Origin of the sequence: Methylocystis sp. (assembly GCF_051062815.1) — a bacterium.
In the GTDB taxonomy this organism is placed as follows: Bacteria; Pseudomonadota; Alphaproteobacteria; order Rhizobiales; family Beijerinckiaceae; genus Methylocystis.
The window spans coordinates 392155-448850 of the sequence record NZ_JBPFDU010000078.1 but is presented as its reverse complement, the minus strand read 5'-3'; the positions used below and the strand labels follow the sequence as shown (position 1 = coordinate 448850).

Annotated in this window: 52 protein-coding genes (2 of these 52 only partly in view); 19 read left to right on the top strand and 33 right to left on the bottom strand. The window is 64.4% G+C overall.

Annotated elements, in window-relative coordinates; all coding sequences use genetic code 11:
• Positions 1–259 carry the 3' portion of a hypothetical protein gene (locus ACR65W_RS16710; protein ID WP_434500262.1) on the top strand. The gene continues 1217 nt to the left of window position 1, outside the view, so only the last 259 of its 1476 coding nucleotides appear in the window; its start codon lies off the left edge, out of view; it ends in the stop codon at positions 257–259.
• A 175-nt stretch (positions 260–434) separates the two neighbouring features.
• A complete protein-coding gene (typA, locus tag ACR65W_RS16705; RefSeq protein WP_434500263.1) occupies positions 435–2255 on the top strand; it encodes a translational GTPase TypA in 1821 nt (606 codons plus the stop codon).
• A gap of 100 nt (positions 2256–2355) precedes the next feature.
• Here typA and ACR65W_RS16700 read toward each other — a convergent pair whose 3' ends face one another.
• The gene (locus ACR65W_RS16700; protein ID WP_434500264.1) at positions 2356–3345 is read right to left on the bottom strand and encodes a ribonuclease T2 family protein; all 990 of its coding nucleotides are present in this window, start codon (positions 3343–3345) and stop codon (positions 2356–2358) included.
• Between the two features lie 565 nt (positions 3346–3910).
• Between ACR65W_RS16700 and ACR65W_RS16695 the strand changes: the two genes are divergently transcribed.
• Complete coding sequence (locus tag ACR65W_RS16695) at positions 3911–4846, top strand: IS110 family transposase (RefSeq protein ID WP_434500322.1); 936 nt, start codon at positions 3911–3913, stop codon at positions 4844–4846.
• 304 nt (positions 4847–5150) lie between these two features.
• On the opposite strand, the gene ACR65W_RS16690 is transcribed toward ACR65W_RS16695, so the two are convergent.
• Positions 5151–6362 carry a bifunctional 2-C-methyl-D-erythritol 4-phosphate cytidylyltransferase/2-C-methyl-D-erythritol 2,4-cyclodiphosphate synthase gene (locus ACR65W_RS16690; protein WP_434500265.1) on the bottom strand — a complete coding sequence of 404 codons (1212 nt, stop codon included), beginning with the start codon at positions 6360–6362 and terminating at the stop codon, positions 5151–5153.
• Positions 6363–6462: 100 nt separating this feature from the next.
• On the opposite strand from ACR65W_RS16690, the gene dusB reads away from it, so the two are divergent.
• The 9 genes from dusB to hflX all read left to right on the top strand — a co-directional run bounded on the left by dusB (position 6463) and on the right by hflX (position 18056).
• Positions 6463–7512, top strand: coding sequence for a tRNA dihydrouridine synthase DusB (gene dusB / locus ACR65W_RS16685; protein ID WP_434500266.1), 1050 nt, complete (start codon positions 6463–6465; stop codon positions 7510–7512).
• Positions 7509–8681 carry a two-component system sensor histidine kinase NtrB gene (locus tag ACR65W_RS16680; protein WP_434500267.1) on the top strand — a complete coding sequence of 391 codons (1173 nt, stop codon included), beginning with the start codon at positions 7509–7511 and terminating at the stop codon, positions 8679–8681. Before dusB ends, ACR65W_RS16680 begins: the two co-directional genes overlap by 4 nt.
• A 28-nt stretch (positions 8682–8709) precedes the next feature.
• Positions 8710–10185, top strand: coding sequence for a nitrogen regulation protein NR(I) (gene ntrC / locus ACR65W_RS16675; protein ID WP_434495115.1), 1476 nt, complete (start codon positions 8710–8712; stop codon positions 10183–10185).
• Positions 10186–10349: 164 nt separating this feature from the next.
• Complete coding sequence (locus ACR65W_RS16670) at positions 10350–10682, top strand: hypothetical protein (protein ID WP_434500268.1); 333 nt, start codon at positions 10350–10352, stop codon at positions 10680–10682.
• Positions 10683–10779: 97 nt separating this feature from the next.
• Positions 10780–12462 carry a B12-binding domain-containing radical SAM protein gene (locus ACR65W_RS16665; protein ID WP_434500269.1) on the top strand — a complete coding sequence of 561 codons (1683 nt, stop codon included), beginning with the start codon at positions 10780–10782 and terminating at the stop codon, positions 12460–12462.
• Positions 12463–12538: 76 nt separating this feature from the next.
• Positions 12539–14827, top strand: a complete 2289-nt coding sequence (locus tag ACR65W_RS16660; protein ID WP_434500270.1) for an ATP-binding protein — start codon at positions 12539–12541, stop codon at positions 14825–14827.
• A complete protein-coding gene (locus ACR65W_RS16655; RefSeq protein WP_434495177.1) occupies positions 14827–16194 on the top strand; it encodes a sigma-54-dependent transcriptional regulator in 1368 nt (455 codons plus the stop codon). Before ACR65W_RS16660 ends, ACR65W_RS16655 begins: the two co-directional genes overlap by 1 nt.
• A 229-nt stretch (positions 16195–16423) precedes the next feature.
• On the top strand, positions 16424–16687 hold the full coding sequence (hfq, locus tag ACR65W_RS16650; RefSeq protein WP_026222957.1) for an RNA chaperone Hfq: 264 nt from the start codon (positions 16424–16426) through the stop codon (positions 16685–16687).
• Between the two features lie 4 nt (positions 16688–16691).
• Positions 16692–18056 carry a GTPase HflX gene (gene hflX, locus ACR65W_RS16645; RefSeq protein ID WP_434500271.1) on the top strand — a complete coding sequence of 455 codons (1365 nt, stop codon included), beginning with the start codon at positions 16692–16694 and terminating at the stop codon, positions 18054–18056.
• 39 nt (positions 18057–18095) lie between these two features.
• Here the strand turns inward: hflX and mazG are convergent, their stop codons facing one another.
• The 4 genes from mazG to ACR65W_RS16625 form a co-directional block, all read right to left on the bottom strand.
• Positions 18096–18917, bottom strand: coding sequence for a nucleoside triphosphate pyrophosphohydrolase (gene mazG / locus ACR65W_RS16640; RefSeq protein ID WP_434500272.1), 822 nt, complete (start codon positions 18915–18917; stop codon positions 18096–18098).
• A gap of 71 nt (positions 18918–18988) precedes the next feature.
• Positions 18989–19654, bottom strand: a complete 666-nt coding sequence (locus ACR65W_RS16635) for a cold-shock protein (protein WP_123176078.1) — start codon at positions 19652–19654, stop codon at positions 18989–18991.
• Positions 19655–20168: 514 nt separating this feature from the next.
• Positions 20169–20963, bottom strand: a complete 795-nt coding sequence (locus tag ACR65W_RS16630) for an MBL fold metallo-hydrolase (RefSeq protein ID WP_434500273.1) — start codon at positions 20961–20963, stop codon at positions 20169–20171.
• Positions 20960–21751, bottom strand: coding sequence for a TatD family hydrolase (locus tag ACR65W_RS16625; RefSeq protein WP_434500275.1), 792 nt, complete (start codon positions 21749–21751; stop codon positions 20960–20962). Before ACR65W_RS16625 ends, ACR65W_RS16630 begins: the two co-directional genes overlap by 4 nt.
• Positions 21752–22022: 271 nt before the next feature.
• Between ACR65W_RS16625 and ACR65W_RS16620 the strand changes: the two genes are divergently transcribed.
• The 3 genes from ACR65W_RS16620 (at position 22023) to ACR65W_RS16610 (ending at position 23886) form a co-directional block, all read left to right on the top strand.
• Positions 22023–22289 carry a hypothetical protein gene (locus ACR65W_RS16620; protein WP_175094585.1) on the top strand — a complete coding sequence of 89 codons (267 nt, stop codon included), beginning with the start codon at positions 22023–22025 and terminating at the stop codon, positions 22287–22289.
• Positions 22286–23431, top strand: coding sequence for a CapA family protein (locus ACR65W_RS16615; RefSeq protein WP_434500276.1), 1146 nt, complete (start codon positions 22286–22288; stop codon positions 23429–23431). Before ACR65W_RS16620 ends, ACR65W_RS16615 begins: the two co-directional genes overlap by 4 nt.
• 86 nt (positions 23432–23517) lie before the next feature.
• On the top strand, positions 23518–23886 hold the full coding sequence (locus tag ACR65W_RS16610) for a VOC family protein (protein ID WP_434500277.1): 369 nt from the start codon (positions 23518–23520) through the stop codon (positions 23884–23886).
• A 9-nt stretch (positions 23887–23895) separates the two neighbouring features.
• Here ACR65W_RS16610 and ACR65W_RS16605 read toward each other — a convergent pair whose 3' ends face one another.
• The 4 genes from ACR65W_RS16605 to ACR65W_RS16590 form a co-directional block, all read right to left on the bottom strand.
• Entirely contained in the window at positions 23896–24702 is an 807-nt protein-coding gene (locus ACR65W_RS16605) for a class I SAM-dependent methyltransferase (RefSeq protein WP_434500278.1), read from the bottom strand.
• Positions 24703–24802: 100 nt separating this feature from the next.
• On the bottom strand, positions 24803–25300 hold the full coding sequence (locus tag ACR65W_RS16600) for a hypothetical protein (RefSeq protein ID WP_434500279.1): 498 nt from the start codon (positions 25298–25300) through the stop codon (positions 24803–24805).
• A gap of 301 nt (positions 25301–25601) precedes the next feature.
• Positions 25602–27164 (bottom strand): methionine--tRNA ligase, encoded by a 1563-nt coding sequence (metG, locus tag ACR65W_RS16595; RefSeq protein WP_434500280.1) that lies wholly within the window; start codon positions 27162–27164, stop codon positions 25602–25604.
• Between the two features lie 46 nt (positions 27165–27210).
• Positions 27211–27699, bottom strand: coding sequence for a DNA-deoxyinosine glycosylase (locus ACR65W_RS16590; protein ID WP_434500281.1), 489 nt, complete (start codon positions 27697–27699; stop codon positions 27211–27213).
• A gap of 88 nt (positions 27700–27787) precedes the next feature.
• Here ACR65W_RS16590 and ACR65W_RS16585 point away from each other — a divergent pair, with 88 nt between their 5' ends.
• Positions 27788–28030: a hypothetical protein gene (locus ACR65W_RS16585; RefSeq protein ID WP_196399889.1), complete on the top strand. Its 243-nt coding sequence runs from the start codon at positions 27788–27790 to the stop codon at positions 28028–28030.
• Positions 28031–28044: 14 nt separating this feature from the next.
• Here the strand turns inward: ACR65W_RS16585 and ACR65W_RS16580 are convergent, their stop codons facing one another.
• From ACR65W_RS16580 to ACR65W_RS16515, 14 genes are all read right to left on the bottom strand, one after another.
• A complete protein-coding gene (locus ACR65W_RS16580; RefSeq protein ID WP_434500282.1) occupies positions 28045–28818 on the bottom strand; it encodes an SDR family oxidoreductase in 774 nt (257 codons plus the stop codon).
• 28 nt (positions 28819–28846) lie between these two features.
• The gene (gene gyrA / locus ACR65W_RS16575; protein WP_434500283.1) at positions 28847–31576 is read right to left on the bottom strand and encodes a DNA gyrase subunit A; all 2730 of its coding nucleotides are present in this window, start codon (positions 31574–31576) and stop codon (positions 28847–28849) included.
• Between the two features lie 114 nt (positions 31577–31690).
• The gene (locus ACR65W_RS16570) at positions 31691–32068 is read right to left on the bottom strand and encodes a TfoX/Sxy family protein (RefSeq protein ID WP_434500284.1); all 378 of its coding nucleotides are present in this window, start codon (positions 32066–32068) and stop codon (positions 31691–31693) included.
• Between the two features lie 16 nt (positions 32069–32084).
• On the bottom strand, positions 32085–32468 hold the full coding sequence (locus tag ACR65W_RS16565) for a HesB/IscA family protein (RefSeq protein WP_434500323.1): 384 nt from the start codon (positions 32466–32468) through the stop codon (positions 32085–32087).
• A gap of 37 nt (positions 32469–32505) precedes the next feature.
• Entirely contained in the window at positions 32506–32883 is a 378-nt protein-coding gene (locus tag ACR65W_RS16560; RefSeq protein WP_434500285.1) for an SUF system Fe-S cluster assembly protein, read from the bottom strand.
• Between the two features lie 16 nt (positions 32884–32899).
• The gene (locus ACR65W_RS16555; protein WP_434500286.1) at positions 32900–34144 is read right to left on the bottom strand and encodes a cysteine desulfurase; all 1245 of its coding nucleotides are present in this window, start codon (positions 34142–34144) and stop codon (positions 32900–32902) included.
• On the bottom strand, positions 34141–35433 hold the full coding sequence (sufD, locus tag ACR65W_RS16550; RefSeq protein WP_434500287.1) for a Fe-S cluster assembly protein SufD: 1293 nt from the start codon (positions 35431–35433) through the stop codon (positions 34141–34143). The genes ACR65W_RS16555 and sufD overlap by 4 nt, the downstream gene beginning before the upstream one ends.
• 3 nt (positions 35434–35436) lie before the next feature.
• Entirely contained in the window at positions 35437–36189 is a 753-nt protein-coding gene (sufC, locus tag ACR65W_RS16545) for a Fe-S cluster assembly ATPase SufC (RefSeq protein ID WP_434500288.1), read from the bottom strand.
• On the bottom strand, positions 36189–36473 hold the full coding sequence (locus ACR65W_RS16540; protein ID WP_424373712.1) for a type II toxin-antitoxin system RelE/ParE family toxin: 285 nt from the start codon (positions 36471–36473) through the stop codon (positions 36189–36191). The genes sufC and ACR65W_RS16540 overlap by 1 nt, the downstream gene beginning before the upstream one ends.
• Positions 36474–36479: 6 nt before the next feature.
• The gene (locus ACR65W_RS16535) at positions 36480–36737 is read right to left on the bottom strand and encodes a ribbon-helix-helix domain-containing protein (protein WP_196399899.1); all 258 of its coding nucleotides are present in this window, start codon (positions 36735–36737) and stop codon (positions 36480–36482) included.
• Entirely contained in the window at positions 36737–38206 is a 1470-nt protein-coding gene (sufB, locus tag ACR65W_RS16530) for a Fe-S cluster assembly protein SufB (RefSeq protein ID WP_434500289.1), read from the bottom strand. The genes ACR65W_RS16535 and sufB overlap by 1 nt, the downstream gene beginning before the upstream one ends.
• Positions 38207–38285: 79 nt before the next feature.
• Complete coding sequence (locus ACR65W_RS16525; protein WP_434500290.1) at positions 38286–39455, bottom strand: cysteine desulfurase family protein; 1170 nt, start codon at positions 39453–39455, stop codon at positions 38286–38288.
• 98 nt (positions 39456–39553) lie between these two features.
• The gene (locus ACR65W_RS16520) at positions 39554–41590 is read right to left on the bottom strand and encodes a vWA domain-containing protein (protein ID WP_434500291.1); all 2037 of its coding nucleotides are present in this window, start codon (positions 41588–41590) and stop codon (positions 39554–39556) included.
• A complete protein-coding gene (locus ACR65W_RS16515) occupies positions 41587–42129 on the bottom strand; it encodes an RNA polymerase sigma factor (protein ID WP_434500292.1) in 543 nt (180 codons plus the stop codon). The genes ACR65W_RS16520 and ACR65W_RS16515 overlap by 4 nt, the downstream gene beginning before the upstream one ends.
• A 169-nt stretch (positions 42130–42298) precedes the next feature.
• Here ACR65W_RS16515 and ACR65W_RS16510 point away from each other — a divergent pair, with 169 nt between their 5' ends.
• Positions 42299–42973, top strand: a complete 675-nt coding sequence (locus tag ACR65W_RS16510) for an alpha/beta hydrolase (protein WP_434500293.1) — start codon at positions 42299–42301, stop codon at positions 42971–42973.
• A 114-nt stretch (positions 42974–43087) separates the two neighbouring features.
• Here the strand turns inward: ACR65W_RS16510 and ACR65W_RS16505 are convergent, their stop codons facing one another.
• The 5 genes from ACR65W_RS16505 to ACR65W_RS16485 form a co-directional block, all read right to left on the bottom strand.
• Complete coding sequence (locus tag ACR65W_RS16505; protein ID WP_434500324.1) at positions 43088–44170, bottom strand: anhydro-N-acetylmuramic acid kinase; 1083 nt, start codon at positions 44168–44170, stop codon at positions 43088–43090.
• A 294-nt stretch (positions 44171–44464) separates the two neighbouring features.
• On the bottom strand, positions 44465–46543 hold the full coding sequence (locus tag ACR65W_RS16500; RefSeq protein ID WP_434500294.1) for a hypothetical protein: 2079 nt from the start codon (positions 46541–46543) through the stop codon (positions 44465–44467).
• Entirely contained in the window at positions 46540–49308 is a 2769-nt protein-coding gene (locus tag ACR65W_RS16495) for a DUF4159 domain-containing protein (protein ID WP_434500295.1), read from the bottom strand. The genes ACR65W_RS16500 and ACR65W_RS16495 overlap by 4 nt, the downstream gene beginning before the upstream one ends.
• Entirely contained in the window at positions 49308–50243 is a 936-nt protein-coding gene (locus ACR65W_RS16490) for a DUF58 domain-containing protein (RefSeq protein ID WP_434500325.1), read from the bottom strand. The genes ACR65W_RS16495 and ACR65W_RS16490 overlap by 1 nt, the downstream gene beginning before the upstream one ends.
• A gap of 43 nt (positions 50244–50286) precedes the next feature.
• The gene (locus ACR65W_RS16485; RefSeq protein WP_124738253.1) at positions 50287–51291 is read right to left on the bottom strand and encodes an AAA family ATPase; all 1005 of its coding nucleotides are present in this window, start codon (positions 51289–51291) and stop codon (positions 50287–50289) included.
• A gap of 319 nt (positions 51292–51610) precedes the next feature.
• Between ACR65W_RS16485 and ACR65W_RS16480 the strand changes: the two genes are divergently transcribed.
• Both ACR65W_RS16480 and ACR65W_RS16475 read left to right on the top strand, forming a co-directional pair.
• Positions 51611–51868, top strand: a complete 258-nt coding sequence (locus tag ACR65W_RS16480) for a DUF6111 family protein (protein WP_434500296.1) — start codon at positions 51611–51613, stop codon at positions 51866–51868.
• A complete protein-coding gene (locus ACR65W_RS16475; RefSeq protein WP_434500297.1) occupies positions 51865–53112 on the top strand; it encodes a CCA tRNA nucleotidyltransferase in 1248 nt (415 codons plus the stop codon). Before ACR65W_RS16480 ends, ACR65W_RS16475 begins: the two co-directional genes overlap by 4 nt.
• A gap of 117 nt (positions 53113–53229) precedes the next feature.
• On the opposite strand, the gene ACR65W_RS16470 is transcribed toward ACR65W_RS16475, so the two are convergent.
• The 4 genes from ACR65W_RS16470 to ACR65W_RS16455 form a co-directional block, all read right to left on the bottom strand.
• Positions 53230–54300 carry a DNA polymerase III subunit delta' gene (locus ACR65W_RS16470; RefSeq protein WP_434500298.1) on the bottom strand — a complete coding sequence of 357 codons (1071 nt, stop codon included), beginning with the start codon at positions 54298–54300 and terminating at the stop codon, positions 53230–53232.
• Positions 54297–54971 carry a dTMP kinase gene (tmk, locus tag ACR65W_RS16465; protein WP_434500299.1) on the bottom strand — a complete coding sequence of 225 codons (675 nt, stop codon included), beginning with the start codon at positions 54969–54971 and terminating at the stop codon, positions 54297–54299. Before tmk ends, ACR65W_RS16470 begins: the two co-directional genes overlap by 4 nt.
• On the bottom strand, positions 54968–56155 hold the full coding sequence (locus tag ACR65W_RS16460; protein WP_434500300.1) for a D-alanyl-D-alanine carboxypeptidase family protein: 1188 nt from the start codon (positions 56153–56155) through the stop codon (positions 54968–54970). Before ACR65W_RS16460 ends, tmk begins: the two co-directional genes overlap by 4 nt.
• An 89-nt stretch (positions 56156–56244) precedes the next feature.
• On the bottom strand, positions 56245–56696 hold the end of the coding sequence (locus tag ACR65W_RS16455; RefSeq protein WP_434500301.1) for a septal ring lytic transglycosylase RlpA family protein. It continues 553 nt past the right edge of the window; 452 of the gene's 1005 nt are visible here — the last part of the coding sequence; its start codon lies off the right edge, out of view — the gene reads right to left on this strand; it ends in the stop codon at positions 56245–56247.

Genomic DNA, 56696 nt, shown 5'->3' with positions numbered 1-56696 from the left:
CGGCATTCTGTGGGGCGGACCCGACGATGGCAGCTCCTTCGTTTTCAGCCCGATGAGCATGATCGAGCAGGAGCTCGGGCCGCTCACCACCTTCACGGCGCAGCAGCCTCCGCAGCCCCAACCGCCTCCGCCGACGCCGCGCGAGCAGTGCTTGCGGGACTGTAACGCCGAGCGGGACGCCTGTCTGGCCGACGGCGGCCTGGGGTCGCAATGCATTCCCGCCTGGCGCCGCTGCCGGGAGCAGTGCCCGGCGCGGTAGCCCGCGGTTCGGGCAGGCGTCTGGCCTGGGAGGGACCGCCCAGGCCGGCTCCGCTTCCAAATTCCCCCGCCTTGAGGTATGAGACGCTGCATCGCAACAACAGCCAGCGTCTCCAGTTCCCGGCCGCTCTCGGGCGGCCGCAGAGGCGGCTGTTTTACCTGGCCGGCCTTTGAACATGCAGCTGCGCAATATCGCCATCATCGCACACGTCGACCATGGCAAGACCACGCTCGTCGACCGCCTGCTCCAGCAGTCGGGCGCCTTCCGCGAGAACCAGCGCGTCGCCGAGCGCGTGATGGATTCGAACGATCTCGAAAAAGAGCGCGGCATCACCATCATGGCGAAGGCCACGTCCATCACCTGGAAGGATGTGCGCATCAACATCGTCGACACGCCCGGCCACGCCGATTTCGGCGGCGAGGTGGAGCGCATCCTGTCGATGGTCGACGGCGCCATCGTGCTCGTCGACGCCGCCGAAGGCCCGATGCCGCAGACGAAATTCGTTGTCGGCAAGGCGCTCAAGATCGGCCTGAAGCCGATCGTCTGCGTCAATAAGGTCGACAAGCCTGACGCCCGCGTCTCGGAAGTCGTCAACGAGGTCTTCGACCTCTTCGCCGCGCTCGACGCCACCGACGAGCAGCTCGACTTCCCGATCATCTACGGCTCCGCCAAGCAGGGCTGGATGGCCGAGGAGCCGACCGGCCCGCAGGACGGCATGGCGCCGCTCTTCGATCTCGTCGTCAAGCATGTGCCGGCGCCCACCGTCGAGGACGGCGGCTTCCGCATGCTCGGCACGCTGCTGGAGGCCAATCCCTATCTTGGCCGCATCATCACCGGCCGCGTCTTCGCCGGCAGCGTGAAGCCCAATCAGGCGGTGAAGGTGCTCGACCGCACCGGCAAGATCGTCGAGCAGGGGCGCGTGTCGAAAATCCTCGCCTTCCGCGGCATCGAGCGCCAGCCGATCGAAGAGGCGGAAGCCGGCGACATCGTCGCCATCGCCGGCCTCGAAAAATTCAACGTCGCCGACACGCTCTGCGCGCTCGACGTCAACGAGCCGCTGCAGGCGCAGCCGATCGATCCGCCGACGCTCTCCATGACCTTCCTCGTCAATGACAGCCCGCTCGCCGGCACGGAAGGCGATAAGGTTACGAGCCGCATGATCCGCGCGCGCCTCTTCAAGGAGGCCGAAGGCAATGTGGCGCTGCGCGTCGAGGATGCGCCGATGGGCGACGCCTATATCGTCTCGGGTCGTGGCGAGTTGCAGCTCGGCATTCTGATCGAGACCATGCGCCGCGAGGGCTTCGAACTCGGCGTCTCGCGCCCCAAGGTCGTCTTCAAGAAGGATGAGAACGGCGATATTCTGGAGCCGATCGAGGAAGTCGTCATCGACGTCGACGAGGAGCATAGCGGCGTCGTCGTGCAGAAGATGAACGAGCGCAAGGCCGAGATGATCGAGATGCGCCCCTCGGGCGGCAATCGTCTGCGGCTCGTCTTCCATGCGCCGACGCGCGGCCTGATCGGCTATCAGGGCGAACTTCTCACCGACACGCGCGGCACGGCGATCATGAACCGCCTGTTCCATGAATATGCGCCCTACAAGGGCGAGATTCAGGGCCGCCGCAACGGCGTGCTGATCAGCAATGATTCCGGCGAGGCCGTCGCCTACGCCATGTGGAAACTGGAGGATCGCGGCCCGATGATGATCGAGCCCGGCTGGAAGGTCTACAAGGGCATGATCGTCGGCGAACATACGCGCGACAATGATCTCGAGATCAATGTGCTCAAGGGCAAGCAGCTCACCAACATCCGCACCCAGTCGAAGGACGAGGCGGTGCGCCTGACGCCGCCGATCCAGATGACGCTGGAGAAGGCGCTGGCCTATATCGAGGACGACGAGCGCGTGGAAGTGACGCCGAAGTCGATCCGCCTGCGCAAAGTGTTCCTCGACCCCAACGACCGCAAGAAGGCGAAGGGCAAGGCCGCGCTGGTGGAGTGAGGGGCCTTCAGAGCGCGTCATGCCCGCGCTCGTCGCGGGCATCCACGAAGCGCCGCTGCGCTCGAGGCGGACGCTAGCGGCAAGATTATCCCACGTCGCCTTACTGCAGGCCCACCGGATCGACGACGCCGCTTGGGCAGCCGGGGTCCGTCGCCGGCGCGGCGGCGATGAGGTCGGCGAGCTTGCTGTCGGATTTGACGTCGCCGACCAGTCCGATGGTCATCTCGACAATGAGATTGCGGCCGCCGTCTCTCTTGCAGGCGACGCGCACCCGATCGGCGGCGCCGTCGCCGAAGGTTTCATTGAACGCCGCCTTGAGCTGATCGCGCGTGATTTCCTGGCCGATATGCGTCGAGAAAAGCTCCCGGACCTTGGAGCCGTTCAGCTGCGATGTCAGCGCGAGCGAACGCGAGAAATAGGCGTCCGCGGCGCCGCCCGGAAAGCACGTGCCGTGCTTGATCCACTCATGCCGTTCGAGCAGCGACATCGTTCCCGGCATGACTTCCGACAGCGCGTGCCTTGTCGCGTCGGAGAGTTCGGGCTCGGGCAGGCCGTTCCACCGGTTGTCCTTATCGGCGGCGACGATGTGGCGATCGACGTTGCAATATTGTTTTTTGGGCCAGAGTCCATGCAGCGTGAAATGCGTCGCGTCGAAACGGTCGGGCCTTTGCGTTTCGCATTCCTTCTTGTCGGGTTTGCCTTCGCAAAACGCCGGCTGCCAGCTGACGGCGAGGATGTAGTCGGGCTTTTGCGCCGCTTGCCCGCCGCCGGGAACGCTCGGGCCTTGCCCGCCGCCATCGGCCAGCATCGCTTCGCCGCAGCCGACCGCGACCCAGCGGCGCGCCGGACGCGCGTCGGGCACCTCAACGAGATAATGCGTCGCATCCGGCTTGTTCTTGGCGCGCAACGTGTAACGCTGATCCGGCTGGACACTGACATCGCCAGGATTGGCGCCGGTTCTGATCGATTGAAGCGCGGGACATGACTGATGGGCGACGAAGGTTCCGGATGCGGACGTCTCCGCCGTCGCGCCTGAGGCGACGAGCGACAATGACGAATAAAGCAGGATTTGAAAAGCGCGTGCGCGCATGACGCCAACTCCAAAAAAATATCGGCAACGCGCGCGAGGGTAATCCGGGCGGGGAATGCGAGCAAGCAGCGGCTGCTTGCGCCATTGTTTCGACTTCCGCGACGGCGACATCTCAGGAAGATGAAACTCCGACAACTTTCCCCAGTTGTATGAGGCGAATTGCGGGGAGCGCGCAGATGCCCAGACATCAATCGCGCGAACAGCAGAAAACCGTCGAGCGCGTCATGCATGAGTCAAGCATGGCGAGCTGGAGAGCGGCGGCGGAAAGAAAATGAAGAACCCCAAGCAGGCGATCGCGCTGCATGAGGCGGGCGCCTCGAAATTCGAGAGCCCGGAAAAGAACAACGCTATGGAGCGTCAAAGGCCCCACCAGCAACCTCATCCTTGTAACTTAAACCGTGCCGGATCGGCTAACATTGCCGCTGCGGTGGCGGACGGGACGCCGGCTCATCCTCGGGCGATCGAGCCCGTTCCTCAGCTTGGCCGCCCGTCCGCCGTTCCATCGAACCCGAACAGTCGCTTGGGCCGCGCGAAGCGAAGCCCGCTTAGGCAAGGACGGGACATGATGGACGCTATTTATGTCGGGATCGATGTTTCCAAAGACCGGCTTGATGTGCATACGCTTCCGCAAGGCGAAGCCTTTATGGTGGCGCGTAATGGCGAAGGCGTTGCGCAGCTCGTCGAACGGCTGAAAGGGCTGTCGCCCGCGCTGATCGCGCTCGAAGCCACCGGCGGCTTCGAGACCGTGGTCGCTGCGGCGCTTGCCGCCGCCCGCCTGCCGGTCGTCGTCGTCAATCCGGCGCAGGTGCGCCACTTTGCGCAGGCGCTTGGCCAACGCGCCAAGACCGATCCGATCGACGCCGCGGTCATCGCCCGCTTCGCGCAAGCGACGCAACCCGCTGCGCGTCCGCTGCCCGACGAAATGACGCAGCTTCTCGCCGATCTTGTCGCCAGACGGCGTCAGATCGTCGAGATGATGGCGGCGGAAGGCCAGCGCGAGCGGCGCGCCGACAAACGCTTGAAGAAAAGCATCGCGCGCCTGCGCAAGGCGCTCGAAAAGGAGCTCGCCGAACTCGACGGCGAGATCGACGAGTACATGCGCGGCACGCCCGCCTGGGTCGAAAAGCAAGATCTGCTCGCCTCCGTTCCCGGCGTTGGGCCAGTGATTGCGCGCACGCTGATCGCCGAACTGCCGGAACTTGGCGCGCTCGACCGCAGGCGAATCGCGGCGTTGGCCGGCCTTGCGCCCTACACCCGCCAATCCGGCCAATGGCGCGGCAAGAGCTTCATCGGCGGCGGCCGCAAGACCGTGCGCAGCATGCTCTTTCTCGGCGCCATGGTTGCGGCCCGTCACAACCCCGTCCTCAAGGCCTTCCGCGACAAACTCGTCGACAGCGGAAAGCCCAAGATCGTCGCGCTCATCGCCGTCGCAAGAAAGCTCCTTACGATCCTTAACGCCATCATCAGGGACGCAAAGCCATGGCGCACACAAAACGCTTGATCGCCAAGACAGTCGCTGAGGAGGCCTCGAAGAGGCCGTCTCGAAGGACGAGGAAACCCGTTTTCGCCATTCTCCTCACCCTCGTCCTTCGAGACGCCGCCTTCGATCTCGGGCCTGCCCGAGATCGACATTAAATTCGCAAGTCGGGTAAACCCGACTTGCGGGCGGCTCCCCAGGATGAGGGTGAGGAAAACCATTCGTCACTCGATCGTCCTTGGGCTGTCCTTGGTCGTCATTGCGACCACGCGCGAAGCGCAGTGGGAAGCAATTGCGACTGGGAGCAGAAGAAGGTTGGGTCAGACTCTCACGGCAACCTTACCGTCGCGATCGCCAGCGCCGCCATGCCTTCCTGCCGGCCGGTAAAGCCGAGTCTCTCCGTCGTCGTCGCCTTGATCGCGACGCGGCCGATCTCGACGCCCATCGTCGCCGCGAGGCTTTCGCGAATCCGCTCCCGGTGCGGGCCGATCTTCGGCGCTTCGCAAATGATGGTGGCGTCGACATTGGCGATCGCGCCGCCGCGCGCGCGCACCAATTCGCAGGCGCGCGCCAGGAAGATCGACGACGCCGCGCCCTTCCATTGCGGATCGGATGGCGGGAAATGCGCCCCGATATCGCCCTCGGCGATGGCCCCAAGAATGGCGTCGGTGATCGCGTGGGACACAACATCGGCGTCCGAATGGCCGGCGAGGCCATGCGTATGCGGGACCGCGACGCCGCCGAGCCAAACGGAATCGCCTGGTCCGAAGGCGTGGACGTCATAGCCCTGACCCATGCGAATGTCGGGCAGATCGGCGAATGCGGGTTGCTTCAACTGCTCCATGGCGCGGGCGAAGTCCTGTTGCGTCGTGAGTTTGAAATTGGCGGCGTCGCCTTCAAAAATATGCACCTTCACGCCCGCCGCCTCGGCGATCATGGCGTCGTCGGTATAGTCGCGCCCGCCAGCGGCCGCAGCGCGATGGGCTTCCATTATCAGATCGAAGCGAAAGGACTGCGGCGTCTGCACGGCGCGGAGCCTCGCGCGGTCGGGCGTCGCGATGACGACGCCGGCGGCGTCGATCTGCTTTATCGTGTCGGCGAGCGGCACGCCGGGGGCGGCGGCGCCATGGATCGCCGCCGCCTCGATCGCGCGCGCGATGAGCGCGGCGTCCGCGAAAGGACGCGCGGCGTCGTGAATCAGCACGATGTCCGGCGCGCCCTCGGCCGCGAGCGCCTTGAGGCCGTTCCTGACGCTTTCCTGCCGGCTCGCGCCGCCGAACGCCGGCGGAAGAAGCCGCGTCCGATCGGAAGGGCAAAGCTCCGCGACGCTCGCGGCATAATACTCGAGGTCGTCTTTATGGATGACGACCTTGAGCGCTGCCTGGGGCATGGCCATATGCAGCCCATGCAGCGTTCGGGCGAGCAACGTCCTGCCGGCGATCGGTCGATATTGTTTGGGCAGGCCGTCGCCCGCCCGCGCGCCGCGGCCTCCGGCGACGACAAGGATGGCGATGGAAGGAATCTGGTGAGCGGCGCCCATGGCCGCTCTCTGTCGGTTTTCACCAACGCCGTCAAATGCCAACGGGCCGGAGAAATGCTATGTTGCAAGTGCGAAGGGAACTGCTTATGATGTGGGCAAGATGGCTACTGCCAAAAAACTAGGCGTTGGCTTTGCCCCTTCGCCTCTGAGCATTGGCGGGATCACGCTGACGGGTCGCGCGCTGCTCGCGCCGATGGCCGGCGTGACCGACCCGACCATGCGCCGCATCGCGTCGCGTCTGGGGGCGTCGGCGACGGTGAGCGAGATGGTGACGGCCGCTGGCGTCGCCCGCGGCGATCGCGAGACGGCGATGCGGCTGGAGTGCGCCGGCGTCGGGCCGCGAGTCATTCAGATCGCCGCGCGCGAGCCGGAAGAAATGGCGGCCGCCGCGCGAAGCGCCGAATCCTCTGGAGCTGACTGGATCGACATCAACATGGGTTGTCCTTGCAAGCGTGTCACCGGAGGCCTCGCGGGCGCCGCGCTGATGCGCGATCTCGATCAAGCGGCGCGGCTGATCTCTGCGGCTCGCGAGGCAATATGCGTGCCGCTGAGCGTCAAGATGCGGTTGGGATGGGATGATGCGACCCGAAACGTCGCGGAGCTGGCGCGCCGCGCGGAAGCCGAAGGCGCCGCGATGATCACCGTGCATGGGCGCACGCGCCAGCAGTTTTATGCGGGCCGGGCCGACTGGCGCGCGATCGCCGCGGCGAAAGCGGCCGTGCGAATTCCGGTGATCGCCAATGGCGACTGCGCCGGCGAAGACGACGCCGTGCAGATGCTGGAGCATTCGCGCGCCGACGGGGTCATGATCGGACGGGCGGCCCTGGGGCAGCCCTGGATCGTCGGCGATATCGCGCATTTTCTGCGGACCGGCGAACGGCGCGCGCCGCCGACGCTGGCGCAACGCGCCGACATCGCGCGCGAACACCTCGAAGGTCTGCTGGCGGCGATGGGCGCGTCGGCCGGGCTGAGGCACGCGCGCAAACATCTCGCCGCCTATGTCGATCTCTTGAGGGGTCAATTGGCGGGACACGCCGCCGCCGACGCGCGTCACGCGCTGGTCACGACACAGTCGCCTGAAGAGGCGGCGCGGCTGATTGAGCTGATTTTTCTGAAGGCGCAGCCTGGAGAGCAGGGGATCGCGGCATGAGCGTTTTCGACCGCCCCCGACGCAACGGCGCGCATTGCGGCAGCTATGAGCCGCTCAAGATCATCAATGACGCAGGCCGATCATGTATGCTTGAGGCCTTGCCGAACGCGATCCTGACCGTCGCCCGCGACGGCGTCATCGAGGACGCCAACGCCGCCGCGGAGGCCTTCTTTGAACTCGGCAAGCCTCTACTCATCGGGCAGTCGCTCGATCGGCTGCTGCCGTTCGGATCGCCGCTCACCGCGCTCATCGAGCAGGTTCGCGAACGTGGCGCGACAATCAATGAATACAAGGTCGATCTCGGCCGGCCCGGCCAGGAAGCCGACCGACGCGTCGACGTTCATTGCGCGCCGCTGCCAGAGGGCGACGGGCTCGTGCTTGTGATGCTGCAGGAGCGAACAATTGCCGACAAAATAGACAGGCAACTGACGCATCGCGGCGCTGTTCGCTCGGTTTCGGGGCTGGCCTCGATGCTGGCGCACGAAATCAAGAATCCGCTGTCAGGCATTCGCGGCGCCGCACAACTGCTCGAATCGGCGCTCGGCGATCAAGACCGCGCGCTGACGCGGCTGATTTGCGACGAGACCGATCGGATTGTGCGTCTTGTCGACCGGATGGAGGTTTTTTCCGACGCGCGTCCATTGCAGCGCGAGCAGGTGAACATCCATTCGGTGCTGGATCACGTGAAGCGCGTCGCGCAGAGCGGATTCGCCCGCAATGTTCGCTTCGTCGAGAACTACGACCCATCGCTGCCGCCGGTTTACGCCAACCGCGATCAACTGGTGCAGGCTTTCCTCAATCTCGTGAAGAACGCGGCGGAAGCCGTCGGCGAAGCCGTCGATGGCGAGATCGAACTCTCGACCGCTTTCCGGCCCGGCGTCAGCCTGCGCGCGCTTGGCGAGAAAAGCCCGATCGGCCTGCCGCTCGAATTTTGCGTGCGCGACAATGGCCCCGGCGTTCCGGAAGACATCGCCGCGCATCTCTTTGATCCCTTTGTCACCACCAAGTCGACAGGAACTGGCCTCGGACTTGCACTGGTTGCGAAGATCGTCAACGACCACGGCGGCATCGTGGAGTGCGAGTCCCTCCCAAGGCGCACGACCTTCCGGGTGCTGATGCCAATGTACAGGCCAAAACGGGCCGAGCAACGCGAGGAACGGCGTGCATGACATCTCGCAGAGGCGGGAGAACGAAGTAATGACGCGAGGAGAAATTCTGGTCGCCGACGACGATGCTTCTATTCGCACGGTCGTCGCGCAGGCGCTTTCGCGTGCGGGTTATGAAGTGCGCACCACCGGCGCGGCCGCGACCTTGTGGCGATGGGTGCAGTCGGGCGAGGGCGATCTCGTCGTCACCGACGTCGTCATGCCCGACGAGAACGCTTTCGAGCTTCTGCCGCGCATCAAAAAGCTTCGCCCAGAACTTCCGATCATCGTCATGAGCGCGCAAAACACGTTCATGACGGCTATTCGGGCGTCGGAGCGGGGCGCATACGACTATCTGCCCAAGCCTTTCGATCTCAAGGAACTCGTCGGCATCGTCGGCCGCGCCATGGCCGAGCCCCGCAAACGGCCCGAAGATGACCGCCACGATGAGATCGAGGGCATGCCGCTCGTCGGCCGCTCGCCGGCGATGCAGGAAATCTATCGTTCGCTCGCGCGATTGATGCAGACCGACCTGACGGTGATGATCAATGGCGAGTCGGGAACCGGCAAGGAGCTCGTCGCCCGCGCCTTGCATGACTATGGAAAGCGCAAGAAGGGTCCCTTCGTCGCCGTCAATATGGCGGCGATCCCGCGCGATCTGATCGAAAGCGAACTCTTCGGCCATGAGAAGGGCGCCTTCACCGGCGCCAACCAGCGCTCGGCCGGACGCTTCGAGCAGGCCGAGGGCGGCACGCTGTTTCTCGACGAGATCGGCGACATGCCGATGGAGGCGCAGACCAGGCTGCTTCGCGTGCTGCAGCAGGGCGAATACACGACCGTGGGCGGGCGCACGCCGATCAAGACCAATGTCCGGATCATCGCCGCCACCAACAAGGATCTGCGGATCCTCATCCAGCAGGGCCTGTTCCGCGAGGATCTTTACTTCCGCCTCAACGTCGTGCCGCTTCGGCTGCCGCCGCTGCGCGAGCGCGCCGAGGACATTCCCGACCTCGTGCATCACTTCTTCAAAGTGGCGGCGAGCGAGGGACTGCCGCAGAAATACATCGATCAGGCCGCGCTCGACCGGATGAAGAAATACCGCTGGCCGGGCAATATCCGCGAACTCGAAAACCTCATCCGCAGGCTCGCCGCGCTGCACCCGCAGGAAGTCATTTCCGACCAGCTCGTCGAGACCGAACTCGAACATGAGATTCGACAGGCTGACCCGGGCGGCGACAAAGGCTCAGCCGCAGCCGCGCCGTCGCAGGAATTGGCTGACGGACAAACGCTTTCGAGCTCCGTCGAGCTTCATCTCGCCAAGCTGTTCCGCGACTATGGGGATCAGTTGCCGCCGCCCGGTCTCTATCACCGGATCATCCGCGAGATCGAAATTCCGCTTGTCTCCGCGGCGCTCGCGGCGACGCGCGGCAATCAGATCAAGGCGGCGGAATTGCTCGGACTGAACCGCAACACGCTGCGCAAGAAGGTCAACGACCTTGACATCAGGCTGATGCGCTCGCCGCGATAACGGCGTCATAGCGCATCCCTTTCATGCGTTTGGACCATGCGGATCCTGCGTTTACAGACGTAGCATGATCTGCCGGTCAGCCTTTTCGGCCGGATTTTTTGAGGTTGAGCGGTCGCCGCTCGCGATTTTTGTTGCGGCCGTTCATTTCAAATAGGAGCCTTTTCATGGCTGACGACATTGCCAAATTGACCGCCCGCATCGACCGCCTGGAGAGCGCTCTGGGCCGTGTTCCTGGAGGAGGCGTCACCGACCCGCCGCCAGACCCCTGGCCGTGGCCGCATTGGCCCTATCCGCGCCCCTGGCCATGGCCGCCGCGCTGGCCATTTCCCTGGCCCGATCCATTGCCCCCGGGCCCGATCATCGACCCGGCGCCTTTTGATGTCTCCCAGTTTACGCGTCCCCAGCTTGAACTCGCGCTCGAGCAGATCAAGTCTCAGCGAGTCAAACTGGACGCCCAGGAAAAGGCGATCAGCGCGCAACTCAAAAACGTGAAGTAGCGCGACTGCGCTTTGGCCGTCCGCGACGGACGGCCAAAGCCGCACGCCGCATTTTTTCGAAGCTGGTCATTTACAAAAATAACCATTGGAGGCCGTCATGAGCGCCATACCGCAAAGAGAGAGCGGCCGGCCGCAGCGGGCTTTGCTTGTTGGATTTCAGGACCAGGACAATCTTGGTTTGCGATACCTGTCGTCGGCCGCGCGCAGCGCCGGCCATGAGACGGAGATCGCCACCTACGAAGCCGATGCCTCCGCTTTGGTGCGGCAGGTTCTCGCTGGCGGCTACGATTTCATCGGCCTCTCGCTCATCTTCCAATACATGACGCCGAGCTTCGCATCAGCCGTCACGGCGCTGCGCGAAGCAGGCGTTAGGGCCCACATCAGCATGGGCGGCCATTATCCCAGCTTCGCTTACGAAGAGGTCATGCGCGGGGCGCCCGGACTCGACTCCATCGTACGTTTCGACGGCGAATTGACTCTCGCCTCCCTGCTCAACAGCCTGTCGCACGGCGCGGAATGGCGCACGTCGGCGGGAATCGCCTTTCGCGGCTCCGATGGGGATATTCACGCCAATTGTCTGCGCGAGCCGCTCGGCGACCTTGACGCTTTGCCCTGGCCCGATCGCGACACGATCGACTATGAGAACCACAGCCTGTCGACGGCCTCGGTTCTCGGCAGTCGCGGCTGCCCCTGGGACTGCAGCTTCTGCTCGATCCGGCCGTTTTATGAGGCGCAGGGCGGTCAATTGCGGCGGCTTCGCAAACCCGACGCAGTGGTCGATGAAATGATCGATTTGCACGAACGCCGTTCAGTTCCCGTTTTCCTGTTTCAGGACGATGATTTTCTGGCCACTGGCCGGCGCGCCCGCGAATGGGCGGGAGGAATTGCCGACCGGCTCGTCGACGAAGGCTATGCGGGCGACATCGCTTTTAAAATCAGTTGTCGCTCCGACGAAATCGATGAAGCCGCCATCCGCCGCCTGATGGCCGGCGGACTAACGCATATTTATATGGGCGTCGAATCTGGCGATGAGACGAGCCTCGCCACAATGAATAAGAAGCTCGGGCCTCAGCGTCACGTCCGAGCGGGCGAAATACTGAAATCGCTCGGGCTCTCTTTTGACTTCGGCTTCATGTTGATGGAGCCCTATTCGACCTTCGAAACGATCCGCAACAATATCGCCTTTCTCGACGCCTTCGTGGGAGACGGTTGGTCGGTCGCGCCCTTCTGCCGAATGCTGCCTTACGCCGGCACGCCTATTCGGGAGCGGCTCGTCAAGGAAGGACGTCTGACGGGGAGCGAATTCCAGCCGGACTACCGCTTCCTGGATCCCAAACTTGATATCTACTACGAGTGGATGATCGAAACCTTCCATCGCCGCAATTTCACCGCCGAAGGCCTGTGCCACCTTCTGCGCTATTATCTCTTCGAGGCGCGGCTTCGCCTGCGCGGCAAGGGAGTTGCGCCACAACGCTTGGCGCAGTTGCAATATATCGCGGCGGTCGCAAATGGGGTGGCCTGTCAGGTGCTGCGCTCCGCGCTGGACCATATTGAAAGGACGCCTCTTGAAACGCTGCGCCGCGACCGGGAATTCCTGAAGGCACTGACGGCCCATGAAGCGCGCGAGGAGGAGCAATTGATGCAGGATTTGCGGCGCTATTGCACGCTCGTCGCCGCGGAGCGACGCGAAAGCGTATCGGATTCCTTCGACAAATCATGGACTTTCGAGGGCGTGGAGCGCGACGCGCTGCGGAACAGCGACCATGTGAGCGCTGCATGATCCCTCGTCATTCCATGGCGTCGCTCGGACCCCCCCTTTAATTGCAACCGGCGCGGGCGGAGCCTATACAGGCGCCATGGCCCTGACCGGAGACTCGGCTTCTCCGCTAAAGGCGAAAGGCAGAACGCCGTTTCGCAGCTGGTTCGGCCCGATCATCGTGATCGGCGCCGTCGGCTGTGCTTTGGCTACATTCCTGGTCGTGGCCGAATTCGGCGCGCTGTCGCCGACGGACGACCGCGTATTGCCGTTGCTCATCATCAACGGCGTCTTCGTCGCCGTTCTGCTCGCGATGGTGATCGTCAAGGCCTGGCGCCTCTACCGCGTCTGGCGGCGCGGCGAGGCGGCGGCGCGCCTACACGTGCGCACGGTCGGTTTTTTTGCGGTCATTGCTTTGATTCCGGCGATTCTGCTGGCCGTGGCGGGATCGCTGACGCTGGAGCGCGTGCTCAATCCCGCCTTCATGTCGAGCGTCAAGGTCTTCGTCCACAACACGGCGGAAGCCGCGGCCGTGTTCCGCGAGAGTCAGTGCCGGGCGCTGCTGCAGGAGGCGCAGCTCACGGCCTCGGACCTCGATCGCGCGAGCATCCTTTACAATTCCGACCGACCCTATTTTCACCAGATATTTCAGTCGCGGGCGTATTTCCTGGGCTTCTCCGTCGCGGCCCTGGTGAAATCCAACGGCGAAATTCTCGACCGCGTCGACGTGGCGCAGAACGCCGCCTCCATCATCATCGCCCCGCCGCAATCCGAGTTCGACGACGCGCGGCGCGGGGAGCCGCTGTGCCTTGTTATCGATGACGGCAAGAGCTTCGTCGCTTTGCGCGCGCTCAACGCCTTTCAGGATACTTTCCTTTACGTCACCCGGCCCATCGACCCGATCGCGGTGGAGTTTCCCAAACAGGCTCAAAGCCTGATCAGCAGCTACGACGCCTTCGATTCCTATCGCGCCGCCGTGCAGCGGGCCTTCGTGCTGATGTACGCCTTCCTGACGACGATCATGCTGCTGTCGTCCATCTGGTTCGGACTGGATTTCGCCGACCGGCTGGTGACGCCGATCCGCGACCTGATCGCCGCAACCGACGAGGTGTCGGCGGGCAATCTCGACGTTCGCGTCAACGTCGACAAGCAGCATGGCGATTTGGCGCGCCTCGGCGACGTCTTCAACAATATGACGACCGAGCTCAATCTTCAGCAAAACCGGTTGATCGAGGCCAATCGGATCAATGACGAACGTCGCGAATTCACCGAGGCCGTGCTCTCCGGCGTGCCGGTCGCGGTTATGGGCGTGGATTCAGAAGGCGTCGTCACCATTCTCAACCGCTCAGCCGAGGAACTGTCGCTGGCGGACGCGACGGGGCAGGCGACCGTCGGCGCCTCGGTGGCGTCGGTGTTGCCGGAGATCGTCCCCATCCTGAAGGACGCGGCGGAAGTTTTTCCGCGCGCCGTTCAAAGCCAGATCACCATCAAGCGCGGCGTCGCCGAGCGCACCTTGAATGTGCGAGTCACCTCGGCGCGCGCCGATGCGGGACAACACAACTACGTGGTGACGCTCGACGACATCACCGACCTCGTGATGGCGCAGCGCACCTCCGCCTGGGCGGACGTCGCGCGGCGCATCGCTCACGAGATCAAGAATCCGTTGACGCCGATCCAGCTTTCGGCCGAGCGGCTGCGCCGCAAATACGGCAAGGTCATCCAGGAGGATCGAGACGTTTTCGACCAATGCACAGATACGATCGTGCGCCAGGTCGACGACATCAAGCGTATGGTCGATGAGTTTTCGTCCTTTGCGCGTATGCCGAAGGCGCGCCCGGCGCGCGACGATCTCAACGAATGCATTCGGCAGGTCGCATTCCTCATGCGCGTCGGCAACGCCGATCTCGACATCGTCGAAGACTTGCCCGAAACGACCGTCATCGCACAGTTCGATCGCCGCTTGCTGTCGCAGGCGCTCACCAATATCGTGAAGAACGCCGTCGAAGGCATCGCCGCACGCGAAGAAAAAGACGCTCTGGAAAAGGGACGAGTCGAAATCAAGTTGGATGTGCGCGATCGCATGGCGGAAATCGACGTGATCGATAATGGTAAGGGCTTCCCGGCGATGAACAGGCAGCGCTTGCTCGAGCCTTACATGACGACGCGATCGGACGGCACCGGACTGGGCCTGCCGATCGTCGCCAAAATCGTCGAGGATCACGGAGGCCGGCTGGAGCTGCTGGACGCGCCGTCGGGTCGGGGGGCCTGCGTCAGGCTCATCGTGCCCCTCGCCGCGGAGACCTCCTCGAAAGAGGAGCCGGGCGCGGCGGGCGCACATGCGGAAAAAGCGCCGGCGCATGCAAATGGGCCGGGACAGAGCGGGGTATGATGGCAAGCGATATTTTGATTGTCGACGATGAAGAGGACATCAGAGAGCTTGTCGCCGGAATTCTGAGCGACGAAGGGCACGGGGTCCGCACCGCCAAAGACTCCGACGAAGCGCTCGCGGCGATCGCAAGCCGGCGTCCGCATCTCGTTTTTCTCGACATCTGGCTGCAAGGGTCTCGGCTGGACGGCCTCCAGGTGCTCGAACTCGCGCAGAAGCAGCACAAGGGCTTGCCCGTCGTCATGATCTCGGGCCACGGCAATATCGAAACCGCGGTCAGTGCGATCAAGATCGGCGCGTACGACTTTATTGAAAAGCCGTTTAAGGCGGATCGGCTGGTGCTCGTCGCCGAACGGGCGCTCGAAGCCTATCAGCTGCGGCGCGAGCTTTCCGCGCTGCGCCAACGGGCAGGAGCCTTCGACCGCATCGTCGGCGATTCCCCGGCGGCGCATCAGCTGCAGCAGCTCATTGGCCGCGTCGCCCCTGTGAATTCGCGCGTGCTGATCACCGGCGCCCCTGGGACGGGCAAGGAACTCGCCGCCCGCTGCATCCACGAGGCGTCGAGCCGCGCCGGCGGGCCGTTCGTCGTCATCAATTCGGCCACAATCACGCCCGAGAACATGGAAATCGAGCTGTTCGGCCGGGAAGGCGCCGACGGCGAGCGCAAGATCGGCGCGCTCGAGGAGGCGCATGGCGGGACGCTGTTCCTCGACGAAATCGCCGACATGCCGAAGGATTCCCAGGCGAAAATCCTGCGCGTGCTGGTCGATCAGACGTTTCAGCGGGTCGGTGGATCGAACAAGGTCGAGGTCGACGTGCGCATCATCTCGTCCTCGGCGCGCGATCTTGCGTCGGCGATCGAAGAGGGCACGCTGCGCGAGGATCTGTTTCATCGCCTCGCGGTGGTGCCGATCCGGATTCCCTCGCTGGCGGAGCGGCGCGAAGATATCCCGGCGCTCATCGACTATTTCATGGAGAATATGTCGCTCGCGTCCGGCATGCCGCGCCGACGGATTTCGGAGGACGCTCTCGCGGTCCTGCAGTTGCACGACTGGCCCGGCAACATCCGCCAGTTGAGAAATAATGTCGAGCGCTTGATGATCCTCACGTCTGGCGATTCCAGCGGGACGATCACGGCCGAAATGCTTCCGGCCGATGTCGGCGAACTCGTTCCGGCGACTCCCGCCGGCGTGCGCGGAGAGAAACTGATGAGCCTGCCACTCAGAGAGGCGCGGGAAGTTTTCGAGCGCGAATACCTTGTCGCTCAGCTCAATCGCTTCTCCGGGAATATCTCCCGAACGGCGGAGTTCATCGGCATGGAGCGCTCGGCCTTACACCGAAAACTGAAGTCGCTGTCGGTAGAGTCATAGAAACATTAACTTACATGAGCTAGTTAAAGCGCTGCGTTATGTTTGCGGCAAGAGCTGGCGCGGAGTCAAAGCCGGACGCCTCCCATAAACTGGCGGCGGAAAGCGCTCGACTTGCGCCTTGCGCTTCGCCATTTGAAAGGTTCTAATGACCACGGCGGCGAAAAAAGAAGAACGATCCCCTGGGGGCGGCGTCATTCCGCTCGGCTCAAAAAACAGAACAGGACAGCCGATGTCGTCAGAGCGTTCGCAGAATCTGCAAGATACATTTTTGAATTTCGTCAGGAAGAATAAAGTCCCGCTCACCATCTTCCTCGTCAATGGCGTCAAGCTCCAGGGAATCGTCACCTGGTTCGATAATTTTTGCCTGTTGCTACGACGAGACGGGCATTCTCAGCTCGTCTACAAGCACGCCATCTCGACGATCATGCCCGGACACCCCATACAAATGTTTGAGCCGGGCGACGACGAGGGCCAGGCCGACAAGCAGCGGTAGGCGATTGAAGGCTGACAGCGGAGCAGATAACGGGACGACGCCAAACGGCGCCGGGGCCCGCGCATTGGTCATTGGGCCCTATGTGACTCAAGGCGGCGCGGCGCGTGCGCGCGACACGGCGGCGCGTCTCATGGAGGCGGTGGGACTCGCCGAGGCGATCGACCTCGATGTCGTCGGTCAACTGCCCATATCGCTGAACGAGGTTCGACCGGCGACATACCTTGGGAAGGGCAAGGTCGAGGAGATCGGCGAACTCGTCAAGTCGAAGGACGCCGCGCTCGTAAGCATGGACTGCCAGCTCTCGCCCGTGCAGCAGCGCAATCTCGAAAGGGCGTGGGACGCCAAGGTCATCGACAGGACCGGGCTCATTCTCGAAATCTTCGGCGAGCGCGCCCGGACCAAGGAAGGCGCGCTGCAGGTCGAGCTCGCGCATCTGGCCTATCAGAAGTCGCGGCTGGTCCGCTCCTGGACCCACCTTGAACGCCAGCGCGGCGGTTTCGGCTTTCTTGGCGGCCCGGGCGAAACGCAGATCGAGACGGACCGGCGCCTGATCGAGGAGCGGATGCGGCGCATCGAGCATGATCTTGACAAGGTGAAGCGCACGCGCGCGCTGCATCGCAAGACGCGGCGCGACGTTCCCTATCCGGTGGTCGCGCTGGTCGGCTACACGAACGCCGGGAAATCCACGCTTTTCAACCGTCTGACCAAGGCCGAGGTGCTCGCGCAGGACATGCTGTTCGCGACCCTCGATCCCACGCTGCGCCAGATCAAACTGCCGCATGGCGCGCGCATCCTGCTCTCCGACACGGTGGGATTCATCTCCGACCTGCCCACCATGCTTGTCTCGGCCTTCCGCGCGACGCTCGAAGAAGTGACGCTCGCCGACGTGGTTCTGCATGTGCGCGACGTCGCGCACGAAGATTGGGAAGCGCAGGCGAAGGACGTCGAGGCGATCCTGAGCGAACTCGGTCTGAAAGGCGAAGCCGAAGGGCGGATTTTGGAAGTTTGGAACAAGATCGACGCGCTCGATCCGGAACGGCTTTCGGCGCTTCAGCTCGCCGTGAGCGGGATCGAGGCTCAGCGCCGGCCGACGCTCGTATCCGCCTTGACCGGGCAGGGGCTCGATGCGTTGCTGGCGAGGATCGAGTCCACGCTGGCGGCGGGACGCGTTCGTTTTGAAGTGGACCTCGACGTCGCCGACGGCGAAGGGCTCGCCTGGCTTCACGCCCACACCGAAGTGCTCGAACGCGAAGCGCTGCCGGAGGGCGGCGTCCATCTCGTCGTGCGTATCGATCCTGAACGTTCCGAGGGCCTCGCGAGGCGCTTTCCGCAGGCCGAAATCATCCGCGAAGCCGGCGCGGGGCGCTGACGGGCGGCGCCGTAACCTTTCAGACGTTTGAGAGAGTTATCAACGCGGCTTGTGCTCCGCGCCTTTCGCCTCGACCCACAGCGCTTCCATCTCGTCGAGAGACGCTGCTTCAGGCGAACGGCCCATCTCTGCGAGGCGGCGCTCGATATGGTGAAACCGCCGCTCGAATTTCGTGTTGGCGCCGCGAAGCGCCTGCTCGGGATCAACCTTGGCGTGGCGCGCAAGATTGGCGACGACGAACAGCAGATCGCCGATCTCCTCTTCAAGCGCTGGCGAAGCGTTGACGCCGGGACGTGCGAGTTCGGCGGCGACTTCCTCGGTTTCCTCGCGAATCTTGCCGAGAACATGCTGCGCGTCGTCCCAATCGAAGCCGACCCCGGACGCCTTCTGTTGCAGCTTGAGGGCGCGCGTCAGCGCGGGCAGGGCGAGCGGCACGCCGTCGAGCAAACTGGCCGGCGGCGCGCCCTGCTTGCTCGCTTTCTCGCGCGCTTTGATTGCGCTCCACTGCATGGTCACGCCGTCGGCGTCGAGAGACTGGGCGTCGCCGAAAACGTGCGGATGCCGGCGAATGAGCTTGTCGCAGATCGCGTCGACGACGTCCTTGAAGGCGAAAGCGTCCTGCTCCTGCGCCATTCGGGCATGGAACACGACCTGCAAGAGGAGATCGCCTAACTCGTCTTTGAGATCGGTAAGGTCGTTGCGCTCGATGGCGTCAGCGACTTCATAGGCTTCCTCGATCGTGTAGGGCGCGATCGATCGGAAATCCTGCTCGAGATCCCAGGGACAACCGCTGCCGGGCGTGCGCAGCGCCGCCATGATTTCGATCAGTCTGGCGACATCGCCGTGCGGTCGTCCGGACATGAGGTCTCCCCAAAAGAAAAGCGCCGCGGCCCTCAAGGAGGATCGCGGCGCGCGGATCTACGGAGCGAGGCTCAATCCAGGATGATCGACAGCGCTTCTCTGCCTTTCGCCGTATCGACGACCTGCATAGTGACCGGCTGCCCCTCGGCGAGCCGGTTCACGCCGGATGGACCCAGAATCGAAATATGGACGAACACGTCCTTGCCGCCGTCGTTCGACTGCACGAAGCCGAAGCCCTTTGTCTCGTCAAACCATTTGACCTTGCCGGAGACCGGAACGGCGGTCGACGGATCGGGCGCCTGGCGACGGGGCCGGGGGCTGTCAAAACCGCCCCCCGCGCGCGGCGGCGGCGGCGGCGCCCGCTCAGCGGCTCCAGCCAAGTCGACTTCGAGAATGCGCGCCACTTGCTGGCCCTTAACCGAGCTCGTGACTTGCACCTGCAACTTCGCGCCGGGCGGCAGCGTGTCGTAACCCGCCGCCTGAACCGCGCCGATATGGAGGAAGGCGTCGCCGGTGCCATTGGCGAGCTCTACGAAGCCGAAGCCCTTGTCCGTCTTAAACCACTTCACGATGGCGTCGACTGCTGGCTCATTCGACATCGGAGGCGGCGCATCAGGAAATCCGCCGCCAAAAGGTGATCGCGGCGCACGGCTCGTTCGCGGCGAATCATAGCTATACGGGGCGTCGTCATCAAATCCGCGCTTGCGGGGGCCCCGAAAATCTCTACCTTTGCTCATGTCTACCTGCTCGTCTCCGCCAAAAACGGCAAGACCGCTATGCCAACCTTGTGCGCCCAACCGCTCCAGTTGGCGCGTCTCAAAAAACGCGCCCGCCCGGAAACGACGATGATGTGCCTCTTGAATGCCATATAGTCCCGCGCAGCGAGCCTTTTACCAGAGTTTCGCCCCCGAAGGCCAGAGAATTCCGTGGGGTGATCCAAAAATCCAAACAGTCGCCATAGTTTGACAGCTGACGTCCAAACGCTGCGCCGGCGGGAACGTTTGCGTTTGCAGGAGTTTAGATGGGTGGCGCGGTTGGCATTGACGCGCCATGCGCTGCGCCCGCGCCGCATTGTCACCATAAAGCGTCATCCGAGGACGCCGGCGCTGCGTTCCGTCCGCCAGGACATTGGCGCGAAATCTCAGGTTAGCGAGAGGCAAGAGCGGACGGCGCGGGCCAGGATCCCGCATCCATGATTCGCATAATCGATATTATGGAACTCAACGATGTCGTTTGGCGATGCGCGCGACGTCAGACTTCGAGCGCCATTCCGTCAAATGCCGGCGTGACATTTTCCGGCAGCGTCGCGGCGAGCGCGTCGTAATCCAGATCGACGTGCAGATCCGTCAGAACGGCGCGCTTTGGCTTGAAATGCGCGATGAAGTCCAGCGCCTGACTGACGGACAGATGCGTGCCGTGCCGCTGATGGCGCAGCGCGTCGATGATCCAGAGATCCAGCCCTTCGAGATATTGCGCGCTCTCAGGCGGAATGGCGTGAAGATCCGGCGTGTAGGCCACATCGTCGAAGCGGAAGCCGAGGGCGTCCATGTCGCCATGGTCCAGGCGAAACGGCGTGGCGACGATCGCGCCACCGGGTCCGTCGACCGTCTCGGCGCGCCCCAGATGCAGCCGATGTTCGGTCATCAGCGGCGGATAAAAGCTGCCCGGCGGCGTCTTGAAGATGTAGTCGAACTTCGTGGCGAACGACCGCGAAGTCGGCTCGTCCATATAGGCCGGGATTCGCCGTCCGCTCAGAATGACCAAGCCGCGCACATCGTCGACGCCGTGCGTGTGGTCGGCGTGGGGATGGGTATAGAAGACCGCGTCGAGCCGCTTGACGTCGGCGTCGATGAGCTGCTCGCGCAGATCAGGCCCTGTGTCCACGAGCACTTGCGTCGCTGCATCGGCGGGGCCGCGCGCAACGAGAATCGAGCAGCGCCGGCGCCGATTTTTCGGATTGTCCGGATCGCACTTTCCCCAGCCCTGCCCGACTCGCGGCACGCCGCCGGACGAACCGCACCCAAGGATCCTGATTCTCAGGCTCACGCGGCGGCGTCCAGAGGCGGCATTTTGGAAAACAGCCGCAGCGCGTTTTCGGTTGTGGCGATCGCAAGTTCGGCGGCGCTGATTCCCTTGATCTCGGCGAGCACGCGCGCGGTGTCGACGACGAAGGCCGGCTCGTTGCGCTTGCCGCGATGGGGCGCCGGCGCAAGGAAGGGCGCGTCGGTTTCGACCAGCATGCGCTCCAGCGGCACGTCGCGGGCGATCTCGCGCAGATATTCGGCGTTCTTGAAGGTCACGACGCCGGAAAAGGAAATATAGAGGCCGAGCTGCAGCGCCGTTTCGGCGAGCGCGCGGCCGCTGGTGAAGCAATGGAGCAGGGCGGGGAAAGCCCCCTTCCCCATTTCGTCCTTCAGAATCGCCGCGCAGTCGTCGTCGGCGTCGCGGGTATGAATGACGAGCGGCAGACCGGTTTCCCTCGCGGCTTGGACGTGAATGCGGAAGATGCGCTGCGCCACCTCGCGCGGCGCATGATCGTAGTGATAATCGAGGCCGGCTTCGCCCAATCCGACGCATTTTGGATGCCGCGATAGACTCACCAGCGCCTCGACGGTCGGCTCGGCCTCTTCGTGCGCATGGTGCGGATGCGTCCCCACCGTGCAAAAGACCTCCGGATAGGTTTCAGCAACCGCCTTCACGCGATCGAATCGCGACAGATGCGTCGAGATCGTGATCATTCTGGCGACGCCGCGCGCCTTTGCGCGGGCGATCGTCTCCGCGAGTTCTGGCGCGAAATCGGGAAAGTCGAGGTGGCAATGGGTATCGATGAGCATCAGACTCTGTCAGGAAAGAGCAACATGGCATATGGCCAGGGGGCGCTCGTCCTCGGCCGCGGCTGGGGGCTCGACGACGCGCTTGGGCCAATGCGGCAATATGGCTCGGGCGGCGGAAAACACAAATATTTAGCCTGGGCCTCCTTCGCGGCTAAGACACGCGGCGCTATATTTTCTTTGCGATGCAATTCGCCTTTCTCATCGCCGACATCATTCGAGACCGTCACGGATCAAGCTCGGGCGGGACGTTGCAAGCGCGAGGAGCAAAAACTTGACGCAATCTTCCGCGCCGGACGGCGACGGCCGCCCGCTGGCGACGATCAAGGACGTGACGGACGTCCTCGGCGACATCGACGATGCGACGCTGTCGGCGATCATGGACCTGCGGCCGACGATCGCTGACGTCGAGGAGGCGGCGGTGTGGATGTCCGGCGATCAGGACGTCTTCGGCGCGGGCGCGCCGCTCAAGGACGTGGCCGGAGAAATCGTCTCACTTGTCGCCGGCGACGACGAAGAGAATTTTCCGCCGACCATATGAGCGTCGCCGCGCCGCCGCCGAGCAACGTGGCGCCAGCCGTGCGGCTCTTCCTGTGCGGCGACGTGATGATCGGACGGGGCGTCGATCAGATCCTTCCCTCGCCCTGCCCGCCCAAGCTCTATGAGGAATATGTTTCCTCGGCCGAAGACTATGTTCGTTTGGCCGAAGCGGCGTCAGGGCCGATTCCGCGGCCCGTCGATTATTCCTATGTCTGGGGCGAGGCGCTCGCCGAGCTTGAAGCGCAGGCGCCTGACGCGCGCATCGTCAATCTCGAAACGAGCGTGACGCGCAGCGAAACAGCCGAACCTAAGGCGATTAATTATCGCGTCAGCCCGCAGAACGCGGAATGTCTGCGCGCCGCCGGAGTCGATTGCTGCGCGCTGGCGAACAACCATGTGCTCGATTGGGGATGGCCTGGCCTCTTTCAAACGCTCGACACGCTTGAGCGTCTGGGCGTCGCTTTCGCCGGCGCGGGACGAACGATCGACGAAGCGCGGCGGCCAGCGATCCTGGACATCCCTCGAAAAAGACGGGTCGTCATCCTGTGCTTCGCCCTGCCCGACAGCGGAACGCCCTTGGAGTGGGCGGCGACGCCGTCGTCGCCCGGCGTCAATCTTCTGCGCGACCTTTCTCACGCAAGCGTTGACTTCGCCTGCGATCTGGCGCGGAGCGCGGCGCAGAGCGGAGATATTCTGGTGATTTCGATCCACTGGGGGTCGAACTGGGGCTATGGCGTTTCGAACGCCCAGAGACAATTCGCGCATCGGCTGATCGAAGACGCCGGCGCGTCCGTCATCCACGGACATTCGTCACATCACGCGAAGGGATTCGAGGTCCATCGCGACCGCTTGGTTCTCTACGGCTGCGGCGATTTCCTGAACGACTATGAGGGCATCAGCGGCTACGAAAACTTTCGCGGCGATCTGTCCCTGATGTATTTCGCAGACATCGATACGAACGGCGATCTCGTGCAACTTCGATTGGTCCCGCTGCATATGCGGCGCTTGCGCCTTGAACGGGCGTCGATCGCCGACGCCGAATGGCTTGCGCAAACGCTCGATCACGAAAGCGCGCCTTTCGGCGTTCGCGTCCGGCGCCAACCAGATGGCGCGCTGTCAGTTTCCTGGTCGGGCGGCGAATGAGCGCCGCGACGCTCGTGACGGGGAGGCCGACGCCTCCCATTTTCTCCCCATCTGAAATTCGTCAGCACAAAGGCGGAGCTTGATCGATGGCCATCATTCTCAATCACACCATCGTGCCGGCGCGCGACAATGAGGCCGCGGCGCGCTGGTTCGCACGGATTTTCGGTCTGCGCTACGACGGCGCCAAGGGCCATTTCGCGCCGGTGAAGGTCAATAGCGAGCTCACACTGCTGTTCGACAAAGATGAGGGCTTCGGCTCCAGCCATTACGCTTTCCACGTCAGCGACAATGAATTCGACGAGATTTTCGGACGCGTGAAGGACGAAGGCGTCGCCTTTGGCAGCGCGCCGGGCCGATTCACCGACGGCCAGCTCAACGACTGGAACGGCGGCCGCGGCGTCTATTTCAAAAGCCCCGACGGCCATGTGCTCGAGCTGATGACCATGCCCCAGTAGCGCGCCGTCCTACGCCGCGCTGGCTTCATAGAAAATCGCCTGCATCGGCAGGCGCATGGGGTTCTCGCCGAGTTCTTGCGCGAGCCGCTCGGCCAGCGCCTCGACAAGCGATTCGGGGCGCACGCCGCCGCGCTCGCGGAGCTGTTCGAAGAGCGGACTGCCGAAGACGAATCCTCTCGCAAAGGACGTCGGGTCTGCGACCGCCTTGACGCGCGACCTTACGGAAATGGTGATGTCCGTGAAGCCGGCGTCGATCAGCGATTCCTTGATGGGATCAATCTCGGCGCAGGAAAAAGCAAGAAATGGCGGTGGATCGCCGGGAAAAAATCGTTCAATCACCTCGAGCCCCAGGCGAGGGAAAGGATTGTAGCGTGGCGCATCCCAAACGCTAAAGAGATATCGGCCGCCCGGCCGCAGAGTCCGTCGCGCCTCACGATGCGCGCGGTCCTTATCGGGAAAGAACATCAGTCCGAACTGGCAGACGATCGCGTCGAAGGCGCCGTCGCCAAAAGGCAGGGCCGTCGCGTCGGCCGAACGGAAAATCACTTGCTCAGTAGCGCCGAACTTCGTCTTCGCCACTTCGAGCATCGGCTCATTGAGGTCGGTTGCGGTTAGCTTCGCTTGTGGATCGAGAGAGTCGCGCAGCTTGCGCGTGACGATTCCCGTGCCTGCCGCCATTTCGAGCACGTCCATTGGAGCGCTCGCGGCCGTCCGGTCGGCGATATCGGCGGCGTAATCCTCAAAGAGTACCGGGCCGAGGCCGCGGTCGTAAAAAATGGGAATGTCGCCGACGAAGCGCGCTGTTTCGCGGGTCACGGCGACATTCCTTCAACGAGCAGAGACAGAGGCGCCTGCCGCGCGACCCGCCCCAGCTCGTGAGCTGAAACAGGGGCTGGGTCACGGGGCAACTGGCGCTTTACTGCGCAGGCTGGTCAGCCGGCTCCTCGACCGGAGCTGCGGGCTTCGGCTTGGGTTTAGCCTTGGGCTTGGGCTTGGGCTTCGGCTTGACCGGCTGCTCAACCACTGCCTCTGGGGCCGGAGCCGCCTCCGGCATCGCCATGGGCGCGGGTTGAGGCGGCGGCGGCGCTTCGGTCAACGGCGCCGGAGCGGGAGCGGGCGCCGGCTCCGGCGCGCTCTCCATTGGCGCTTCTACGGCCGCCGGCTGCTCAGCCGGGGGCGTTTCGGGCGCCGGCGCGGCCGAGGCGTCGGGTTCGGCCGTCGCCTCCGGCTCGGCTGCAGTCGCCGGGGTTTCGTCCGGTGCGGCTTCCTCCGCTGGGGGCGCAGGTTTAAACCGGCCCTCGATCGCGGCTTTCAGATTGGCGACGCCTTCGGTCGGCGCAGCGTAGATGCCGAGGCCAAAACCGATCGCGCCGAAGATAACCGCCGTCAGAATTGTTGAAATGCCACGCGCCATTCCATGGTTTCCTCTGTAAGATAAAGAGTCGTCCGAGATACGACACAACGAAGGCGGATGTTGTTGCGCGAACGCTCGATCGAGCGGCGCGAGTTCCTTTACAAGGAGCCCGGACGTTCATACTTGCACGCCCGCGCTTTGGCCGACAAGCCCGCAAAGACGAAGGTCAATTGCACGCCGCTGCGCCGCCGCCAATTGAAACGGCTGATTATGGTCAGCGCATGGCGCGCACAAGCAGCGGTCCGCGTCAAGGCCGAGCGTCGAAGCCGGCGATCGGCTCCCGGCGCCCGCTGCACCGGGACTAACGCGCCTCCTCCTCCTCCAGAAACCTCGGAAACACCGGCGTCGGCGGCGGCAGCGGCGCGCCCTCCTGCAGGGCGTTCGCCGCGTCGGCGTGCGCGAAGTCCCGCTCGTCCGGACCGACGTCCAGGAGATCGAGAAGCTTGCCGGCGGATTCGGGCATAAACGGCTGCAGGGGAATCGCCAGCCGGCGCAACGTTTCGGCGGTGACGTAGAGAATCGTCTCCATCCGCGCAGGGTCGCTCTTCTTCTTCGCCCAGGGCTCTTCACCGGCGAAATAGCGATTGGCCTCGGCGACGATGCGGAAAATTTCCGCCAGCGCGTGGTGCGGCGCGTAATCCTCCATGGCGGCGCGGGCTTTCGCCAGGACGTCGGCCGCTTGCGCGAGAATGTCTTTGTCGGCGTCCGTAAGGGTATGTTTACGTGGTACGGCGCCCATACAATTCTTGGCGATCATCGACAGCGAGCGCTGCGCGAGATTGCCGAGGTCATTGGCGAGATCGGCGTTGATGCGGTTGACGATCGCCTCGTGCGAATAGTTGCCATCCTGGCCAAAAGGAATCTCGCGCAGAAAGAAATAGCGCAGCTGGTCGACGCCGTAACGCGCCGCGAGATCAATCGGATCGACGACATTGCCGACCGACTTCGACATCTTCTCGCCTTTGGAAAACAGGAAGCCGTGCACGACGACCTGCTTGGGCAAAGGCGCGCCTGCGGACATCAGGAACGCGGGCCAGTAGATGGCGTGAAAGCGGGTGATATCCTTGCCGATGACATGCGCGTCGGCCGGCCAGAAGCGCGCTTTATTTCCGCCTTCCGTAAGATATCCTGTAGCTGTTACGTAATTCGTAAGCGCATCGACCCAGACATACATCACATGCTTCGCGGCGGTGTGCGCGCTCGGCGGAATCTCAATGCCCCAGTCGAAGGTCGTGCGCGACACCGAAAGGTCCGTGAGTCCGCGCTTCACGAAGGCGACGATCTCGTTCTTATAGTGCTCGGGCGTGATGAAGCGCGGATACGCCGCGTAATGGGCGAGCAATTTCTCCGCATAGGCCGACAATTTGAAGAACCAGCTCTCCTCCTCCACCCACTCGACCGGCGTGCCGGTCGGCGCGAATTTCTTGCCGTCCCGCTCGGTGAGTTCATCCTCGTCGTAATAGGCCTCGTCGCGCACCGAATACCAGCCGGCGTATTTGGAGAGATAGAGGTCGCCGTTCGCCTCCATACGCCGCCACATTTCGAGCACGGTCTCTTTGTGGCGCGCCTGCGTCGTGCGCACGATGTCGTCGGCGCGGGCGTTCAGCGCCTCGCCCATCCGGGCGAATTGCGCGGCGGTGCGGTCGGCGAGCGCCCACGGCGTCAGCCCTTCCTTCTCGGCCGTGCGCTGCATCTTCTGCCCGTGCTCGTCCATGCCGGTGACAAACAGCACGTCATAGCCGTCAAGCCTCTTCCATCGGGCGAAGGCGTCGGTGGCGATGCGCTCATAGGCGTGGCCGATATGCGGCGCTCCATTGGCATAGGGAATGGCCGTCGAGATCATGTAAGGAGGACGTTCAGGCATGGCTCGGGTCTAGCGCGGTTTGGGGGCGCGGGGAAGCGCCCGAAAGTTATTCGAGAAATGGGGCGAGTGCGGATCGCCATTTTTCCTGCTTTTGGGCGAATGTCAGCGTAGCATGCGCGGGACTCGTCGAGGGCAGTCGGCGTGAAGCAATCGCCGCAGCCCGAACTGACAGCCTGGGCAGAACCAGCCGTTGATAGAGGCTGGCCGCTGTAGCGCCATTGAAGCAAATCAGCGCGATATCTGGATGCATCTCGAAAAAGCGCTCAAAATCATTGGCTCGCACAGTCGAGCGTTCGATCCGTTGGTCGAGGCTGCCAGGCCGATGCGCGCTTGCGCAGACGTCCCAGAGGGCGACGCCGCGCGCATTCAGGCTCTGCAGACGATCGACGTAACAAGCGCCCGCATCGAAGCCAAACAGGCTGCCCATCAGCGTCCAAAACGCGTTGCGCGGCTGCGCGTAATACTGCTGGCGCTCGAGAGAACGCTGGCCGGGAAGTGAACCAAGAATCAAGAGCTTTGCGTCGCGTGTCGCCACAGGCGGGAAGCCGACTGAAGAGGTCTTCGTGATCTGCGACTCCCCTTCCCGCCTCCGATGCGCTAAATTGATCGCTCGGAGCATGAGTATGAGCGTAACCAAAAGCGCGCCGAGGGATCTTGCGCGGCGCTTCGCCGAGAAGCGGAGCGGTCACACAAATGGCTGGCGGCGCGAGACCTTCTCGCTGGAGCGCCTCGAGGCGCGCGCGAAGGCGCGCGAGCTGTTTGAGCGTTTCCCCAAGGCCGCCTATATGACCGAGATCGAGTTCTGGCGCGAGCTGGAGGATGGGCGGATCGAGTTCACGATGCGCCGCCTTCCGAGCGCAGATTAGCGCCAGGCCCTGGCCTATTCGGGACCGACGTCCGGCGTGCGCCAGCCCAGATGCTGGCCGCTGTCGACGGCGATCATCTGCCCCGTCACGCTTTTCGCCCGGCTGAGGTAAACGACGGCGTCGACGACGCCGGAGACGTCGGCGGCCCGCTGCAGCGGCACGCCGCGCGCTTCCATCTCGAACTCCCGCTCGCCGAGCGCGGCATTTGCAAATACCGGCCCCGGCCCGACGGCGTTGACGCGAATGCGCGGCGCATAGGCCTGCGCCATGGTGCGCGTCGCCGCCCACAGCGCCGATTTTGACAGCGTGTAGGAGAAGTAGCGCGGCGTGAGACGCCAAACGCGTTGATCCAGGATATTGATGATGGCGCCATCGTCGCTTGCCGGCAGCGCCGCCGCGAAGTCGCGCGACAGCAGCAGCGGCGCGCGCAGATTGACCTGCATCTGCCGTTCATAGAGCTCGAGCGAAAAGTCCTGCGCCGCGTCGACTTCAAAAATCGAGGCGTTGTTGACGAGGAGCCGCAGCGGTCCGAAGGCCTCGCTGGCCTGCTCAATGAGGCGCTGCGTCGACTCCGCGTCGGCAAGATCGGCGATCGCCGTCGCCGCGCGCCCGCCGCGTCGCCGGATCGCGTGCGCTGCAAGCTCCGCCTCCTCGAACGAACGCGGAGAGGCGTGCAGCACGAGGGGCCTCCCCCCGCGCGCAAAGCGCTCGGCGATGGCGAGGCCGATGCGACGCGGCGCGCCAGTGACCAGCACGGGGCCGTCTGCGTCGTCGCCGCCCTCGCTCATGCGCCTACCCTATCGTTGAGCGCCTAGATTAGGCTTCGGGGTCCTCGCCTTCGCCGACGTCGCCGATATGCTCGACGGAAACGACGCGCTCGTCTTCGGCCGTGTCGAAGACAATGACGCCCTGAGCGCCGCGCCCGGCGATGCGGATGCCGTCGACGGAGCAGCGGATCAGCTGGCCGCCGTCCGTCACCAGCATGATTTCGTCGCCATGGCCGACGGGGAAGGAGGCGACGAGCTTGCCGTTTCTGGCGTTCACCGCCATCGCGACGATGCCTTTGCCGCCGCGACCAGTCGTACGATATTCGTAAGAGCTCGTACGCTTTCCGTAACCGTTCTCGGACACGGTCAGAATAATCTGCTCGGCCGCCTGCATCTCGTAAAAGCGGGTATCCGACAGCTCCACGGCGATCGCCGCCTCTTCCGTCTCAGTCCCCGCCTCGGGCGACACATCTTCGCCCATGCGCCGGCGCAGCGCGTTGGCGCGTTTCAGATAGGCGGCCCGTTCCTCGCCGGCGGCGTCGAAATGATTGAGGATGGACAGCGAGATCACCCGATCGTCGCGCCCCAGCGCCACGCCGCGCACGCCCATCGAGGTGCGGCCCTGGAAGACGCGGACCTCCGGCACGGCAAAGCGGATGCATTGGCCGTCGCGTGTGGTCAGCAGCACGTCGTCGCGCTCGGTCGCGGTCGCGACATCGACAATGGCTTCGCCGTCGTCGAGCTTCATGGCGATAAGTCCGTTGCGGCGCACGTCGACGAAATCGGAAAGTTTGTTGCGCCTTACGGTGCCGCTTGTCGTCGCGAAGATAACGTCGAGCGTCGCCCAGCTGTCTTCGTCTTCAGGCAGCGGCATGATCGAGGTGATGCGCTCGTTTTGTTCGAGCGGCAGCAGATTGACGAGCGCCTTGCCGCGCGCCTGCGGCGCCGAAAGCGGCAATCTCCATACTTTTTCTTTATAGGCCTTGCCGAGCGAGGAAAAGAACAGCACCGGCGTATGCGTATTGGCGACGAACAGACGATGGACGAAATCCTCCTCCTTCGTCTGCATGCCGGAACGGCCTTTGCCGCCGCGCCTTTGCGCGCGATAGGTCGAGAGCGGCACACGTTTGATATAGCCGGCGTGCGAGACGGTGACGACCATGTCTTCGCGCGCGATCAGGTCCTCGTCCTCAACCTCGCCGTCGGCCTCAAGGATTTGCGTACGGCGCGGCGTGGCGTGGGCTTCCTTCACCGCCAGGAGTTCGTCTTTGACGATGCCGAACAGGCGTTCGCGCGAGCGCAGAATGTCGAGGTAGTCGGCGATCTCGACGGCGAGCTTGTTCAGGGCTTCGGAGATTTCCTCGCGTCCGAGCGCCGTGAGCCGTTGCAGACGCAATTCGAGGATGGCGCGCGCCTGCGCCTCCGAAAGCCGGATGGCGCCGTCATCGCTGAGTCTGTGGCGCGGGTCGGCGATCAGCTCAACGAGCGGCGCCATGTCCTTGGCCGGCCAGTCACGCGCCATGAGCGCCTCGCGCGCCGCGGTGGCGTCGGGCGACGTGCGGATGAGGCGGATGACCTCGTCGATATTCGCCACCGCGATGGCGAGGCCGACCTGCAGATGGGCGTTGTCGCGCGCCTTGTTGAGTCGGAATTTGGTGCGGCGGGTGACGACCGTCTCGCGGAAATCGACGAAGGCGCGCAGCACGTCATGAAGCGTCATCAGCTCCGGGCGGCCGCCGTTCAACGCGATCATATTGACGGGAAAGCTTGTCTGCAGCGTCGTATGACGCCAAAGCTGGTTGAGCACGACGTCGGCGACAGCGTCGCGCTTCAGTTCGACGACGATGCGCATACCGTCGCGATCGGACTCATCGCGCAGATCGGCGACGCCCTCGATCTTCTTTTCCCGCACCAGATCGGCGATGCGCTCGATCAGCGTCGCCTTGTTCACCTGATAGGGAATTTCGGTGAAGATGATCGCCTCGCGATCCTTGCGCAGAGTTTCGATCTCTGACTTGGCGCGCATGATGATCGAGCCGCGGCCGGTCGCGAAGGCGTTGCGAATGCCGCCACGCCCGAGGATGCTGGCCGCGGTCGGAAAGTCCGGTCCCGGCACGATGTCCATCAGCTCGGCGATGGTGATGTCGGGCCGATCGATCATGGCGATGCAGGCGTCGATGACCTCGCCGAGATTATGCGGCGGAATGTTCGTCGCCATGCCGACGGCGATGCCGCCAGCGCCGTTGACCAGCAGATTGGGGAAACGCGCCGGCAGAACCGACGGCTCGTGCTCCTTGCCGTCGTAATTGGCCTGGAAGTCGACGGTGCCTTCGTCAAGATCTTCGAGCAGCGCGAGCGCTGGCTTTGCGAGTCGGGACTCGGTGTAGCGCATCGCCGCCGGCGGATCGTTGTCGACCGATCCAAAATTGCCCTGCCCGTCGATGAGCGGCAGCCGCATCGAAAAGGGCTGCGCCATGCGCACAAGCGCGTCGTAGATCGCCGCGTCGCCGTGCGGATGGTATTTACCCATCACGTCGCCGACGATGCGCGCCGACTTCACATATGACTTATCGGGCGTATGGCCGTTCTCGTGCATGGAGAACAGAATGCGCCGATGCACGGGCTTCAGGCCGTCACGCACGTCCGGCAGCGCGCGCGACACGATCACGCTCATCGCGTAATCGAGATAGCTGCGCTTCATCTCGTCGGCGATCGAAACCGGCCTTATGTCGGAGCCGGGCTTGTCGGAATCGTTTTTCTTGGAGTCGTCGTCGGCCAAGTGAGCGCCAGTTCAAGGATAGCGTCGAGTTCACATGTCTATAGGCGATTCGAGCGGGCGACGCCAGCACGAGCGCCTTAAGAAGATCAATGAATTTCAAATGCTTATTGGCTGCTAGCAGTCTTTTTCAGCGGAATGTGACGCCTTGCGCCTCCCCGCGGCCGGAATCTGCCGTTTTGGGCCTGCCCGGAGCGCGGCTTCAATCGCAAACTTGGCCCACTGAACCAGTTCGTCGTCGTCCTCGAACGCCTGGTCGGGGAGGCTCCAATAGGAGATCGTGATCTGTCGGTCCTTGCCCTGGTAGACGAAAGGCCGGGAGCCCGCCTCTTGAAATCGCGCGGCGCTATGCCGATCGGCCTTCAGGTAGATTTCGCCGCCGGCTTCGATGGCGAAGAAGAGGCCATCGGCGTAAACGCCGTGACCGCCGAACATGCGCTTGACCGACACAGCGGCAAATGGCGCGAAAAGCTCCTCGATACACGCACGATCCATGGCGGCCTCGACGCGATCAGGAACTCCCAATCTGCGACGCGGCGCCGACCTTTTCCGGGTCGGCCGGCTTCAACTCGACGCTCTCGCCGCAGCCGCAGGCCGACGTCTGATTGGGGTTTTCAAACACGAAGGTCGAGGCGAACTGCGTCGTTTTCACATCCATCGTCGTGCCGAGCAGGTAGAGCACCGCCGCGGCGTCGACGATCACGCGACCGCCCTCGATGTCGATGACCTCGTCGCCCCGCTTCGGCTCGGCGATCTCCATCTTGTAGGACATGCCGGCGCAGCCGCCCTTCTCCACGGAGACGCGCAGCCCCTTCCCGTCCGCGCCGGTCGCAAGCAGGCTGCGGACCCGCTCCGCCGCAGCGGGGCTGACGTTCATCACGCTCATCTTCTGCATGGAAGTCATCGCAAATCGTTCCCCTAGGCGTGTCCGCTCACCACATGTCGAGCGCGACGCGCGCTTCGTCCGACATGCGGCTTTGATCCCAAGGCGGATCGAACACCATGTTCACCTTCACCTCGCTGACGCCAGGCACAGCGCTCACCGCATTTTTGACCCAGATCGGCATTTCGCCGGCGACCGGGCAGCCCGGCGCTGTCAGCGTCATGTCGATCTCCACGAAGCCTTCCTCCGCGATGTCGACCCGGTAAATGAGGCCAAGCTCATAAATGTCGGCGGGAATTTCTGGATCATAGACGGTCTTGAGCGCCTTAACGATGTCGTTCGTCAGCCGTTCATTTTCAATGGCCCGAGACGTCTGGTCCGGCGTCGCGGAGCGTTGGGCTTCGCTCGTATTGGGAGCATCGTTCATGAACACGAAATTCTCCTCAGGCGAAAAGAGAGCGGGCCTTTTCGAGCGCTTCCGCCAGCCGGTCGATCTCCTCGCGCGTGTTGTAGAGCGCGAAGGATGCGCGACAGGTGGAGGTGACGCCCAAACGCGAAAGAAGCGGCATGGCGCAATGCGTTCCGGCGCGCACCGCTATGCCGGACCGATCGATCACCGTGGCGATGTCGTGCGCATGCGCCGCCGCCATGTCGAAGGAAAGGATCGGCCCCTTATCCGGCGCCCGCCCATAAATTCTCAGCCCCTCGATCTGCGACAGTCTTTGGTGCGCGTAAGCGGTCAGCCCTGCTTCATACTCGCGGATCGCGTCCCGACCGATGCGCTCCATATAGTCGAGCGCCGCGCCGAGCCCGACCGCCTGGGCGATGGGCGGCGTGCCCGCTTCGAAACGGTGCGGCGGGGCGTTATAGGTGACGCCCTCGAGCGTCACCGTTTCGATCATCTCGCCGCCGCCGCAGAAAGGCGGCAACGTCTCCAGCCATTTACGCTTGCCGTAGAGGGCGCCGATGCCGGTCGGGGCATAAAGTTTGTGGCCGGTCACCACATAAAAGTCGACGTCGAGCGCACGAACGTCGACATCGAGATGCACAGCGCCTTGCGAGCCGTCGACGACCAGCGGCACGCCATGCGCGTGGGCGATGCGCGCGACCTCGGCGATCGGGGTCGGCGCGCCGAGAACATTCGACATATGCGTGAGCGCCACGATCTTGGTGCGCTTGGTGAACAGCTTCTCGAACGCTTCAAGCTCAAAGCAGCCGTCGTTATCGACCTCCAGCCATTTCAACACGGCGCCCTTGCGCTCGCGCAGAAAATGCCAGGGAACGATGTTGGAGTGGTGCTCCATCATCGAGAGAATAATCTCGTCGCCTTCGTGGATATGCGCTTCGCCAAAGGAAGCCGCGACGAGATTCAAGGCTTCGGTAGCGCCGCGAGTGAATATGATCTCGTCCGTCGATTCGGCGTTGAGGAAGCGGCGCAGCGTCTCGCGCGCGCCCTCATAGCCTTCGGTTGCGGCATTGGCGAGATAATGCAGTCCGCGATGCACATTGGCGTATTCATGCTCGTAGAACTGCGTCAGCCGATCGATCACGGCGCGCGGCTTTTGCGCGGAGGCGGCGTTGTCGAGATAGGCAAGCGGCTTCCCATAGGGACGCTCGGAAAGAATCGGGAAATCCGCCCGAACCGCTTCGATGTCATAAGCCGTCTGAATGCGCGTAATCTCGTTCATCGGCTGATCCTTCTAGAAAGCCACACGCTGACGCGATCGCTGAGAAACGCCTTCAACTGCTCATCCTCGATTGTGTCCATCGCCTCATTGGCGAAACCCTCGATGAGCAAGGCTTCGGCCTCGCGGCGCGGCAGTCCGCGCGCGGTGAGATAGAACAACTGATCCTTGTCGAGCCTGCCGCAGGTCGCGCCATGGCCGCATTGCACGTCGTCGGCGAAGATTTCGAGCTCCGGCTTGTTGTTCATCGCCGCCTGCTCGGAGAGCAGAAGCGCCTTCGACTGCATGACGCCGTCCGTCTTCTGCGCGCCCGGGCGGACGATGACCTTGCCCTGAAATACGCCGACGCTCTGGTCATCGAGGATATTACGAAAAACTTCCCGGCTTTCGCCGCATGGCTTTGCGTGATCGATGATGAGGGTCGTGTCGGCGTGCAAGCGGCCGCGTCCCAATGTCGCGCCGTTAAAGACCGCTCTCGCTCCCTCGCCGTCGAGGCGCGCGAAGATCTGCCTTCGATTCAACCCTTCGCCCTCGATCAGCGCGAAGGAATTGATCAGGGCGCCCGCGTCGAGATGCGCGAGCAGCGACGTGACGCGGATCGCCTGATCGACGCCGCCCGAAAAATGGGTGATGAGGTCGAGGCGTGCGCCCGGCGCCAAACGAACCACGAGGGCGCTATTGTCCTGCGCCGGCGCCGACGAAAGCGCTCCAAGAGTTTCGATCACTGTCGCTCGAGCGCCTGCGCCAAGCATGACGAGCGCGCGCGTATAGGTCGACTGCGCGGCTTCCGCGGACGCCAATGTCGCGAGTTCGATCGCGCGGTCGATCGCGGCGCCCGGCGCGATCTCTATGACGACGCCGTCCTGCATCAGCGCCGCATTGAGCGCCAGGATTGGGTCCTGCGCGCCAATATCGGCGCTGGCGAGCGCTGACATGACATGCGGCTCTCCCTGCCCCAGCGCATCACGCAGCGATTGGACGACGACGCCATCGGGAAGCCGCGCGATATCCGAGAGATCTGGCCGGAAAACGCCATCGAGCGTGACGAGACGCAGAGAATCATGCGCGCGCGGCAACGACAATGCGGCGCGAGACGCGGTGGCGAGCGGCGCCGGCCGGCCCATCGCCGTTTTGAGGTCCGTGTAGTGCCACGCCTCGACGCGCCGGTTCGGCACGCCAGACTCGGAGAATGACGCCCAGCCGGCCGCGCGCAGACGCGGCGCGCCCTTGTCGCGCATCTCTTCGTAAAAGGAGGAAAGCGTCGCTTCCGCTTCGCTCGCCAGCTTGATCATCGCTTATGCCGCCTCTTGCGCGATGTAATCCTGATAGCCGCGCTCTTCGAGCTCCAGAGCAAGTTCCGGACCGCCCGACCGCATGATGCGTCCCTGCGCCATCACATGCACCGAATCTGGCCTGATGTATTCGAGCAGGCGCTGATAATGGGTAATGACGATGAAGGCGCGCTCGGGCGAGCGCAGCGCGTTGACGCCGTCCGCCACGACGCGCAGCGCGTCGATGTCGAGCCCCGAATCGGTCTCATCAAGGATCGCAAGACGCGGCTGCAGAAGCGCCATCTGCAGGATTTCCATCCGTTTCTTCTCGCCGCCCGAAAAACCGGCGTTGAGCGGCCGGCGCAGCATGTCCTGCGCGATGCCGAGCGACGCCGCGGCCTCCTTGACGCGCTTCATGAGCTCCGGCGTCTGCAATTCCGGCTCGCCGCGGGCGCGGCGCTGCGCGTTGAGCGCCGCCTTCAAAAAAGTCATCGTCGCGACGCCGGGAATTTCGACGGGATATTGAAAGGCGAGAAAGACGCCCTTGGCGGCCCGCTCCGCGGGGTCGAGGTCGAGAATGTTCTCTCCGTTGAGCCGCACGTCGCCCGTCGTCGCCTCATAGCCTTCGCGGCCGGCGATGACGTAGGAGAGCGTCGATTTGCCCGTCCCGTTCGGCCCCATGATCGCCGCGACTTCGCCGGCCTTGACGCTGAGCGTAAGGCCCTTGAGAATTTCGCGTTCGCCGACGGCGACGTGGAGGTCTTTGATTTCGAGCATCAATTCAGTCCCTCGAGCCGTCGCCTCATATGCACATAGCGAACCACTTCCACACGGTCCTCGAGCAACTGGTACAGGATTAGATAGGCGCCGCTTATCGCGCTTCTCACGCCTTTCCCGATGTCCGGTCGCTCTCGTCCGATTTGCGGATGTAAGCCCAACAATCTCGTTTTCCTTTCCAGCGCATCCAACGTCCGATCCGCCGCGGTCTCATTCTCTTTAGCAATATAAGACCAGATCTCGATTAGATCCTCTTCAGCGCGCGCCGTTCGAACGATGCGCATGGAGAATTAGCTCTGTGAATGACGACGGCGCGCCTCGGCTTTGATTTCATCGATCGCGCCGAAGCGCCCGGAGCCGCTTTCGACTCCTTCGCGCCATAGTCTTCGTAATTCATCCACGCTCATCCGCTCGACAAGGCGTTCGGCGCGCCACTGCGCAACTGCGGCGCGAATGGCGTCATTCTCGGACTCGAACTCGCCGGAATCGACCGCAGCAGCAAGCTCGGACTCCAATTCCTCTGGAAGAGAAATGTGTAACGTGCGCATCACCCCACGCTTCCTTCGAGCGAAATCGAGATCAGCTTCTGCGCCTCGACCGCGAACTCCATCGGCAACTGCTGCAGCACGTCGCGCACGAAGCCATTGACGATCAGCGCCGTCGCCTCTTCCGCCGAAAGCCCGCGCTGCATGGCGTAGAACAGCTGGTCCTCGGAAATCTTCGACGTGGTCGCTTCATGCTCGAACTGCGCGCTCGGATTCTTCGACTCGATATAGGGAACCGTATGCGCCCCGCAGTTGGGCCCGATCAGCAGGCTGTCGCACTGCGTGAAATTGCGCGCGCCATCGGCCTTACGATGCGCGGAAACCTGGCCGCGATAGGTGTTTTGCGAACGTCCGGCGGAAATGCCCTTGGAGATGATGCGGCTTTTGGTGTTCTTGCCGAGATGCAGCATCTTGGTGCCGCTGTCGACCTGCTGATAGCCGTTCGACACCGCGATCGAATAGAACTCGCCCTGCGCGCCATCGCCACGCAGGATGCATGACGGATATTTCCAGGTGATCGCCGAGCCCGTCTCGACCTGCGTCCAGGAGATATGCGAATTGCGCCCGCGGCAATCGCCGCGCTTGGTGACGAAATTGTAAATTCCGCCCCTGCCCTCGCTGTCGCCGGGATACCAGTTCTGCACCGTCGAATATTTGATTTCGGCGTCGTCGAGCGCGACGAGTTCCACGACCGCCGCATGAAGCTGGTTTTCGTCGCGCTTGGGCGCCGTGCAGCCTTCGAGGTAGCTCACATAGGAGCCTTCGTCGGCGATGATCAGCGTGCGCTCGAACTGTCCCGTATTCTGCTCATTGATCCGGAAGTAGGTCGAAAGCTCCATCGGGCAGCGCACGCCCTTCGGCACATAGACGAAGGAGCCGTCGGAGAAGACCGCGCTGTTCAGCGTCGCGTAGAAATTGTCGCTTACCGGCACGACAGAGCCGAGATATTTGCGCACCAGCTCCGGGTGCGTGTGCACCGCCTCGGAAATCGGGCAGAAGATCACGCCGGCTTTGGCCAGTTCCGCCTTGAAGGTCGTCGCCACCGACACGCTGTCGAAAACCGCGTCGACGGCGACGCGGCGGGTCTCTACTCCGGCGAGAATCTCTTGCTCGCGCAGCGGAATGCCAAGCTTCTCGTATGTGCGCAGCAGCTCGGGATCGACCTCGTCGAGCGACTTCGGGCCCGGCGTGGATTTTGGGGCCGAGTAATAATAGAGGTCCTGGAAGTCGATGCGGGGATAGTGAACACGCGCCCAGCGCGGCTCAGGCATCGTCAGCCAGCGCCGGTAGGCCTCCAGGCGCCAGTCGGTGAGCCACTGCGGCTCGTTCTTTTTGGCCGAGATGAAACGAACGATGTCTTCATTCAGGCCCTTGGGGGCCTTTTCCGATTCGATATCGGTCGAAAACCCGTACTTATAGGCGTCGACGTCGATGGACTCGACGCGCGCAACGGTCTCCTGACGAGCCGCCATCTGTCTTTCTCCTCGTCACGACGGGTTCAAGGCCCGCCGGCCGATCGTTCCGCCTCAGCCTAGCACCTTTTGGCGTCGACTAGGCGGCGGAATGCCGGGACCTCATGCGATCCACGACACGTGCAAGAACCTTTCCAAACTCTTCTACATCCTCTTGCGTCGAAGACCAACCGAAACTGGCCCTCAGCGCCTCCCTTTCAGCCGCGCCCATCGCCGCAAGCACGTGTGATTCCGTCATTTTGCCTGATGAGCAGGCTGAGCCTGCTGAAAGCGCGACATTCTCAAGGTCAAGCGCCATCAGCATTATGCGTGGGGCGAGGCCAGGGATTGAGAAAGCGCTGGCGTTTGGCGCGCGCGGCGCCCTTGATCCGTAGAATCGGGCGTCGGGCGCGACTTTCAAGACTTGCCGCTCCAGCGCGTCGCGCAAATCAGCGAGTCTAGACGCCTCTCCCGCCAGATCCGCGGTCGCCGCCGTCAGCGCCGCTGCAAAGCCGGCGATTCCGGGAACATTCTCGGTGCCCGCGCGGCGTCCGAACTCCTGGCCGCCGCCGCGCAGCACCGGTGCCTCCAGATGCAGGCTCTCGTCACGAAAGGCGAGCGCGCCGACGCCCATGGGGCCGCCGAGCTTATGTGAGGAAAAGAACATTACATCCGCGCCGGTCGTCGCGAATGTCGTCTTCAGCCGGCCGACGGATTGCACGGCGTCGCAGACAAGGACGCCGTTCGCCGCATGGATCAACGCCGCCGCCTCGGCGACCGGCTGGATGACGCCGGTTTCATTGTTGACGGCCTGCAGCGCGAGCATCACGCGGCCGCCGGAGCGCCGCGCCAGCGCCTCTTCCAGCGCAGCGAGGGAGATGACGCCTTCGCAGGTCAGCGGAAGGGTTTCAACTGCGTCGGGTGGAAAGCGATGGCCCTGCAAGACGCAGTGGTGTTCGCCGGCGCCGATCAGCAGTGCCTCTATTGGCGCTTCGTCGCCCTCCCGGCGAAGCGCCGGTGTAAGCGCGAGATTTGCCGCCTCGGTCGCGCCACTGGTGAAGACGACGCCCCGGCGCTCCGCGCCAATCGCTTGCGCGATCGCGGCGCGCGCGTCTTCGAGCAGCGCCTTGGCCGCCCTGCCCTCGGCATGGACGGAGGAAGGATTGCCGAGCGTCTCCACCGCGTCGAGCATCGCCGCGCGCGCCTGCGGGCGCAGCGGCGATGTCGCGTTGTGGTCGAGATAGACGCGTGCGGACATGCGTGCGGACATGGGCCTCGGTTTCGGTTGCCGCCATTCTAGCAGAGCGCGGCGACGCAGGCGCGTTCTCGTATCTGCGCCGCTCCTCACGAAAAGGGGTGGCGCGCCGCTTACGGCCGCGCCGACTTCGCCAGTCGCGCCAGATTAACGAACTCCGCGCGGTAGCCGAATGGATCGTCGCCCTTGGCGCTCTGCGCCAGCGCGATCACATCGTCATAGCCGTAATCGCCGAGATAGGGCGCGCCTTTCAGCAGCTGCGCGAAGGCTGCGACGGCGATGGAGAAGCGCACGTCCTGCGGCGCCTGCGCCAAACTTTCCACGCTTTGCTGGTCGGCGATCGGCTGCGTGATGAGCCGTGAGGCGTCCTCCTTCGGTAGCTTGTAGCGCAGCTTGAGAAAGCCGAGTTCGCTTTCCTCATGCGCCGGCGCCGGCGTGTTCTTTCCATAACGCAAATCGTCGATCAGCTTTTTCTCCGATCCCGCCGGCGTGATCTCGTAAATCGCGGTGACGCGGTGACCGGAGCCGACATCGCCTGCGTCCACCTTGTCGTTGTTGAAATCCTCGCGGCGCAGCGCGCGCGTTTCATAACCGATCAGGCGATATTCGGAGACGCGGGCGGGATTCCACTCCACCTGGATTTTAACGTCCTTGGCGATAGGAAAGAGCGTCGACGACGCTTCCTCGACGAGCGCTTTGCGCGCTTCGTTGAGAGTGTCGACATAGACCGCCGCGCCATTGCCGTTCTGCGCCAGCGCCTGCATCAGCGCGTCGTTGTAATTGCCCTGGCCGACGCCGAATATCGACAGGAAAACGCCCTTCTCACGCTTTCTTTCGATCAGCCCCTTCAATTCGCTCTGATCGGTGACGCCGACATTGAAATCGCCGTCGGTGGCGAGGATCACACGATTGACCGCCGACCTGTCGAAATTGCTTTCGGCCAGGCGGTAGGCGTCCTGAATGCCTTGCGCGCCGGCGGTCGAGCCGCCCGCGCCGAGCGCGTCGATCGCCGCCAGAATTTTGGCCTTGTCGGCAACCTTCGTCGGCTCCAGCGCGACGCCGGAGCCCGAAGCGTAGGTGACGACCGCGACCGTGTCTTCAGGCTTCAATTCGTCAACGAGCATCCGCAGCGCGTTCTTGACGAGCGGCAGCCGATCCTGCGGCGACATGGAGCCCGACACGTCTATCAGAAACACGAGATTGGCGCGCGGGCGCTCGGCGCTTTGCAGCGCATAGCCCTGTATCGCCACATGCACGAGGCGCTTGCCGGCGCGCCACGGGCTGGGCGTCACGGTGATCGTCGGCTTGAACGGCGCCTGCGCGCTTTCGGGCTTCGGATAATCGTAGGGAAAGTAATTGACGAACTCCTCGACCCGCACCGAATCTTTCGGCGGCAGGCGCCCGGCGTTTAGCGCGCGGCGCGCGAAGGCGTAGGAGGCGGCGTCGACGTCGATCGAGAAGGTCGAGACGGGCTCCGTCGCCGCTGACTTGACGGGGTTGATGTCTTTTGACTCGAACCTGTCGCGAAATTCGCTTTCCGGCGCGACATTCGTGTCGATCGGCGGCGACGACCGAGCGCCTTCCGCGCTCATCGCGGCGACCAGTTGCGCGGGTTGAATCGATCGCGACAGTCGCTGCTCGGCGTCCTTTCGGATCGAACCGGCGAGGCGCGGAGGCGGCGCAGCGACGCCATCGGCTCGGCCGCCAAGCGCACCCGCCGTCTTCGCTCTCTCTTCGCGCGCCATGGGCGCCGAGGGCGCGGGAGCTGGCGGAACCGCTGCCGGCGGCGCCTCCATGAGCGGCGCTACGGCGACCTCGGCCGGCGGCGAGATGGGGCCGACAGGATTGGATATGCTCCCGCCGCCCGGCGCATAGTTACGCGAAAGCATGAAGGCGGCGGGCGCGCTGATTATCAGCGCGGCGATCGAGGCCGCGAGCGCGCGGTTGAAATAGAACGTCTGACGCATCTTTCTTTTCCCTTCCAATGGAGAGGATGCGTAACTGAGACGTTGCGGCGCGGCCGATCCTTGGGCCTCGGCTGCGCTTTTTTCAAAAGCGGCCATCGCCGCCCCGAGCGCTACGCGCTTCGCCTCGCCATCGGGCGGCGGGACAGGCGCGTGTTTGAGGCGCGTAAGATCCGGTTCGATCATCGCGCGGGCTCCAACTGGTTCTTCAGACGTTTTCGCGCCTCATGCAGATGCCACGACACGGTCTTTTCCGAACAACCCATCAGCGCCGCCGCCTCGCCATGCGACAGGTCCTGCGCATAGACGAGCAGCACGGCGTCGCGTTGCTGATCCGGCAGGGCGCGCACCACGCGCCAAAGGTCCTGCCCCATCATCTCATCCTCTGGGGTCTCGCCGTCGGCGCCGTCCACGAGCGCCGACATGCGCGCCGGTTCGATCGCCACAATTTTGCGCCGCGCCCGGATATGGTCGATCGCGGTCGTATAGGCGATGCGATAGGCCCATGTCGTAAAGGCGCAATCATTGCGAAAGGCGCTCATCCCCATCGCCATCTTCACCATTGCGTCCTGAGCGATGTCCTGCGCCTCTGCGCGCGCGCCGCACCAGCGCCAGGCGAGCGCATAGACGCGGTCGTAATGGCGCTCGGCCAGCACGGCGAAAGCGGCAGCCTCGCCGGCGGCCGCCCGTCGCGCCAGTTCGCCGTCGGTGTCTTCGCCCGGCAAGTCGCCCCCGTTATTCAATCCCGTCGAGACTATTGACGGGTGTGATCGCGAATTCCTTGGGTCGGAGCGGCCAAATTTCGTCGCAGCCCAAGGGCTGCCGAATTTCCTTGCATTTTACACTAGCCCGCGTGGTAGAAGGCGCGCCTGCCCGTTTCGCAAGGGATTCCGAATGCCCGAGGTTATTTTCACCGGTCCGGCCGGCAGGCTCGAGGGCCGGTTCCATCAGTCCGCCACGCGCGGCGCGCCGATCGCGATCATTCTGCATCCGCATCCGCAGTTCGGCGGCACGATGAACAATCAGATCGTTTATCACCTTTACTACGCCTTCGCGGAGCGTGGTTTTTCCGTGCTGCGCTTCAATTTCCGCGGCGTCGGCCGTTCGCAGGGCGCCTTCGACCACGGCTCGGGCGAGCTGTCCGACGCGGCGGCCGCGCTCGACTGGGCGCAGGCGGTCAATCCGGAAGCGCGCGCCTGCTGGATCGCGGGCGTCTCCTTCGGCTCCTGGATCGGCATGCAGCTGCTGATGCGCCGTCCTGAGATCGAGGGGTTTATCTCGATCGCGCCGCCTGCAAATCGTTTCGACTTCTCCTTCCTGGCGCCCTGCCCCTCCTCGGGCCTCTTCATCCACGGCGACCAAGACCGCGTCGCGCCGCTCAAGGAAGTGACCGCGCTCATCGAGAAGCTCAAGACGCAAAAGGGCATTCTCATCGAACATGCCGTGGTCGAGGGCGCGAACCACTTCTTCGAGAACAGGATCGAGCCGCTGATCGCGCATGTCGACGCCTATCTCGACAGGCGTCTTGGCAATCCGCCGAGGATCGCAATTCCCGCGCGGGGGGATTGAGTCGGTCGCGCTCGATCATTCGGCGCCGTCATTGCGAGGAGCGTAGCGACGAAGCGATCCAGACGCTCGCTGGGTTGCTTCTCTTCGCTCGCAATGACGAAGCTGGCCCGAATCCTATGCGGCCGCTCGCGCCAGCACGCCGCCGCACATGGCTTGAGGCGCGCCGGTCGTCGTCGGGAAGGTGATCGGCAGCCCTTCCAGCACGCGCGCGGCGAGATAGGCGAAGGCCTGCGCCTCCATCGAATCCGCCGACCATCCGACCGCGTTGGCCGTCGTCACCTTGCACGGCAGGCGCATGACGAGTTCGCGCACGAGGATCGGATTGCGCGCGCCGCCGCCGCAGACGATCAGCAGTTGCGGCTGAGTCGGCAGATGCGGAAACAGCCGCAGCACGGAAGACGCCGTAAAGGCGGTCAGCGTCGCGGCGGCGTCCTCTGTCGAGAGCTTGGCGACCGCATCGAGCGCGAAGGCGTTGCGGTCGAGCGATTTCGGCGGCGGCTGATCGAAGAACGGATGCGCCAACATCTTGAGCAGCGTCGCTTCGTTGACGCGGCCGCGCGCCGCCATATGGCCGTGCCGGTCGATCGGCGCGCCGGTGCGCTGAAGCATCAGATCGTCGATCAGCGCATTGCCGGGTCCCGTGTCGCAGGCGATCGGCTCCTCGCCGTCCGCGACATAAGTGACGTTGGCGACGCCGCCGATATTGAGCAGCGCCACTTCGCCCTTCATGCCGCCGGCGAGGACGAGCGCGCGATGGAACACGGGCACGATCGGCGCGCCCTCGCCGCCGGCGGCGATGTCGGCGGCGCGAAAATCATAAGCGACGTCGAGTCCGAGACGGGCGGCGAGCGCCGGCCCGTCGCCGATCTGGATCGTGAGCCTTTGCTTGGGACGGTGAAGCACCGTCTGGCCATGAAAGCCGACGATATCGACGCTCGCCGGGTCGATCTCATGATCCCGCAGCAGCGCCTCGACCGCCTCGGCGTGGCGGTCGGTCACCATCCGCTCGGCGAAGGCGAGAACGCCCGGCCGCGCGTTTCGATCTTCGAGCGTCGCGGCTTCGGCGAGCGCATTGCGCAGCAGCGCGCGGTCGGCGTCGCTATAGGGGTAATGACCCGTCGGCCCGAAGACGACGGTGGCGTCGCCGTCGGTTTCGATCAACGCGACATCGACGCCGTCCATGGACGTGCCGGACATGAGGCCAATTGAGCGGTAGGTGGGCAAGGCGAATCTCCAAGAAAGAGGGAGATTAGCAGGAGAAGCGGTGCGCTGCCTGACTCTTGCCGAGTTCGCTCGCCGATAGAGTCTTACAAGGAACCTGTGTTCAATTGCAGCGCGCGCAACCCTCTCCCAGAGGGAGAGGGTCGGCCCGAAGGGCCGGGGTGAGGGGAAGCGCCTTGAAAGCATTGCGTCACAGATATGCGCATCACGATCAGCGCCCTTACCCCTCTCCCGGCTGCTGCGCAGCCACCCTCTCCCAGAGGGAGAGGGTTACCGCCTTCCCTCCCACGCCCATGCCGCGACCACAACGCCGACCAGCGCCAGCATCGCCCAAAGACCCAAACCCAGCGGCGCGATTTCGACGCCGACGAGCGTCGAGGCGCCGGTCTGCCTGATCCCGATCCAGTCAGAGCCGCCATAGCGGTTGGCGTCGCGCAATTCGACGACGCGGGGCATCGAAACGGTGTCGGCGCCGCCGTTCGACAAACGCCGCGCCGTGCCGCCGGTCGCCTCCATCAGCGGTTGAAGTTTCTCCGTCGTCGAGGCCACTTCGCGGAACTCGCGCGGATTGGGCGGACCGACGTTGACGAGCGCCGTCAGGCCTTCGCTCTCGAAACGCCACAGGCCCATTTCCTTGGCGTCGAAACGCGCGCGCCACAGTCCCGGCTCGCCTTGCGCGACCGCGATTTCGTCGCGCGCGCCCGACGGCGCCGTCGCCATCACCGGCGCCGGTCGCTCCTTCATTGTCTGGCGCTCGACGCTGACCTCGCGGCCATGCGCGGACGCGCGCAGCGCCTCCTCTTCGAGATCCGGCTCCTTCATCAGCCAATGCGCCAGGCGGCGAGTCAGATCGACATGCGGGCCGCCGCCTTCATAGCCGCGCGCCCAGAGCCAGATCTGATCAGAGAGCAGCAACGCCACGCGGCCCTTGCCTTCGTGCGAGAGCACCAGCAACGGCTTGTCGCGCACGCCCGACATGATCGAGTCGCCCTTCACCACATTGGCGTCGACCTGCCTGAACCATTCGCCCCAATTCGGCGGCTCGGATTTGGCGCCGGCGAGGCCACGCGTCACCGGATGCTTCTCGCCGTCCTTGCTGACGCGGGCGCGAAACGCCTGTTCGACGAGCGCGCCGTCAGGCCGGGCCGGCAGGATGTTTTCGAGCGGCGAATAATAGAGGCCGCGTAGCGTCGCGTAATCGGGGCCGACGGCCGCGAGAAAGGCGCCGCCATTCTCGACGTAATTGGCGATGTTCTCGAAATAGATCGAGGGCAGCGTCGTCTGGCTCGAATAGCGATCGAAGATGATGAGATCGAATTCGTTGATTTTCTTCCCGAAGAGATCGGCGGTCGGAAAGGCGATCAGCGACAATTCGCTCGCCGGCGTGATGTCGAGCTTCTCCGGCGGCCGCAAAATGGTGAAATGCACCAGTTCGACATTGGCGTCGGCGCGCAAGAGATTGCGCCAGCTTCGTTCGCCCGGATGCGGCTCGCCCGACACAAGCAATACTTTGAGCCGATCGCGCACGCCTTCGATCGTCAGCACGGCCTTATTGTCGAGCGGCGTCAGCTCGCCAGGCGCGGACGGAATTTCGAGTTCGACGACGTTTTGCCCGCCATGTTCGATGCGCACCGGAATGCTGACGATGTCGCCGGGCGCAGGGCTGAACGTCGGCAGCGCTTCGCCGTCGCGGCGCACTGAAATCGGGATGCGGGCGCCGTCGCCGCCAAAATCGACGACGCGCGCGCGGATGATCTGATCCTTGCCGACGATGCCGAAGCGCGGCGCCTCGACGAGTTCGATGCGGCGGTCGCGCTCGCCCTGATGTCCGGTCACGAGCGCTTGAACGGGCGCTTTGAAGCCGAGCGCTTCGGCCTTGGCGGGAATATCGTGAACGACGCCGTCGGTGAGAAGAATCGCGCCGCCGACGCGCTCAGGTGGAACGTCCTTCAAGATTTCGGCGAGCGCGCCGAAGAGCTTGGTGCCGTCATTGCCCGAAGCGTCGTTGGCGACTGTGATCGTGCGCGTCTCGACGTCGCCGAATTTGGCGAGCGCCGAGTCGAGCGCCTTGCGCGCCTCTTCCGTTTGCGCGTTTCTCGCGCCGAAATTCTGGCTGTCGCTCTTGTCGACAACCACCGCGACGACGCTCTTTTGCGGATCGCGTTTTTCGCGCACAAGCGACGGGTCGGCGAGCGCGGCAATCAGCAAGGCGAAAGCGAACGCCCGGAGCGGCGCGCCACGCTGGCGTTTGGCCGCCATCAGCGCCAGCGCGCCGGCGCCCAGCACGCCGAGGACGATCAGCGCCGACCAGGGAACGAGCGGCGAAAAGGCGAGCGTGAGGTCGCTCACTGGCCCAGCCTTTCCAGCAAGTCGCGCACATGCACCTGATCGGACTTATAATTCCCGGTCAGCGTATACATCACCAGATTGATGCCGCCGCGGAGCGCGAATTCGCGCTGGCGCGCGCCGCCCGGCGTCAACGGAAACAGCGGCTGGCCGCGTTTGTCATGCGCCCAGGCGCTCGCGAGGTCGTTCGAGGTGATGACGATCGCGGAGACGCTGTCCGTGGCGCGCACCGGACGCGCGGCCTGATCTTTCGGCTCCGGCGGCAGCGCCTCGACCCAGGTCTCGCCATTGGCGTAGCGGCCGACGAACCCGTCGAGCAAATAGAAGGTCTTGGTGATGACGTGATCGCGCGGCGTCACTTCCAGCGGCGGAATGTCCAAGCCTTTCGTCAGATCGCGCAGCCATTGCGCCTCTGGAGTCGGCGCGCCGCCGACGTGTTGAGACAGAGCGTCGCGCGTGTCGAAGATGATTGTGCCGCCCTGCTTCATATAGGCGGTGACTTTCGCCACCGTCTTCGCCGGCGGCTGCGGCGCGCTCGCGACGATCGGCCAGTAGAGCAAGGGATAAAAGGCGAGTTCGTCCTTCGCCGGATCGACGCCGACCGGATCTCCGGGCGAGAAAGATGTGCGCATGTTCAGCGCCTGGGTGAGCGCCTCGAGGCCCAGCCGCGATATTTCGTCGACGTGGGCGTCGCCCGAGATCACATAGGCGAGCCGCGCCGTCAGCGCGGCGTCCTTGTCGCGCTGGGTGGCGGCGGATTTCGGCGCGGACTCGGCGCGCGTCTCGCTGGTCATCGCCGTCACGCACAGTAGGCCGAACAGCGCGGCGGTCGCGGCGCCGAGGGGCCGCAGGCGCAGCTTTCCGGCAAGCGCCAGAGCGATCAGCGCGTCGGCGATAAAGGCGGCGAGCGCGAAGACGAGCAGCGGCCCGCGCAAATCGAGCTGGCCGCCGGCCCGCAGTACGTTCGCGCTCAGTCCGGCGCCGGCGAAATCGAAAGCGCTGATCTCGTCAGTCGGGCGCATGGTCTGCACCGCGACGAAAGCCTCCCCCGCGCCATACAGCCCGGGCGGATGTTCGGCGCTCGCAGGCCCGTCAAATCCGGGCGGAATGCTTTGCGCGAAAAGGCCTGGCGCGCCGAGAGCGCCAAACCCGTCAAGAAGGCGCATCGGCGCGAAAGTCGACGGATCGGCGACCATGCCAGACCGTTCGCTGCTCGAAGGCGCCGACTCTCCAGCCATGTCGCTGATCCGTTTCAGCATCTCAACGAAAAGCCCCGAGATTGGCAGATTCGACCAATTGGCGTCGGCGTTGACGTGAAACAGCACGATCAGCCCCTTGCCGCGCCGTTCCGCCGTCACGAGCGGCGTGCCGTCGGAAAGGCGGGCCCAGGTCTTGTCCGCAAGTCCCGGATCAGGCTCGGCGAGCACCTGCCGCTGCACCGTGACGTCCTTCGTAGCCGGCAGGCCGAAGAAGGGGCTCGTGGCCTCAAACTCGGCGAGCGCCTTTGGCTCCTCCCAGGACATGGCGCCGCCGAGCACGCGGCCGTTCCGGCGCAGGCGCACGGGCAGCAGACCATCGTCGGCGTTGGCAAGACGCGGTCCTGCGAAACGAACGAGCGTCCCGCCTTCTTCAACGAAGCGCGACACCGCGTCGAATGTCTCGCCGGGCGCAAGCCCGACATCGGCGAGCCCCAGGATATTGGGCTGTTCGGCGAGCAGCGCCTGCACCGGATCCACAACGCCGGGACGCGCCGTCCGAATTTGGGCGAAGGGCGCAAGCGCTTTTTCAAGATAGTAGAGCGGCGAGAGCAGCGGCTGCGCCTCATCGGCGGCGGCGCCGCCGACGAGCGCCACGCGCTTCACCTTCGAGCGCGCGTCAAGAAGCGCGACGGCGCCGGCGGAATTTTCCCCTTCGATGCGCAGATGACTAACGTCGTTGCGAAGTTCGACCGGCAGTTCGATTTTCGCCCGAACCCTCCGCGCGCCGCCAAAATCCACTGCGGCTCGGCCGACCGTCCGACCTTTCGCGTCGAGCGCGTCGACGACCGCCGACGTCTCGTCGCCGATGCGCAGCACATCGACGCTCAGCGCGGCCGCATCATTTGTCGGCGCGGCGAGCGCTCGCGGCGCGTGGTCCTCGACGTAAACTTCGACTCCGGCTGCGCCCGACTCTTTCAGCGCGCGCACGAAGCGTGCCGCGTCGCCCTGCGCGACGCCGTCGCTGATCCACATGATGCGCGCCGCCTTATGGGCGTGGGCGAAGGCGGCAGCCTGTTCGCCGATCGCCTTGCGGTCCGGCAGAAATGGCTTGGGCCGCGCTGAACGCAATTTTTCCATCGCGCGCGGCCCGTCGCCTGGAATGGGCGCCGCAGTCTCGGATGCGAGCGCGACCGCGACCGGACCGCCGGCGCGCGCCACCGACTCGATGATGGATGCGGCGCCAGCGAGGCGTCGTTCCCATGTCGGCGCCGCCGTCCAGCCGTCGTCGAGGATGACAAGCGTCGGCGCGGAGGACGCGACGACGCCGCTCGGCGCCCAGACGGGTCCCGCCATCGCGAAAATCAATGCCGCGGCGAGCGCCAGCCGCAGCGCCATCAGCCACCAAGGGGTTTTTGCCGGCGTCTCTTCGTCGGGCTTGAGCTCGCGCAGAATTTTCGTAGGCGGAAAGACAATCTCGCGCGGACGCGGCGGCGTGACCCGCAACAGCCAATAGATCATCGGCAGGCTGATGAGACCAAACAGCGCAAGCGGCGCGGCGAAGGAAAACATCAGCGCCGCTCCTCGAAGCTGACTCCATCCGCTCCGAGCAATCCCATGGCGAGCGCCAGCGCCGCTTCGGAGGCGGGCCTGTCGGTGCGATGCTGCAAGAAGATGAAGCCGACGCGTTGCGCGGCGCGGCGCACGGCGTCGCGATGCGCTTCGAACCGCCGCGCATAGGCCGCGCGCAAGCTGCGCGGGTCGCCTGCGTAGAAGGCGGGGCCGCCGTCGGTGTCGAGAAAAGTGGTTTCGCCAGAGAACGGCAAGGTTTCTTCGCTGGGATCGGTCACCATCAAGACTGCGCCGGAGGCGCCGCCGTCGGCGAAGCGCCGCAGGCGTGCGGCCAGCGCGTCCGGATCGATGAGGAAGTCGGAGATCAGAATCACGCGGGCGCGCGGGCGGATCGGCGCCTGCGGCGGAAGATCATCGCGCGTCGCCGCCGTTGCGTTGTCAGCCAGAGCGCGCGCCAGCCGGTCGATCACGTCGCGCGCCGAGATCGGCGCGGTCAAGCCCAGCGCCGCCGCCCGCTCGCCGCCGCGAACGAGCACGTCGGCGAGCGCGAGCCCCAAGGTGACGCCGCGCGACAGCTTGTCGTCGGAGGCGAGAGACGAGCCGAAGGCCATGGAGGGAGAACAATCCATCCAGAGGAAATAGTCGTGCGCGGCCTCCCATTCACGCTCGCGCACATAGAGCTGATCGCCGCGGGCGGAGCGGCGCCAGTCGATGCGATGCGCCGATTCGCCCGATGCAAATGGCCGGTATTGCCAAAATGTCTCGCCGACGCCCGCGCGCTTGCGGCCATGAACGCCATAGGCGAGGCTCGCCGCGATCTCATGCGCGCGCGCCACCAGCCTTGGCATCCGGCTCGCGAGATCGGCCGCCGTAGCGCCATCTGCGGGCTTGCGCTGTGCAGGATCGTAGGCGCGCGTGGCGACGTCAGCAAACATCGTCATCTTTCTCCGTCAGAGGGAAGAGCCGAGCGAAGGCTCGTCACCCGATCCGCGCCACGAGCGTCTGAACCACGTCGGAAACGGTCATCTCGCGGCGCGCGGCGAAATTGAGCGCCATGCGGTGGCGCAACACCGGCGCGGCAAGTTTCGCGACGTCGTCGATCGAGGGCGCAAGCCGGCCGGTGACGAGCGCCCGGGCGCGCGTCGCAAGCATCAGCGCCTGCGCGGCGCGCGGTCCCGGACCCCAGGCGACATGCGGCGCGATTTCCGCGTCGCCCTCGTCTGGACGGGCTGAACGAACAAGATCGAGGATCGCGTCGACGACCTTTTCGCCGATCGGAAGCCGGCGCACGAGCCGCTGGGTCGCCATCAGCTCTTCGGCGTCGAGCGCCTGGCTCGCCTCGGCCATCGTCTCGCCGGTCGTTTCCAGCAGCACCCGCCGCTCGCTGGCGCGGTCGGGATAATGCACGTCGATCTGCATCAAGAAGCGGTCGAGCTGCGCCTCGGGCAGCGGATAAGTGCCCTCCTGCTCCAGGGGGTTTTGCGTCGCGAGGACATGGAAGGGCCGCGGCAGGTCGTGGCGCTTTCCGGCGACGCTGACATGATGCTCCTGCATCGCCTGCAGCAGCGCCGATTGCGTGCGCGGCGAGGCGCGATTGATCTCGTCGGCCATCAGCAGCTGGGTGAAGACCGGCCCCCTGATGAAGCGGAACGAACGCGAGCGGTCGGCCCCCTCTTCAAGCACCTCGGAGCCGAGAATATCAGCGGGCAGCAGGTCCGGCGTGAACTGCACGCGCTGCTCCGCCAGGCCGAGCACGCGGCCAAGCGTCTCGACAAGCTTGGTCTTGGCGAGGCCAGGCACGCCGACGAGGAGCCCGTGGCCGCCCGCGAGGATCGTCACCAGCGCCTGTTCGACGACCTCGTCCTGGCCAAAAATGACGGCGCCAATCGCGGCGCGGGCGCGACCGATATGGTCGAGGGCGCGTTCGGCGGATTGAACGACGGCTGTTTCGAGCGAGGTCGTCCTGGTGTCGAATGAAGTCATTTCAGCGTGCTCAGGCAGCTTGTCTATGAAGAGGATCGGGCGCATCGTGGCGGCGCTGCCGTGTTTCGCCGCACTCGATTCAAAGCCCCCGCGCCATTCGGCTCCGCATATCAAGCGAAGCGGCGGGGATTAGGGCCAAGCGCAATCTTCGTCTCTCCGCCGGTGCAATTCAAGCGCAACCGGCGCGGTGGATAGGCATTTTACCGCCAAAACCGCAATTTGGACGTGACAGTTTGTTCATGCGTCGCGCATTAAACGCACTTCGACGGACGCCATGTATATTCGTCGGACATCCTCATCACGAAAGGCGTTTCCGCCCATGTGGCGCGCAATCGTTGAAACCGCCCTGCTCTTCCTCACACCCTTCGTCGCCTATGCGCTTTTCCATTCGTTGCAGCTTCGCTGGCCCTTCGTGCGCGAGCTCTGGCATGGCAAGATCGTATCGCTGCTGACGATCGCGGGCCTGCTCGTCGCGATCGTCGGGGTCGTGACGCTCGGCCTGACCGGGCTTAACCAGGGCGCTTATGTGCCGGCCCATGTCGAGAACGGAAAACTGCAGCCAGGCCGCTTCGAATGAACGCGGCGCTGAGACTGCTCGACGATCCCCGGCTCGCGACGCTGTTTGCGGCTCTCGCGAAGACGGGCGCCGAAACGCGGGTGGTCGGCGGCGCCGTGCGCGACGCTATGCTTGGTCTGCCGCCTCACGAGATCGACCTCGCCACGACCGCTTTGCCCGACGCCGTTCTTGCGGCCGCGCGCGACGCCGGACTGAAAGGCGTGCCGACCGGCATCGAACATGGCACGGTGACGATCGTCGTCGCGGGAACGCCCTTTGAAGTCACGACGCTGCGTGAGGACGTCGAGACCGACGGCCGCTTCGCCAAGGTGCGCTTTGGCGGCGATTTCGAGCAGGACGCGAAGCGGCGCGACTTCACCATCAACGCGCTGTCGCTCTCTTCCGATGGAGAGATTCACGACTATACGGACGGCCTCGCGGACATCGAGGCGCGGCGCATCCGTTTTATCGGCGACGCCGCGACGCGGATTCGCGAGGACTATCTGCGGATCCTGCGCTTCTTTCGCTTCAACGCCTCTCATGGCGAGGGACCGTTCGATCGTGAGGGCCTGCATGAGTCAATCGTCGCGCGGGAAAATCTCTCGCGCCTGTCGCGCGAGCGTATCCGCGCCGAACTCATGAAGCTGCTGCTCGCGCGCCGGGCGCCGGACGTGCTGCGCGCCATGTCGCACGCCGGCGTTATCGAAGTCATTCTCGGCATCGGCTATCCCTCTCGACTGCAGCGGCTGGCCGACCGCGAAGCGGCCTTGGGCAAGCCGGCGGACGCGGTGTTGCGGCTTGCCGCCTTTTCGGTGCTGACGGTCGAACACGGCGAGCGGCTGCGCGAGCGGCTGCGGCTCTCCAACGACGAATTCGCGCGGATCGCGGCGGCGGCGCGAACGCTGGCGCCCTTGCATGGACGCGAGGCTCCGCCGCCAGCGCCGCATCTGCGCGAAATGCTGTTCCTGTGCGGCGCGCGCGCCGCGGCCGACGCGCTGGCGCTCGCGCATGCGGAAAGCGCCGCGGCGGCGGACAATCCGGATTGGCGGGAGGCGGCGCGCTATCTGGAAGAGACGCCCGCGCCCGACTTCCCCATCAAGGGCGCGGATCTCATCGCCCGGGGCGTCGCGCCGGGCAAGCAATTGGGCGACGCGCTTAGAACGTTGCAAGCCGAATGGATTCGCGCCGGGTTTCCGCGCGACCCGGCGGTCGTTCTGCAGCTTCTTGAAAACGCCATGGCGAACAGCGGCCGAGAGGCGCGCTAGCGCCCGCCACTAGAGCGCGCTGCGAAAAAGTGGGAACCGGTTTTTCCGCCTGGAGCGCGCTTTGGGAATCGATCACGTTATCTGCATTTGGGCGATTCCGCCCAAATGCAGCGTGATCTAGCCGGCTTCGGCTTTCGCCAGCCTATCAAAGATCCCCAGCACCAGCGCGCGCTTGTCGAAATTGAACACCTCGGTTTCCCTGGCGGCGTCGCGAATGGCGTCCCAGGCGCTCGCGTAGCGGGCGAGTCTCGAAGGAGCGACGCCGGTCTGCGCAAGCGCGCGGACGCGCGAGTCGAGATGGCGCTGCGTCGCGCGCATGAAGGTCTCATAGGCCGCTTCATTGTCGCGGCCGGTAAGCTTGTCGGCCAGCATATGCGCGCCGAGCCAATCGACCTGCGGCAATCTGTCGAAAAGCCGGCGCACGGCGGCGTCGAAGGCGACGCCGTCATCGCCAAGCAGCCGCAGCGCCTCCCGCACCGAGCCTTCGGCGCGCGCGGCGGCGACGAGCAGGTCCGATTCAGGCGCCTTCGACCAGCGCGGCCCGAGACTTTTCACGGCGGCGATCGTGTCTTCTGGCGACAACGCGCCGAGCATCAGTCTGCGACAGCGCGAACGGATCGTCGGCAGCATGCGGCCCGGCTGATGCGCGACGAGCAGAAACAGCGAGCGTTGCGGGGGCTCCTCAATGAGCTTCAAAAGCGCGTTGGCGCTGGCGCGATTGAGATCGTCGGCGCAGTCGACGATGGCGATCCGCCAGCCGCCGCTTCCTGAGCCCTGATGGAAGGCCTGAATAACTTTCCGCACGTCCTCGATGCGAATTTCGGTGAAATGCTTTTTGGTCTTGTCGTTCCAGGCGCGGCGCAGCAAAAATATATCGGCAAGCGCCATTGAGGCGATCCGACGCGCCGCCGGATAGTCGGCGGGCACCGCGAGACTCTCCGCGGACTGAACCGCCGCTGCGGCGGGTTCGGGATGCGCCAGGAGAAATCGCGCCAGGCGCCAGGCGAGCGTCGCCTTGCCGACGCCTTCCGGCCCGCCGATGATCCACGCCTGCGCCATCTTGTTGCGGCGGTAGGCGTCGAGAAATTCATGCTCCGCCGCGGCATGACCGAAAAGCCCCAGGGTCTCCCGCGGATGCGGGGCGTCGTCGTAGCGATCGCTTTCCGGGTTCGCCTCTTCGCGGCTCATTGCGCGGCTTGTGCGGCGTGCGCAAGGAAGCGGTCGTGAACGAGCCGCTGCACCGCTCGCGCGACGTCGTCGATGGTCATGCCGGCGTCAATCACGCAGCAGCGTTCCGGCTCGCTCTCGGCGATGTCGAGGAAGGCCTGCCGCAGCTCCTCGTGAAAGGCCGGCGCTTCGCTTTCGAAACGATCGACCTCTTCGCCATGCCGCCGCGACGCCGCCCGCGTGAGGCCTTCTTGCGCCGGCAGATCGAGCATGATCGTCAGATCCGGCCGCGCATCGCCCACCGCCGCTCTTTCGAGCAGCGCCAGAGTCGTGGCGTCGACGCCGCCGCGGGCGCCCTGATAGGCGCGGGTCGAATCAGCGAAGCGGTCACACAGCACCCATGCGCCGCGCTTCAAGGCGGGCGCGATCAAGGTTTCGACGTGATCAGCGCGCGCCGCCGAGAACAGCGCCGCCTCGGCGAGCGGACCAAGCGGCGCGGCGCGTCCCGAGAGCAGGAAGGCGCGCAGCTTCTCGGCCTTTGGCGTGCCGCCGGGCTCGCGCGTCGTCACCACCTCGAAGCCGCAATCGCGCAAATGCTCGGCGAGCCGCGCAAGCTGCGTGGACTTGCCGACGCCCTCGCCGCCTTCGAAGGTGATGAAGCGGCCTTTTTCGGGCGTCGCCTGGAAAGTCATTTCTTGCCGGAGAGTTTCTGGTGAATGGCCGCGGCGGCGGATTCGTAAATAGCGTCGAAGGCGCGCCGCGGCAGCGATCCCTGCTCGACCGATTCCGCAGTCTGCAGCGGCTGTTCGAGCACGACGGAGTTTCCGCGTTTCACTTCGAGGCGTCCGACGCTCGCGCCCGCCTCGACCGGCGCCAGCACCGGGCCTTCGTAAACGATCTTGCCCATCAGCCGCTCGTTCGCGCCGCGCGGCAGAAGCACCTTGATGTCCTCTTTCGCCGTCAGCTCGACAGAGCCCTTCGTTCCGCCATAGACCTGCGCAGGCCCGATGGGTTCGCCGGCCTTGAACAGTTCCTTCTCTTCGAAGTTGCGGAATCCCCATTGCAGCAATTTGCGCGCCTCTTCGGCCCTCTCCTTCGGAGTCTTTGCGCCATAAACGGCGACGATAAGGCGTCGGCCTTCCTGCGTGGCTGAGCCAACCAGTCCATAGCCGCTGCTCTTGTCAATATTGCCGGTTTTCAGCCCGTCGGCGCCGATGCTCATCGTCAGCAGCGGATTGCGATTCTGCTGACGAATCTTGTTCCAAGTGAACTCCTTTTCGCCGAAATAGCCATAGAACTGCGGATAGGTCTTGATGATATGCGCCGCGAGCTTCGCCATTTCGCGCGCCGTCACTTTTTGGTCGGGACCGTCCATGCCCCAGGGATTGCCGAAGCGCGACTTGACGAGGCCAAGCTCGTCCCCGCGCTTGTTCATCCGCATGACAAAGGCTTCTTCCGAGCCCGCCAGACCTTCCGCAAGCGTAATCGCGGCGTCATTGCCGGACTGGATCACGAGACCGCGAAGGAGATCCTCGACGCGGGCGCGGCTATTGAGCGCGAGGAACATCGCCGACCCGCCAGCCGGCGCTCCGCCGGTGCGCCAGGCGTGCTCGGAAACGGTGAATTCATCGTCGAGATGCAGTCTGTCCTCGACCAAGGCCTGGAAGATCAGTTCCGCCGTGAGAATTTTCACCGTCGAAGCTGGCTTCTGGTAGTCGTCAGCGCCTTTCTCGAACAGGACGGTGTTGGTGCCGGCGTCGATCAGAATCGCGCTCGGGACGCTTGTCTGAAAATTCTGGGCGCGCGCCGGCGCTGCGCCAAGCGCCCACAATGCGAAGAGGGTCAGAATAAGATGCAGCCCGGGAAATTTCGGCAAGGCGCGCTCCCGTCATTTACGCCGCAGCGCGGCAAGCCGGGAGAAGATGGCGCGCGGCGCCGAAAATTGCAATCGCGGCGTGGGGCCGCTCAGTTCGTTCGAACCGAGGAGTTCAGCGCCTGTCGGATGGCGTTGCGAGCCGAAGCTTGACGGGCGCCGAATTGTGCGGGCCGCACTGGCGGCAGCGGCGCCACAACTTTCCTGACCTTCTGGGTCGAAGCGACGGGTTCTTTGTCGATGCTGGGTTGCTCCCGCGCGGGAGGCAGGGGCGCGTCGCTCTCCTGCCTGGCGTAGGCGAGCGCCTGGTCATTTGACGCCTGCCCATTCTCATAGGCGATGCGCGCCGAGAGTTCGGCGGCGTCCGCCCTATCATCATAGCGCGCCGCGCGCGCCGGATCCTCGTTCGCCGCCGTCATAACCGGGGCGTCGATCTGCGCCGGCTGGCCATCGTCGCGCAGGGTCGCGAGGAGCTTATCGTCGTCGTCTCCCTCAAGATCGGCGCGTCCGACCCATTCCACTTTGACGCGCGTCGTGCCGACGC

What these genes read in the sequence shown, in the direction of transcription:
- typA (WP_434500263.1), top strand. Translation starts at nt 435, where the DNA reads ATGCAGCTGCGCAATATCGCCATCATCGCACACGTCGACCATGGCAAG.
- ACR65W_RS16700 (WP_434500264.1), bottom strand. Translation starts at nt 3,345, where the DNA reads ATGCGCGCACGCGCTTTTCAAATCCTGCTTTATTCGTCATTGTCGCTC.
- ACR65W_RS16695 (WP_434500322.1), top strand. Translation starts at nt 3,911, where the DNA reads ATGGACGCTATTTATGTCGGGATCGATGTTTCCAAAGACCGGCTTGAT.
- ACR65W_RS16690 (WP_434500265.1), bottom strand. Translation starts at nt 6,362, where the DNA reads ATGGGCGCCGCTCACCAGATTCCTTCCATCGCCATCCTTGTCGTCGCC.
- dusB (WP_434500266.1), top strand. Translation starts at nt 6,463, where the DNA reads ATGGCTACTGCCAAAAAACTAGGCGTTGGCTTTGCCCCTTCGCCTCTG.
- ACR65W_RS16680 (WP_434500267.1), top strand. Translation starts at nt 7,509, where the DNA reads ATGAGCGTTTTCGACCGCCCCCGACGCAACGGCGCGCATTGCGGCAGC.
- ntrC (WP_434495115.1), top strand. Translation starts at nt 8,710, where the DNA reads ATGACGCGAGGAGAAATTCTGGTCGCCGACGACGATGCTTCTATTCGC.
- ACR65W_RS16670 (WP_434500268.1), top strand. Translation starts at nt 10,350, where the DNA reads ATGGCTGACGACATTGCCAAATTGACCGCCCGCATCGACCGCCTGGAG.
- ACR65W_RS16665 (WP_434500269.1), top strand. Translation starts at nt 10,780, where the DNA reads ATGAGCGCCATACCGCAAAGAGAGAGCGGCCGGCCGCAGCGGGCTTTG.
- ACR65W_RS16660 (WP_434500270.1), top strand. Translation starts at nt 12,539, where the DNA reads ATGGCCCTGACCGGAGACTCGGCTTCTCCGCTAAAGGCGAAAGGCAGA.
- ACR65W_RS16655 (WP_434495177.1), top strand. Translation starts at nt 14,827, where the DNA reads ATGGCAAGCGATATTTTGATTGTCGACGATGAAGAGGACATCAGAGAG.
- hfq (WP_026222957.1), top strand. Translation starts at nt 16,424, where the DNA reads ATGTCGTCAGAGCGTTCGCAGAATCTGCAAGATACATTTTTGAATTTC.
- mazG (WP_434500272.1), bottom strand. Translation starts at nt 18,917, where the DNA reads ATGTCCGGACGACCGCACGGCGATGTCGCCAGACTGATCGAAATCATG.
- ACR65W_RS16635 (WP_123176078.1), bottom strand. Translation starts at nt 19,654, where the DNA reads ATGAGCAAAGGTAGAGATTTTCGGGGCCCCCGCAAGCGCGGATTTGAT.
- ACR65W_RS16625 (WP_434500275.1), bottom strand. Translation starts at nt 21,751, where the DNA reads ATGCTCATCGATACCCATTGCCACCTCGACTTTCCCGATTTCGCGCCA.
- ACR65W_RS16615 (WP_434500276.1), top strand. Translation starts at nt 22,286, where the DNA reads ATGAGCGTCGCCGCGCCGCCGCCGAGCAACGTGGCGCCAGCCGTGCGG.
- ACR65W_RS16610 (WP_434500277.1), top strand. Translation starts at nt 23,518, where the DNA reads ATGGCCATCATTCTCAATCACACCATCGTGCCGGCGCGCGACAATGAG.
- ACR65W_RS16600 (WP_434500279.1), bottom strand. Translation starts at nt 25,300, where the DNA reads ATGGCGCGTGGCATTTCAACAATTCTGACGGCGGTTATCTTCGGCGCG.
- metG (WP_434500280.1), bottom strand. Translation starts at nt 27,164, where the DNA reads ATGCCTGAACGTCCTCCTTACATGATCTCGACGGCCATTCCCTATGCC.
- ACR65W_RS16585 (WP_196399889.1), top strand. Translation starts at nt 27,788, where the DNA reads ATGAGCGTAACCAAAAGCGCGCCGAGGGATCTTGCGCGGCGCTTCGCC.
- ACR65W_RS16580 (WP_434500282.1), bottom strand. Translation starts at nt 28,818, where the DNA reads ATGAGCGAGGGCGGCGACGACGCAGACGGCCCCGTGCTGGTCACTGGC.
- ACR65W_RS16570 (WP_434500284.1), bottom strand. Translation starts at nt 32,068, where the DNA reads ATGGATCGTGCGTGTATCGAGGAGCTTTTCGCGCCATTTGCCGCTGTG.
- ACR65W_RS16565 (WP_434500323.1), bottom strand. Translation starts at nt 32,468, where the DNA reads ATGCAGAAGATGAGCGTGATGAACGTCAGCCCCGCTGCGGCGGAGCGG.
- ACR65W_RS16560 (WP_434500285.1), bottom strand. Translation starts at nt 32,883, where the DNA reads ATGAACGATGCTCCCAATACGAGCGAAGCCCAACGCTCCGCGACGCCG.
- ACR65W_RS16555 (WP_434500286.1), bottom strand. Translation starts at nt 34,144, where the DNA reads ATGAACGAGATTACGCGCATTCAGACGGCTTATGACATCGAAGCGGTT.
- sufD (WP_434500287.1), bottom strand. Translation starts at nt 35,433, where the DNA reads ATGATCAAGCTGGCGAGCGAAGCGGAAGCGACGCTTTCCTCCTTTTAC.
- sufC (WP_434500288.1), bottom strand. Translation starts at nt 36,189, where the DNA reads ATGCTCGAAATCAAAGACCTCCACGTCGCCGTCGGCGAACGCGAAATT.
- ACR65W_RS16540 (WP_424373712.1), bottom strand. Translation starts at nt 36,473, where the DNA reads ATGCGCATCGTTCGAACGGCGCGCGCTGAAGAGGATCTAATCGAGATC.
- ACR65W_RS16535 (WP_196399899.1), bottom strand. Translation starts at nt 36,737, where the DNA reads ATGCGCACGTTACACATTTCTCTTCCAGAGGAATTGGAGTCCGAGCTT.
- sufB (WP_434500289.1), bottom strand. Translation starts at nt 38,206, where the DNA reads ATGGCGGCTCGTCAGGAGACCGTTGCGCGCGTCGAGTCCATCGACGTC.
- ACR65W_RS16525 (WP_434500290.1), bottom strand. Translation starts at nt 39,455, where the DNA reads ATGTCCGCACGCATGTCCGCACGCGTCTATCTCGACCACAACGCGACA.
- ACR65W_RS16520 (WP_434500291.1), bottom strand. Translation starts at nt 41,590, where the DNA reads ATGATCGAACCGGATCTTACGCGCCTCAAACACGCGCCTGTCCCGCCG.
- ACR65W_RS16510 (WP_434500293.1), top strand. Translation starts at nt 42,299, where the DNA reads ATGCCCGAGGTTATTTTCACCGGTCCGGCCGGCAGGCTCGAGGGCCGG.
- ACR65W_RS16505 (WP_434500324.1), bottom strand. Translation starts at nt 44,170, where the DNA reads ATGTCCGGCACGTCCATGGACGGCGTCGATGTCGCGTTGATCGAAACC.
- ACR65W_RS16495 (WP_434500295.1), bottom strand. Translation starts at nt 49,308, where the DNA reads ATGTTTTCCTTCGCCGCGCCGCTTGCGCTGTTTGGTCTCATCAGCCTG.
- ACR65W_RS16490 (WP_434500325.1), bottom strand. Translation starts at nt 50,243, where the DNA reads ATGTTTGCTGACGTCGCCACGCGCGCCTACGATCCTGCACAGCGCAAG.
- ACR65W_RS16485 (WP_124738253.1), bottom strand. Translation starts at nt 51,291, where the DNA reads ATGACTTCATTCGACACCAGGACGACCTCGCTCGAAACAGCCGTCGTT.
- ACR65W_RS16480 (WP_434500296.1), top strand. Translation starts at nt 51,611, where the DNA reads ATGTGGCGCGCAATCGTTGAAACCGCCCTGCTCTTCCTCACACCCTTC.
- ACR65W_RS16475 (WP_434500297.1), top strand. Translation starts at nt 51,865, where the DNA reads ATGAACGCGGCGCTGAGACTGCTCGACGATCCCCGGCTCGCGACGCTG.
- ACR65W_RS16470 (WP_434500298.1), bottom strand. Translation starts at nt 54,300, where the DNA reads ATGAGCCGCGAAGAGGCGAACCCGGAAAGCGATCGCTACGACGACGCC.
- tmk (WP_434500299.1), bottom strand. Translation starts at nt 54,971, where the DNA reads ATGACTTTCCAGGCGACGCCCGAAAAAGGCCGCTTCATCACCTTCGAA.